The sequence below is a fragment of the Novosphingobium sp. genome (assembly GCF_036820275.1).
Taxonomy (GTDB): domain Bacteria; phylum Pseudomonadota; class Alphaproteobacteria; order Sphingomonadales; family Sphingomonadaceae; genus Novosphingobium.
This window is the reverse complement of the sequence record NZ_DAISLT010000045.1, coordinates 1-48,126: the sequence shown is the minus strand read 5'-3', so window position 1 is coordinate 48,126 and position 48,126 is coordinate 1. Positions and strand designations below refer to the sequence as shown.

Sequence of the window (48,126 nt, the reverse complement as noted above, 5' to 3'; positions counted from 1 at the left end):
ACACGCTCGCCTTTACCGGCGCCGACCTCACGGTCACCCCGCGCGGCCTCACCGTAACCGCAGACGCACTCTCGCGCCTCTACGGCAACGCCAACCCGGCGCTGACCTACACCCTCGGCGGCGACGGTCTCGTCAACGGTGACGCCCTGAGCGGGGCTCTGGCCACCGAGGCCGTCGCAACCAGCAATGTCGGCAGCTATGCCATCGGCCAGGGCACACTCTCGGCGGGCGAAAACTACACCGTGACCTATGACGGCGCCGACCTTACCGTCACTCCGCGATCCCCGGGCAGCACCGCAGGCAACCTCCTGCCTTACATCTTTACGCCCAACCTGCGTCCGGCGACCAATCTGGTCACTCTCAGCCCCGCAAAGGAAGGCGGATCGGACGCATCGACCACTCTGGTTTCTTGCCAAATGCAGGGCGGAGTCACGTGCTCCGGGAAGTGATAGCGCTAGGGAACGCCCGGCGTTCCCTCCGCTTTTTGTCCTGAACTTTTTAACGCCTTCTCTCTCCCGTTCCGATCGTAACCGTTATCGGGTGGGAGGGGGAAGCACGCTGCAACGACTTTGAATTTGGCAACTGGCTGGCGGTGTCCATTTTTCCGTTCACCAAATGGATCTGTTTCGGCTTCTTCTACCGAATTCCGTATCAAGCGAGGCGAGGCGGACTTGTGCGGTCTTGCTGTCGATGGCGGCACAGGCATTGCAATCATGCCGTTCGGCCACCCACGAGAGGATGGTTTTGCGGGATAAGTGACAATACGATCAGCCTTAAGGGCATGGATCGGTTTTTCGGTATGAATCCCGGCAGCCTTGGGGGCGCCGTCACCGCGACGCCCCGTTTTTCCTCACTAGACCAATGTCAGCTTCGGCTCTCTTTTGCCGAATTGTGGGCGAATGATCTCCGCACCGCCGCGTAGCTGATCCAGATAATCCGACCAGTGCTGCATCATGCGAACGCGCTCTTCCCAGTGCTGACCGCGCGTATAGGCACGGCGCACCGAGTTCGGCTCCGCGTGAGCGAGTTGCCGTTCGATCGCATCAGGATTCCAGTTGCCCATCTCATTGAGCAGGGTCGCGGCCATCGCCCGGAAGCCATGCGCCGTCATCTGATCCTTCTCGTAACCCATCCGGCGCAATGCCGCATTGATCGTGTTGTCCGACAGCGGCCGCTTGGTCGAGCGAATCGAGGGGAAGAGATACGTGCTGAAGTTCTCCCCGTGGTCGATCTCCCCGATGATTGCCAAGGCCTGCTGCGAAAGGGGAATCGTGTGCGGGCGGCGCATCTTCATCTTGTGCGGCGGAATGATCCAGACCGCCCGCTCCAGATCGAACTCATTCCATTCGGCATGTCGCAGTTCGCCCGGACGGACGAAAGTGTGAGCGAGCAGGCGCAGCGCGATATTCGTGTAGCGCGCCCCGTCGTAATCATGGATCGCGCGCATCAAGGCGCCGACGTGCTTGGGCATCGTGATAGCCGGGCGATGCACGACCTTGGGCGTGACCAGTGCGCCGCGCAGATCGACGCACACGTCCCGCTCTGCTCGCGCCGTGGCGACGGCAAACCGGAAGATCTGGCCGCACAGCGCCCGCACGCTCATGGCGGTGTAGAATTTCCTGGTCCGCTCGATCTTCTTGAGGGAGAGGAGCACCTCATGCGCGGTGATCTGCGAGATCGGTCGATTGCCAATATCAGGCAGAACCAGGCTGACCTGCCATTCGCATTTCCTGATCGACTTGGGCGATCGCTCTTCCAGCCGCATCTTTTCCAGCCACTCCTCCGCGATAAGCCGGAAGGTGTTCCCGGCAGCGATGGACGCGGCGACCTTGTCCAGCTTGGCCTGGTGGACAGGATCGATGCCCTGCTTGAGCAGGCGCCGCGCTTCAATCAACCGCTGGCGGGCCTCTGCGAGCGTGACTTCGGGGTAACGCCCGAAGGAGGCCGTACGCTGGAGCTGGTGCAGTTTGAAGTTCATCCGCCAATAGCGGGCGCCGGACGGCTTCACGAGCAGGTAGAGCCCGTCGCGGTCGGAAAGCTTGTAGGCTTTTTCGCGTGGTCGGGCTCGATCGACCGTGGTTGGGGAGAGACCGGATTTGGGTGATTCGCTTGCCATTATGAGGGGACCTTCGTCAGCTCTAGAGAACTGCAGGTCCACATATGGCGCCAACTTTGACTGAGACGGCATGGAACATATCCGGAACTGCCCGGACAGTGTATCAGTCAAAAACCGCAGAAAACAGCCATTCACGACCCTTTATGGGTACGTATGAGACGCGCACTGGAGCGGGTAGCGGGAATCGAACCCGCATAGCCAGCTTGGAAGGCTGGAGCTTTACCACTAAGCTATACCCGCCCAATTTCAGGGACGATGTCCAGCTGCGTCGTGGCTGCCGCTTGCCACGATTGGAAGGGCCTCGTCAACGCCTTCCTTGCGACTTCTCCGCCATAAGAGGTGGATAGCGGATCAGTGCCCCGGATAATCCAGTAGTGCATGGGGCGTGATGCCCGCACCGCGCAGGCGCTCGGCGCCGCCCAGATCGGGCAGGTCGATGGCGAAAAGCGCGTGTTCGACTTTCGCTCCGGCCCGGCGCAGCAGTTCGGCTGCGGCCAGCGCGGTGCCGCCGGTCGCCAGAAGGTCGTCGACGAGAATCACGTGGTGCCCCTCGCCCACGGCCTCGGGATCCACTTCCAGCGTGTCGGTGCCGTATTCGAGGGCATAGTCGATGGCGATCACCGGGACCGGCAGCTTGCCCGGCTTGCGGATCGAGACGAAGCCCAGCCCCAGCCGCGCCGCGATCGCCGCACCGAAGATGAAGCCGCGCGCCTCGACGCCGGCGATCACATCCGCGCCCGAGGCCTTGACCGTCTCCGCCATCAGATCGACCGCGGCGGCAAAGCCGGGGCCGTTGCCGACCAGCGTGGTCACATCGCGGAACAGGATGCCGGGCTTGGGGAAGTCCGGCACGGTGCGCACCAGCGCCTTGATCTCATCGAGGGTCATGGTGGCCGTCCTTACGGGGTCGAGCCGCCAAACGAAAGGGCCTGCACCATCGTGAAATGGTGCAGGCCCTTCGTTCGGGTCGGAAAGGAAGCCTCAGTGCTTCTTGCCGGCCCAGATGTTGCGATAGGACATATAGCCCAGGATCGTCGCGAAGAGGAGGAAGCCCAGCACCGGCCAGCCGGTCTGCTTGCGCTTTTCCAGCTTGGGTTCGGCAGTCCAGATCAGGAAGGCCGAAACGTCCTTGGACATCTGATCCACCGTCGCCTTGGTACCGTCGCCATAGGTCACCTGGCCCTCGCCGGTCAGCGGCGGCGGCATCGCGAGGTTGAGGTTCGCGAAGTACGGGTTGTAGTGCAGGCCGTCCGGCGTCTTCGAATCCGGGAACTTCTTCAGAAGCTCGGCGGGCTGGTCCTGGTAGCCGGTCAGCAGCGAGTAGACGTAGGCCGGGCCGTCATGACGTGCCTTGGTGATGAGCGAGAGATCGGGCGGAGTGCCCTGGCCGCCATACATCACCGGCGGGAAGTAGTCGGTCGCCACGCCTTCGCGGGTTTCCACTTCGCCCGTGGCGTTGTTGTAGACCGGAACCTGGAAGCCCTTGGCGATCGCCTTCACTTCGGCGTCGTTGTAGCCCAGCGCCGCAAGATCGCGGAAGGCGACGTGGCGGATCGCGTGGCAGGCCGCGCAGACTTCCTTGTAGACCTGGAAGCCGCGCTGGAGTTGCTGGCGGTCGAACTTGCCGAAGGCGCCGTCGCTGGCGAAGCTCACCTCCTTGGGGTGGAGGTGGAATTCATGCTCGGCGGTTGCGGCGGGGGGTTCGGTGATCTGCTGGTAGGCCCCTTTGCCGAAGGACCAGGCCAGTGCCACCGTGAAGAACAGCCCGACGGCGATAGAGAGAAAGCGTGCCATGTCTGTCGTCTTTCGTTCCAGCTGTTGTCAGGCAACCGTCGCCGAAGGCGCGGGGTTGAGCTTGGCGGCTTCATCCTCGCCGAGGACGGACTCGGTGATGGAGAAGGGCAGCGGGTCCGGCTTCTCGATGGCCGAGACGATCGGGATGACGATCAGGAAGTGCGCGAAGTAGTAGAGCGCCGCGATCTGGCTGAGCATTACGTAAGGCTCTTCGGCCGGGGCGCCGCCGCAGTAGAACAGCACCGCCATCGCCGGGATCAGGCCAAAGAAGAAGAACTTCTTGTAGAGCGGGCGGTACGAGCCCGAGCGGACCGGCGAACGATCGAGCCAGGGCAGGAAGAACCACACGAGGATCGCGCCGAACATCGCCAGCACGCCCATGAGCTTGGCCGGGATGAAGAAGAAGTCCTGGGTGAAGGCGCGCAGGATCGCGTAGAACGGCCAGAAATACCATTCGGGAACGATATGCGCGGGCGTGCTCATCGGGTTAGCCGGAATGTAGTTGTCCGGGTGGCCCAGCGCGTTCGGGAAGAAGAACAGCGCGGTGCAGAACAGGATCGCGAAGACGCCGATCGCCCAGCCGTCCTTGGCGACGTAGTAGGGGTAGAACGGAACCGTGTCGCTTTCGCTCTTCACCTCGATGCCGGTGGGGTTCGACGAACCCGGGATATGCAGCGCCCAGATATGCAGGATCACCACGCCGACGATCACGAAGGGCAGGAGATAGTGCAGCGAGAAGAAGCGGTTGAGCGCGGCATTGTCCGGCGCGAAGCCGCCGAGCAGCCATTGCTGGAGAGGCTCGCCCACGAAGGGAATTGCGCCGAACAGGCCGGTGATGACCTTGGCGCCCCAGAAGCTCATCTGGCCCCAGGGCAGCACGTAGCCCATGAAGGCCGTGGCCATCATCAGCAGGAAGATCACGACGCCGAGCAGCCACACCATCTCGCGCGGGGCCTTGTACGAACCGTAGAAGAAGCCGCGGAAGATGTGGACGTAGATGACGACGAAGAAGGCCGAGGCGCCGTTGGCATGCGCATAGCGCATCATCCAGCCCCAGTTCACGTCACGGACGGTCTGCTCGACGGTGTCGAACGCCACTTGCGTGTTGGCCGCATAGTGCATCGCCATGACGATGCCGGTGACGATCTGCAGGACGAGGCAGAGCGCGGCGAGGAAACCGAAGTTCCAGAAATAGTTCAGGTTGCGCGGAACCGGATAGCCGCCGCCGACCGAGTTGTAGACGAGGCGCGGCAGGGGCAGCCTGTCGTCCATCCACTGCATGAAGGGGTGGCTCGGCTTGTATTCCTTGGCCCAGGGAAAGCTCATGTTCTTGATCCTCTCTCTTGGCCTCAACCGATCTTTACGACCGTGTCGGTGGTGAAGGCGTATTCCGGAACCTCGAGGTTCTTGGGCGCGGGGCCCTTACGGATACGGGCTGCCGTGTCATAGGAAGAGCCGTGGCAGGGGCAGAAGTAGCCGCCGAACTCGCCCTTGGGCTCACCTTCGCCGGCACCGAGCGGAACGCAGCCCAGGTGGGTGCAGACGCCCATGGTGATCAGCCAGTTTTCCTTGCCTTCCTTGGTGCGTTCCTCAAGCGTCTGCGGATCGCGGAGCGAGGAAACGTCGACCTTGTTGGCTTCCGCGATTTCATGCGGCGTGAGGTTGCGAACGAAGACCGGCTGCTTGCGGAAGATCGCCTTGATCGCCTGTCCGGGCTGGATCGAGGAAATGTCGACTTCCGTGGAAGACGCCGCAAGAACGTCCGCCGATGCGGACATCTGGCTGACCAGCGGGACGACGATGCCCACGCCGGCGACACCCGCCGCGCTTACCGCGGCGATATTGATGAAATCGCGCCGCCGCACGCCATCTGCTTCTGCCATGATTGCCCTTGCCTTGTTATTGACAACCTACTCCCGGGATTCCGGTAGCAAGCCCAGATTCCTGACCAATTCTATTTTTTTGTCTGGTATCCCCGTAACGGCCCCCCGTTGACGGTTAGATGCCCCGGGATGTAGCCGAAACGAATACCGACTTTGCCGAACTGATATACAGGGAAATCTGCCCTGCCAACCGTGTTTTTGGTTGGACAGGGCAGGATGGTCGTCAAGGAATTCAAGGTATAACCGCTCGGCGGCCAGGCCGGACGGGCCTGTATCAGCCCGCCGCGATCACCGAAATCTGGCGTCCGTAGGCGGCCTCGCCGCGGTGCGTGGCCCGGCGATAGGAATAGAAACGCTCGGGCGCCGCATAAGTATCGAGGCCGAGACGCTCCACGTCGGCGATCCCCGCAGCCTCCAGCCGCGCGGCTACATACAGCTCCAGATCGAACTGCCAGTGCCCTTCGCGCCCTTCGGCGAAGAATCGTGCATTGTCGGCAACCTCGGCCAGGAAGCGGTCGCGGAAACCCGTGTCCACCTCGTAGGAATTCCGGGAGATGCAGGGGCCGACGGCAGCAACGATCCGCGCCCGCTCGGCGCCGAGCGATATCATCCGGGCGATCGTGCTGTCGGTCACGCCGCTGATGGCGCCCTTCCATCCCGCATGGGCCGCGCCGACCACACCGGCCTCGCGGTCCGCAAGCAGGACCGGCGCGCAGTCGGCGGTGACGACGCCGATCAGCACGCCGGGCCGGTCCGTGACGAGGGCATCGGCATGGGGACGCTCGGCGTCGCTCCACATGTCCGCGCCGAGAATCACGCAGTCGGGCGAATGCACCTGATAGACGGAAACGAGCGGCGCGCCGGGCAGGACCGCGTCGGCGGCGCGGCGGCGGTTTTCGGCCACCGCCGCCGGTTCATCGCCGGAACCGAGGCCGACATTGAGGCCCGCGACATCGCCCGCGCTCACCCCACCGCGACGGCCGAGGAAACCGTGCGGCAGGCCGTCCAGCAATCGGGCGCGATTGACCTCGACGGCCTCGTGTCCGGAATCAACCAAGGCTCTTGCTCACCTGTTCCCGCACGTCGCGCGAGAGGCTTGGCTCGGCGGCGATCTTCTCCAGTTCGGCGCGCATCATGGCGGCGCGGGTGGGTTCGATCCGCCGCCAGCGCCCGAGCTGCGGCACGAAACGCGCAGTGGTCTGGGGGTTGATCGGGTCGAGCTTGCGGATCAGCTCGCCGATCATCCGGTAGCCCGCGCCGCTCGCATCGTGGAACGCCTTGGGATTTACCGCCGCCGTCATGTAGAGCGCGCGGGCGCGGTTGGGGTTGTTCAGCGTGAAGTCCCGATGCCGGGCCAAGGCCTCGATATGATCGAGCACGTCCGGGTGGAACGAACCGGCCTGGAGCGCGAACCACTTGTCGATGACGAGGGCATTGCCTTCGTAGCGCCGGTGGAAGTCGGCAAGGGCCTCCTCCCGCTCCGGGCCTTCGAGGTTGCAGAGCACGGTCAGCGCCGACTGGCGGTCGGTCATGTTGTCAGCGGCGCGGTACTGCGCGATGGCGCGGCGGGCGCCCTCGGCAGCGTCGCCCGAGGCGATCAGCACGAGCGCCTGCCCCTTGGTCTTGCGCGCGCCGCGCGCGGCGGCATCGCGGCCATAGGGCACGGCGGAAACCCGATCGTGCAGCACCGCCAGCGGCTGCGCCAGCGCGCCGCCGAGCCATGCCTTCAGCGCCTCGCGCTCCTCATGGATCGCGGCCGGGTCAGCCACCAGCACCTGTTCGGCGAGATAGGCGACGCCCGGCAGGACCATGAGTTCGCCGCGCATCAGGTCGTCGAGCGCCTCGTCCGCCAGCACGGCAGCGAAAGCCTCGCCAATCGCCTTGCGGCCCTCGGCGCGGGCGGAATCCGACAGGCCGCCACCGACGGCGGCCACGAGATGCTGGACCACCAGGCTCTGCATCGCCTCGTAACGGGCGAAAGGATCGTCGTCATGGGCGGCGAGGAACACGAGGTCCTCGTTCGAACGCTCGATGTCGATGGCGACCGGGGCCGAGAAGCCGCGGTTGATCGAGACCACCGGCGGACGCGCGAAGCCTTCGAAGGTGAAGCTGTCACTGCCCTTGTCGAGCACGATCAGCTGCTCGCCTGCATGGCGGCCGCTATCGCGGTCATAGAGGGCCACGCGCAGGGGAATCGGCACGGCCTGCTTTTCGGGCTGACCCGGCGTGACCGGAACCGTCTGGGTCAGCGTGAGCGTCGCCGTCTCGCCCCGATGGGCCAGTTCCACGGCGACTTGCGGCGTGCCTGCCTGCGAGTACCAGAGACGGAACTGCGTGAGGTCCAGCCCGGTGCCGTCCTCGATGGCCTTGACGAAATCCTCGCAGGTCGCCGCCTCGCCGTCGTGGCGATCGAAGTAGAGGTCGGTGCCCCGGCGGAACGTCTCGGGTCCGGCCATGGTCCGCATCATGCGGATCACCTCGGCGCCCTTGTTGTACACCGTTGCCGTGTAGAAATTGCTGATTTCCTGATAGGAATCAGGCCTGATCGGATGGGCGAGCGGCCCCGAATCCTCGGGGAACTGGGCCGAGCGCAGGACCCGCACGTCCTCGATGCGCTTCACCGCCTCGCTGCCCATGTCGGCGCTGAACAGCTGGTCGCGCAGGACGGTGAAGCCTTCCTTGAGCGAAAGCTGGAACCAGTCGCGGCAGGTCACGCGGTTGCCCGACCAGTTGTGGAAATACTCGTGGCCGATCACGCTCTCGATGCCGTCGTAATCCGCATCGGTGGCGGTTTCCGGCTCGGCAAGGACGTAGCGCGTGTTGAAGACGTTGAGCCCCTTGTTCTCCATCGCCCCCATGTTGAAGTCCGACACGGCGACGACGTTGAACAGGTCGAGGTCGTACTCGCGCCCGAAGGTGTCCTCGTCCCACTTCATCGAGTGGATCAGCGAATCCATCGCGTGGCTGGTGCGCTGCTCGTCACCGGCGCGGACCCAGATATTGAGATCGACCTTGCGGCCCGAGCGCGTGGTGAACGCGGCATGGTTCGCCACCAGATCGCCCGCGACGAGCGCGAAGAGGTAGCTCGGCTTGGGCCAGGGGTCGTGCCATTCGGCCCAGTGGGTGCCGTCCTCGCCCTCTCCCGTCGCAGTGCAGTTGCCGTTGGAGAGCAGGACCGGGAAGCGGGTCTTGTCGCCCGCCATGCGCACCGAATAGGTCGAGAGCACGTCCGGACGGTCCGGGAAGAAGGTGATGCGGCGGAAGCCTTCCGCCTCGCACTGGGTGCAGAGCATGCCGTTCGAGGCATAAAGGCCCATGAGCTGGCTGTTCGCCGCCGGATTCACCGAGGTCTCGATTTCGACCTCATGGGCATCGCCGGTCAGTTCGACCAGCAGGTCGGCACCGTCCATGCGCCAGTCGTTCACTGCCTCGCCATCGACGCGGATGGCCAGCGGGGTGAGTTGGTCGCCGTTGAGCCGCAGCGCCGAGGCGCCGTTTCCTGCGGGATTGCGGCGGACCGAAAGCGTGGAGAGCACATGGGTCTCGTCGATGCCCAGGCGGAAATCGAGCGCGATCTGCGGCACCAGCCAGGCCGGCGGCTGATAGTCCTCGCGGCGAATGACCGGCGGCGCCTGAGGGGCGGGAGCGGCATCCGCCATCTGCGTTTCGGCGTCGGGCGAGGCGGGGGTGCTGGCAATGTCCATGCCGCTAAATTAGAGCCTTGTCCCTCGAATGCCAGACTTGCCGCGACGAATTCACGGCCGAGACGAATTCACTGCCGAAACGAGAGGAATGCCTCATGCCTGCCGTCCCGCCGAAGCGCCTGTTCATCTTCGGACTGGGCTATACCGCGAAAGCGATCGCCCGGCAGGCCGCGCCTCGCGGCTGGGAGGTGGTCTCCACCGGCAGCGACGGCACGCTTTCCTTCGACGACGAGAGCAATGTGCGCCTCGCGCTGGCCGATGCCGACCATGTGCTCTCCTCGGTCCCGCCCGGCAAGGAAGGCCGGGGTGAGCCGCTCGACCCGGTGCTGGAGCGCTACGGCGATGCGCTGAAGGGCATGCCGCTGTCCTACCTCTCCTCCACCGGGGTCTACGGCGATACCGGCGGCGCCTGGGTGGACGAGAGCGCGCCGGTCGGCACCGGCCGCCGCACCGCGCGGGCCGAGGCGGACGGCGAATGGCTCAAGCTGGGCGCGCGGGTCTATCGGCTGCCCGGCATCTACGGCCCCGGCCGCTCCATGCTGGACAGGGTGCGGGACGGACGCGCGCACCGCATCGCCTTGGCCCAGCAGGTATTCAGCCGCGCCCATGTCGAGGACATTGCCGCAGGCGTGGTCGCCGGGCTCGAAGGGCCGACCGGCGCCTACAACCTCGCGGACGACTTGCCATGCGGCCAGAACACGCTGGTGGAGGAGGCCTGCCGCCTGCTCGGCCTGCCCCTGCCGCCGCTCCAGTCGATCGAGGAGGCGCGGCTTTCCGCCATGGCGCGCGGGTTCTATGCCGAGAATCGCCGGGTGGCGAATGGCAAGGCCCGGCGCGTGCTCGGCTGGCGCCCGCGCTTCCCGACCTACCGCGAGGGGCTGCGCGCCCTCAGCGCCACGACCAGCCCCACCGTCGCCAATGCCGCTCCGGCCAACGCCAGCAGCGACCAGCGGTAGCCCTCGAAGGCGGTAGAGATCAGCATCGCGATGATGATGACCATGACCCCGTTGTAGGCCGCCTTGCCCGCGCCGAGCTGGCGAATCAGCGTGTAGTAGAGCGGGAAAGTCACCACCGAGCCGAGAATCGCGAGATAGGCAGTGCCCAGCCAGTACATCCCGTCGCGCGGGATCACCGGCGGCCCGGAGGTCGCCCAGGCCACGGCAAGATCGGCAAGGGTCCCGTAGAGCATGGCCCAGGCCAGCAGGCTGACCATCGGCAGCGCCTTGCCGGTCTCGTTGGCCTGGATCACGTTCGAAACCGAAGCGCAGATCATCGCGATCAGCGCGAAGACCGTGCCGAGCAGCACCTTGCCGCCCAGCGGTGCCTCATGCGCCTCGTGCAGCAGTAACAAGGCCAGCCCGGCAATGGCGATGGCACTGCCGATCGCGAAACGCCAGGTGATCGGCTGGCCCAGCAGCAGTCGCGCCAGCACCGCATTGGGCACCAGCAACAGCCCGATCATCACCGCGACGATGCCCGAGGTCAGGTGCATCTCGGCGCGGTAGACGAAGTTGTAGTTGCCGCAGAATTGCGCCACGCCCACCGCCAGCGCCAGCCAATGGCCCGCCGCGCCAAGCCTCAGGCTCTTCCGCATCACCACCGCGACCAGGAACATCGCCGGGGTCGCCAGCACGAAGCGCCAGGCGACCGACCAGCTTGCAGGCACGTCGCCGATCTGGCCGGTGATGACGAACCAGGTCGATCCCCAGATCAGCGCGACCAGCAGGAACGGCAGCGCCACCGCGGGCGTCAGGAAGCCCGGCGCGGAATCGGAACTCTCGCTCACAATGCGGAAATCGCGCGGGCGAGCGCCGAAACGTGATCCTCGCGCGAATCCCAGGCGGTGACGAGGCGCGCGGCATCGTCGCCCCAATCGTAGAATTCGAAGCCCTGCTCGCGCAGCGCCAGCCGCTCCACGGCGGTGGAGATCAGGAAGATCTCGTTCGCCTCCACCGGATGGAGCAGGCGGTCCTTTGCCGCAGCCGCGATCTCACCGGCCGCGGCATTGGCGGCGCGCGCATTGTCCAGCCAGAGATCGCCTTCCAGCATCGCGAGGATCTGTGCGGCGAGATAACGGCCCTTCGATTGCAGGTGCCCCGCCCGCTTGCGGCGGAAGCGGACCTTGTCGGCCATGGCCGGATCGAAGAACACGATCGCCTCCGCGCTCATCGCGCCGTTCTTGACCATGCCGAAGCTCAGGGCATCGACCTCGCCCGCCGCCTCAGCCGCGTCGCCGCCCAGAAACGCAGCCGCATTGGCGAAACGCGCGCCGTCCATGTGCAGGCCGAGGCGCTTGTCCTTGGCGAGGCGGGCCAGTGCGGTGAGTTCCTCGGGCCGGTAGACGCAGCCGTATTCGCTCGCCTGGGTGATCGAGATCGCGTGGGGCTGGACCTGATGGACGCCGTCGCGGATCGGATCGATCACCCGCGCAATGGCCTCTGGCGCGATCTTCGCGCTTTCACCATCGGCCAGCAGCAGCTTGGCGCCGTGCAGGTAGAAGCCCGGCGCGCCGCCCTCGTCCATCTCGATATGCGCCTCGCGGTGGCAGATCACCGCGCCGTGCGGCTCGACCATGGCGGACAGGGCAAGGCAGTTCGCCGCCGTCCCGGTCGCCACCCAGAGCGCCGCGCAGTCCCGCCCGAACAGCGCGGAAAAGCGATCGTCCAGCGATCGGCTGAGCGCATCGCCGTCATAGGGCGAATCGGGCGCGTCGGCCGCCTTCATGGCGTCCCATACCTTCGGATGGACCTTGGCGGCGTTGTCGGAGAGGAATTTCATGACCATATGCACTGCGAGCGGACACAGGCCCCGTCAAGCAGGCGCCACCAAGAAGGAGATTGGCCCATGGTCGGCGTGACCATCACCAAGCACGAAACCGCCACCGGCGGCGAATACCAGGCCCACCTCGCCGACAGCGACGTGACCGGCCACCTGACCTGGCAGACCCGCGACGGTGTGCACTATGCCGACCACACGCTCGTCCCCACCGAGATCGGCAATCGCGGCGTGGCGGCACGGCTGGTCGAAGCGATGGTCGCCGACGCACGGGAAAACCACTTCAAGATCGCGCCCTTGTGCAGCTACGTCGTCGCCGCGTTCAGGCGCCACCCGGAATGGGAAGACGTGAAGGCGTAAGCTCTCTCAACCGAACCCGCGCTGCAACCAGTCCTGCGCCAATCCGGCCAGGAAGGCGGCGCCGCGTGGCAGGGCCTTTTCGTCGACCATCATCTTCGTCGAGTGAATGCCGCAGCAGTGCTTCCAGTCGGCGCCGTCTTCCGCCACGCCCAGGAAGAACATCGCGCCGGGCACCTTTTCCAGCACATAGGCGAAGTCTTCCGCACCCATGATCGGGTCCTTGAGGCGCTGGAACGCGGCCTCGCCATAGAGACTCCGGGCGACGCGCTCCCCGAAGTCCACCGCGCGCGGATCGCAGACCGTCACCGGGAAGCCTTCGAGGATCGTGACTTCGCCCTTCAATCCGTGGGCTCCGGCAATACCGGCGACGAGCACCGGCAGTTCCTCCTTCAGCCGCGCGCGATTGGCCGCCGACAGCGTGCGCATCGTGCCGGTAAGCCGGGCGGTGTCGGGAATGACGTTGTGCGCGCTGCCGGCCTCGACCTTGGCGATCGTCACCACGACCGGATCGAACACGCTGTAGCGGCGCGCGACCATCGTCTGGATGGCCAGGACGATCTCGCAGGCGACCGGCACCGGATCGACCGTGTCGTGCGGCATCGAGGCATGGCCGCCGCGCCCGGTCACGACGATGCGCAGCTCGTCCGCAGCCGCCATCAGCGGTCCGGCGCGGCCGCCGATCACGCCGTGCGGCGCATTGGGCATGATGTGGAGCGCGAAGGCGGCATCCGGCAGCGGACGATCGAAGCCCTCGCCGCCGAGCAGTCCGTCTTCCAGCATGAAGCGGGCGCCGTGGTGGCCTTCCTCGCCCGGCTGGAACATGAAGCGCACTTCGCCGCGCAGGCTCTCCGCCCGGCCCGCGAGAATCTCCGCCGCACCGGCCAGCATGGCGACATGGGTGTCGTGACCGCAGGCATGCATCGCGCCGGGGACGGTCGAGGCGAAAGGCAGCCCGGTTTCCTCGGGCATCGGCAGGGCGTCGGTATCGCCGCGCAGCAGCACGCTGCCGCCCTCGCCCGCGCCGCCCTTGAGCGTGGCGATCAGTCCAGTGGTCGAGGGTCCGTCCCGCCAGTCGAGCGGCAGGTGGGCCAGAGCCGCGCGGATCTTGTCCCGCGTCTTCGGATTGTGCAGGCCGATCTCGGGTTCGGCATGGATGGCGCGGCGCAGCGCGACGATGCGGTCGGCAAGGCCGTGGGCCTGCTCGATCAGGGTGTTCGCGGATGAGGACATACCGGCATGATAGCCCTCGATCCGCGCCTGTCGAGACTCAGGTAGCCGAGTCCGCCACCGGCAGATCGTCGTCCGGATCGGGCGCGATGCTGATCTCGTTGCGGTCGATCTGCTGGAGCGTGCGCCACGCCATGAGGCCCATGACCACGTAGGACACCGCGCCGCCCAGAGCCACGGCCCAGGCCGCGCCGCTCGGGCCGACCGGCAGCAGGAACACCAGGCCGATCGCCAGCGCGACCAGCGCGATCAGCCGTGCGACCAGCGAATGACGCGCCCGGCCCGTAGCGTGGAGAACCGGCTCGAAAGCGACGCTGGCCAGGTCGAAACTCGCCGCAAGGGTCAGCGGCACGAGGATCGCCGCGCCCTGTTCGAAGTCCTCACCGCCGATGAATTCCAGCATCTGCTTGCCCAGCAGCACCGCCACCGTGATCACCACGATTCCGGCGAGACCGGCAATCTTGCTGGTCTGCAAGGCCAGCTTGCGGAACTCCGCCGCCGCCGAGGAAACCCGCGCGCGCGCCACTTCGGCATAGACCGAGCGGGTCAGCAGCGAAGACAGCTTGCTCAGCGCCTGCGAAAGCTGCGCGGCAAGGCGGTAGAGACCTGCCGCCTTGGTGCCGACCCAGGCGCCGACGATCAGCAGCGGGCCGTTCCGCATCGCCGCATCGAGCGTGGAGGCGGCGTAAGTCTGCATGAAGAAGCGGGTGACGCCGGGGTTCTCGTCGATCGCCTTGCGCCAGTTGCGCAAGTTCGAGAGGTTCACCGCTTCCGGGCAAAGCCGCCGCGCCATGATCCAGTAGAGCAGGGCTTCGAGGATATCGATCGCCGCCCAGGCGAACAGGAAGCGGCCGACGCTCGGCCCGGTCAGCCAGATGACGAGCGAGGCGGCAAGGCGGCCGCTCGGCACGATCGCCTCGACATAGACGGCCATGTCGAAGCGGTTGAGCGCGCGCACGATCCCGGTCGGGGCCGAAACCAGCGCCCAGAGCGACCCGACGCAGAACCAGAAGGCCACGTCCACGAAATGCGGGTTGAGTTCCAGCTTATGGGCGAACCCGTAGATCAGGATCGCCGCCAGCCCGCAGCCGATCACCGCGCCCACCCCATCGAGCAAGCCGCAGAGCATGCCGAGGCGGCCGAGCTTGCCCCAGTCCTTCTGGTGGACGTGTTCGCTGCCGTAGCGGACCACGACGCGCCAGGTCTGGAAGCTGGCAAGCGCGATCAGCGCCTGCGCCGTCCCGAAGATCAGCGAGAAGTGGCCGAAATCCTTGAGGCCGAGCGAGCGCGTCTGGATGGCGAGATAGGCCAGGCCGCAGACGGCGCCGAAGCCCTTGCCGCCCAGCAGCCAGGCCGTGTTCTGTATGATCCGCCCTAGCGGAGATTTGCTCTCGCGGCGGTGAAATTTGGCGGACATTGCGGCTGCATGTGAACGAGGGGGAAGGGACTTGCAAGCTATGGCGACCCGGGATTTCCCCATGCTGAACCTATCTGTGCCACTTTCGCGCAGGCCTGCACCCACCGGAGCCTTGGACACGCACCTTTTCCTTTCGCCCCGCAGCCCCTAGATGCGGGGCATCTCCCCTTTGACGAAACGTGATAATCCATGATCGAACACGCCATTCTCCTCAGCGCCGGCCAGGGCTCGCGCCTGCTTCCGCTCACCGCCGAGCGGCCCAAGTGCATGATCGATTTTTCCGGCAAGTCGCTGATCGAATGGCAGATCGAGATGCTGGCGCGCGGCGGCGTGAAGCGGATCGACGTCGTCACCGGCTTCATGACCGACATGCTGGAAGAGCACCTGAGCGCGATTCGCGATCCCCGCGTAGAAATCAACATCCGCTTCAACCCCTTCTTCAAGGTGGCCGACAACCTCGGCTCCTGCTGGATCGCGCGCGAAGCCATGCGCGGGGACTTCCTGATCCTCAACGGCGACACGCTCGTTTCCGAGGATATCGTGCGGAAGGTCCAGCAGGGCGCGACCGATGCCGAGGGCAGGACCTGGCCGATCACCGTCACCGTGGACGTGAAGGCGGAAGGGTACGACAGCGACGACATGAAAGTGGAGCGCGAGGCGGACGGCCGCCTCGTCCATATCGGCAAGACGCTGACGGCGGCGCAGTCCAATTCAGAATCGATCGGTTTCCTCGCCTTCCGCGGCGAAGGGGCCGACCTGTTCCGCGAGACCGTCCGCCAGGCGATGCGCACGCCAGAGGGCGTCCAGCACTGGTATCTGAAGGTGATCGATTCGATCGCGCCCACCGGCAAGGTCGGCACCGTTTCGATCGAGGGTCTGGACTGGGCGGAAGTCGACTTCCTCAATGATATCGAGATTGCAACGAAGCTGACCGATACCTGGTGAGAAGGTTTGAGCCGTCCGGACTGGGTTCGGACGGCTCGGGCCATGTCGGCCATGCCGAGGGGGCTTCGACAGGCTCAGCCTGAGCGGGTATCGGGCACATTGCTTTCAAAACCGCTCAGGCTGAGCCTGTCGAAGCCCCCCTCGGCTGGACACCGCGTATCAGGCGAACGCGCCTTTCAACCACTCGACCAGCCCGGCGAGGTCGTCACCCTCCAGCGCCACCGCGTGCCCGAGATCGGGCACCTTGGGCCAGCCGCAGTCGACAAACTCGCGCCCCTGCCACTCGCGCGCGCCTTCGTAGCGGGGGATGACGTGGAAGTGGACGTGGGGGTCCACCATCATCAGCATCAGGTAGTTGAGCCGGGCATAGCCGACCGCCCTAGTCAGCGCCGCCTCGACGGCGGCAGTGACGGTCTTCAACTCGGCATGGGCCTCAACGGGAAGATCGCCGAAGGCCGTCGCATCGGACCTGGCGGCCAGTACCAGCGAACCCAGCGTCGGCTGTGCGGGCCGTGCGAGCACCACCCAATGCGCGAATTCCGCGACGAGCGTATTAGGAAAGCCGAACTTCTCGATCGTCGCGTTCATCGTCGTCTCTCCGTCAGGCATCCGCAAGCCAGGACGTGATCTTACCGCCCCGTCCACGGACGATCCAGGCCTGAACCAGCCGCACCGCATGGATGAGGCAGGAAATCGCCGTCCACCAGGCGACCGCGATCAGGCCGAGGTCGGGCCGCGCGAACAGCATCGCCACGAACAGGATCACCATGTTCGGATTGCGGCGCGCCGTGATGAGGCGGAACCGGCTGTCGAACTGGCGCCAGACGTGGATGTGCATCAGGCCGTTCTGCCTCATGAACAGGCCCTCGATCAGGCGCTGCACGATATAGCCGCCCTGGATGGCGCCCTGCACCCACCAGAACGTGGCTTCATCATAGTCGAGGCCCCATGTCGCCAGACCGGTCGCCCAGAACCACCACCAGAACGGCGGGTGGACGAGGTCCATGCCGTGATCGGCGACATTGCCCCATTCCGACGAGGTGATCGTGCAGCGCGCGAGCTTTCCGTCCACGGTGTCCAGCACCATGAACACCAGACCCAGCGCCATGCCCAACCAGTAATGGCCATAGGCGAAGAGCACGGTGGCGGCGACGCAGAACACCGCGCCCACCGCCGTCACCATGTTCGGAGTGATATGCAGCTTTGCGCAGATGCGCGTCAGCACCAGCGCCCATTCGGGCCAGAGGTACTTGGTCAGCACGTCGGTCACACCCTTGTAGGCACCGAAATAGCTGGCCCGCTCGATGGTGCGGACGCTCTGCGGCGTCAGCGCCATCAGGAACGGCGTCTCGCGCTTGCGCAGCTGCTTGTTCTCGATCGTCGGGCCGCTTTCATAAGCGACCACCTCAAGCCCGGCATTCTCTGCAAGCGGCCGCCGGGCACTCATGGCTTCGGCGATTCGGGCGGCCTGCGTTCCGTCGGCAGCATGGGCCAATGCGGGAACGCCGCCCAGCGTCAGGACCATGCCAGGACGCGATGTGACGTATTTGAACCAGGCCGGATCCCACGCGAAAGCGGCGTTGGACAGGATGGCGGGGCCTTCGCCGCCGGCAACCGCAGAGCGGGAATCAGACTGCGCGCCATTGGCACGGGCGATCCGCGCCACGCGCTCGGCCATCGTCAAACCCCAGAGCTTGACCGGGTTGGCGCCGAGTGTGACGACGGGAGGGAGATTGTCATGTTCGACCATGCTTGTGGCCGTAATCCGTCCCCCTCTGCGAGGCAACTTCGGGACTTGCGGAAAATGCGGCACATTTTGCCCGTCTTGCAAGTGGCGCAAAAACGCCATACAACTGTAACCTTAATGTGTCAGTGAATGTTTCCTGATGATTTTTGGCCGCGGGATGCCTACATAGGCCCCCGTGTACGGAACCATCTACGAATTCGAAACGCTGCCGACTTTCGGTGAGCAAGGCAAGCGCAAGGCCACTGGCCCTGCGCGCGTGGCCCGTCGTGGCCGTGCCGTGCCTCTCGTCGGCATCATCCGCAATCCCCGCAGCCATCGCAACAAGGGCCACGCGCCCGAGATGGAGGATTGCTCCAACATCCTGACCGAGACCCCGCGCACCCGCACGGAACTGTTCGGCGTGCTGGACGGCTTCGCGCGTCGCGGCATCGACTACCTGGTGGTCGACGGCGGCGACGGTACGGTTCGCGACGTTCTGACCTGCGGCGCCGAGATCTTCGGCGACGAATGGCCCACCTTCATCGTCCTGCCCAAGGGCAAGACCAACGCGCTTGCCATCGACATCGGCCTGCCGACCCACTGGTCGCTGGCCGAAGCGCTGGCCGCCGCACACAAGGGCAAGACCGTCAACCGCCGTCCGCTGCGCATCTCGTCGCAGGACGGCAGCAGCGGCTGCGTGCAAGGCTTCATCCTCGGCACCGGCGCCTTCTCGCTTGCCACCGAGGCCGGCCAGGAAGCCCATCGCCGCGGCGCCTTCAACAGCTTCGCGGTCGGCCTGAGCGTGCTCTGGGGCATCATCCAGACACTGTTCGGCCGCACCGGCAACCCCTGGCGTTCCTGCACCCCGATGCGCCTGATCGACCGTCACACCGGCCGCGACCTGCCCTATGCAGGCCCTGGTCGCGCCGACGAGCGCTTCATGGCCGTCGCCACCACCTTCGAGAAGTTCCCGCTCGGCGCCCGCCCCTTCGGCCGCGACGTCGCGCCGGGCATGAAGCTGGGCGTGATCGACTGGCCGGTGCGCTGGATCGTCGCGCTGCTGCCCGCGATCCTGTTCGGCCTGACCGGCAAGTTCCTGGACCGCCGCGGCACACACCGCCTGAGCGCCAGCGCGGTCGACCTTGAACTGGGCGGTTCGTTCATCCTCGATGGCGAAGCTTTCCCTGGCGGCAACTACGTGCTCGAAGAAGGCCCGCAGCTGACCTTCGTGGTCCCCTGACCTTTCCGGCATTCAAGGCACCGGCGCGCTTGCTTTCGCGCGGCCGGTGCCCGAGCATGACTCTATGACCCAAGATCTGGAAGGGCGCGTAAGCCAGGCGCTGCAACGCTCCGTCGTGCCCGAAGTCCGCGCATTTGCGGAGCGTTTGGCTTCAGCCGCCGACAACGCCGTAGCCGTACTGTTCTACGGCTCCAACTTGCGCACCGGCTCGCTCGAGGGCGTGCTGGATTTCTACGTCCTCACCGAAGGCCCGCAAGTCGAGAAGATCTGGCCGCGGGTCAGCTATCACGAATGGACCTTTGAAGGCGTGCCGCTGCGCGCCAAAGTCGCGACGATGGCGCTGGAAACCTTCCGCGCCGCCGCCGCCGGCGAACTGCTCGACACCACGATCTGGGCCCGCTTCGTCCAGCCGAGCGGTATCGCCTGGCAGCGGGACGAAGCCGCACTCGGCCGCGTCGCCGCCGCCGTTTCCGGCGCGGCGCGCACCGCCGCACGGCTCGCCGTCGCCCTCGGCCCCGAGACCGGCACGCCCGAGGACTACTGGCGCGCGCTGTTCCGCGCGACATACGCCGCCGAGTTCCGGGTGGAAAAGGCGGGCCGGGAGGATTCGATCCTCTCCGTGAACCGCGAACACTTCGACGGCCTGCTGCCGCTGGCCCTCACTGCCGACGACATCCGTTTCGAACGCCTGCCCACCGGCACGCTTCGCCCGCAGCTTTCCGCGCGCGATCGCAGTCGCACCCTGGACTGGTGGAAGCGCCGCCAGCGGCTCGGCAAGCCTTACAATGTCCTGCGCCTGCTCAAGGCCTCGACGACGTTCGAAGGCGCCGCGCGCTATGCCGCATGGAAAATCGAACGCCACACCGGCGTGCCGGTGGCGATCACGCCCTGGCGCGAACGGCATCCGGTGCTTTCGGCGCCCGGCGTACTCTGGCACGTCTGGCGGGCGAAGAAGGCGATGCAGCGAGGGACCGCATGACGACCGACACCCCTTCGGCGCTGATTCTCGCAGGCTCCCGACCCGGTGCGCCCGACCCGGTCGCGGCGGCGGAAGGCCTGACCCACAAGGCTCTGGTCGAACTGGAGGGCAAGCCGATGCTCGCCCATGTCGTGGAGGCCCTGCGCGATGCCGGGATGGCGCGCCTTGCCGTCGTCGCCAACGATCCGGCAGTGGTTGCCCTCGCCGAACTGCTCGGCTGCGAGACGATTCCCGCCGAAGCCGGACCCAGCGCCAGCGTCGCGGCAGGCTTCGTCCTGCTCGGCGCGCCGATGCTGGTGACGACCTCCGACCATGCCCTGCTGCGTGGCCAGTGGGTGCGCAATTTCCTGAGCGATACGCCAGAGGACGCCGACGTCTCCGTACTGCTGGCCCGGCGCGAGGCGATCGAGACGGCGATGCCGGGATCGCGGCGCACGTACTTGCGCTTCGCCGACGGCCACTGGTCCGGCTGCAACCTGTTCCTGTTGAAGACACCCCGCGCCGAAGCGGCGATCGAAACCTGGAAGCTGGTCGAGGCCGACCGCAAGCGCCCCTGGCGCATCGCCGCGCGGCTGGGTCTCGGCATGCTGGCGAGCTATGCGCTCGGCCGCCTTACCCTCTCCTCCGCGCTGGCGAGACTGGGCACGAAGATCGGTGTGAAAGCCCGCCTGGTCGCCGCGCGGGACGGGCTAGCGGCTGTCGATGTGGACAAGCCCTCCGACCTCGTGGACGCCCGGGCGATCCTGGCGAAACGGCGCTAGTCACCCGCCAGCGAGGCCGTGCCCTCCGTTCGCACGGTAGTTCACTCCCTCATCCGTCATTGCGAGCGTTTTGTGAGGCTTAAAGGACCTTGCGCGGCGCCATGCCATGCAAGGTCAGTGCATCTCACATATACCGCATCTGGATGCGGATCGACTTCACCTCACGGCCCACCGGCACACCGACCTTGGTGTAGCTCGGCTTGCCAAGGTTGAAGATGTTGATCGAGGGATTGTTCGACATCGCCCCGCCATCCGAGCCGAGATCGGTCTTGCCGTTCCCGTTCACGTCATGACGGACGGCAATGCCGTAAGTGCCCGATGCCGGAACCGGCACGCAGAAGGTCATCGTGCCCGCCTTGGCAGGCGCCTCGATCCGCTTCAGCCACTTGCCCTTGGCGAGCCATTCCGCAGAAGTGGCGCGATAGGACTGTACGCGCATGCGTCCTTCCGAGGACTTGATCCCGTCCACGGTAACCATGATCGCCGGACCACCACCGGAGCGGCACTGGCTCATATCGTTGCGGATTTCTTCGCGATATTCAGCGGCGGCCGGAGCCGATACGGCAAGGGCGGCAAGCCCGGCTGCCACCACAACAGAAGCCTTTGGGGAAGCCTTTGGAGAAACCTTGGGGAACGTCAATCTCATCTCCGGTTCCATCATGCATTCAAGGACCTGTGGCCCATGAAATTTCCAAGCGCCGCACTGCCATCGGGGCCGTGAATGCACTCTGAATTGGCAATTCACAAGACCGGCAGGAAGACCCGGCGGGCGGCCATAAGGGACTTCCTCCATATGGCGTGTGGAAAACGGCTCCACCCCGCTTGTACCCCCAATATCTGGTGCCCTATCCTTCGCATCGAGGAGTACCGTTCTTTACCATGACCACGCCGCTGATCTCGCCGTCCATCCTGTCCGCCGACTTTGCCCGCCTGGGCGAGGAGGTCCGCGCGATCGACGAAGCCGGTGCCGACTGGATCCACGTCGACGTCATGGACGGCCACTTCGTGCCCAACATCACCATCGGCCCCGCCGTGGTGAAGGCCCTGCGCCCGCATTCCGCCAAAGTCTTCGACGTCCACCTGATGATCTCTCCGGTCGACGCCTACCTCGAAGCTTTCGCCGAGGCAGGCGCCGACTACATCACCGTTCATCCCGAGGCCGGCCCCCACGTCCACCGCACGGTGCAGACGATCCGCAATCTCGGCAAGAAGGCGGGCATCTCGCTCAACCCGGCCACCCCGGCCAAGATGCTGGACTATCTGATCGACGAGATCGACCTTGTCCTCATCATGAGCGTGAACCCCGGTTTCGGCGGCCAGAGCTTCATTTCCAGCCAGCTTCGCAAGATCGAGGCCGTGCGCAAGATGATCGACAAGTCGGGCCGCGACATCCGCCTCGAAGTGGACGGCGGCGTCGATGCCAAGACCGCGCCGCTCTGCGTTGCCGCGGGCGCCGATGTGCTGGTGGCCGGGTCCGCGACGTTCCGCGGCGGCCCTTCGCAATATGCCGCCAATATCCGCGCCCTGAAGGGGCTCGCCTGAAACGAGAGGGCCTGAAACGATGAAGCTGGACGCCCATCCGCGTTTCCCGATCGGGAACCCCGGCGGGCATCCGGCGATTCCTGCGGAGGATGCAACACCGAACGGGAGCGAGGAGGCTGCCTTGAATCAGAGCGTTAGCGGATCTCCGGCCCTCCAGAATGCAGCCGTTCACGGGGCCGACCCCGATATAACCGACATCACCGCCTTCGCCCCCGATCTCCACGATTCCGACTTCCTGCCGCCCCGCCCGGAACCACAGGTCGAGATCGCCCAGATCGACGGCGGCCGCGCTCTGGCGCTGGCCGATTTCTCCGCGCCTTCGGTCGGTGCGGGCGAGCGGCTGATCCGCTTCGCCTACAAGCTCGGCATTCCCGGTTCGATGCTGTCCGCGCCGATGGGCAAGAAAGCCCGCACGCGTCTGCTCGCCACCGTCAACAACACCCTGCCCGGCCATGCCGCCGCCGGGACCGCCCTGCGCGCCGGGCACTTCCTGATCCACGGCGCCAAGACCCCGATCGCTCAGGTCGACTATGCCGGGCCGTCGCGGGTCACACCGCCGCTGGAGCGCGTGGTCCACAGCTTCTCCTGGCTAACTGACCTCGAAGCCTGCGCCCCGCGCGAGCAGGGCACCGCCGTTGCCGAGCGCATCCTCACCGCCTGGCTCCAGGCCAATCCCAAGCCGCCCGCCAAGCCCGGCAAGGGTCCCGCCTGGGATGTCGGCAACACCGGCGCGCGGCTGATGAACTGGCTGGCCCATGCCCCGCTGATCCTCTCCGGCGAAAAGGCGCTGCGCAACCGCACCCTCGCCCACATTTCCGAGACCGCCCGCTGGCTGGACCGCCATGTCGGCCGCGCCGAGGACGAACTCGCCGCCGTGGCCGGGTGGAGCGCGATCGTCGCCGCCGGGCTGCTGCTGCCCGAAGGCCGCCCGCGCCGCCTCTACGGCGAGGCCGGGCTTATCAAGGCGCTGGGCGAACTGATCGGCGACGACGGCGGCGTGCTGTCCCGCAGCCCGCTCGCACAGATGGAAGCCATCGCGCTGCTGGTGCGGCTGCGCAACTGCTACCACGCCACCCGCCGCGATGCGCCCAAGGCGGTCGAGCGGGTGATCGAGCTGCTCGTCCCCCCGCTTCTCGCCCTGACTCACGGCGACGGTTCACTGGGTTCCTGGCAAGGCGGCTGGGCCGTCGACGGCGAGGACGTCGAGGCCCTCGTCAAGGCGACCGGCGTGCGCACCCGCCCGCTGCGCGAAGTGCGCCAGTGGGGCTACCAGCGCGTGCTCGCGCACAAGACGATCCTCCAGTTCGACACCGCGCCGCCGCCGCTGCCCGCCCATGCGCGCTACGGCTGCGCCTCGACACTGGCCTTCGAGATGTCGCATTCCGGACATCGCCTGGTGGTCAACTGCGGCGGCTCCGCCAGCGGCGGCGGGCTTGTGCCGGTCCGCCTCGAACAGGGTCTGCGCGCCACCGCCGCCCATTCGACCCTTACGCTCGACGATGCCAATTCCACCGCCATCCTCATCAACGGCGCGATCGGCGGCGGCGTCAGCGAAGTCGATATCGATCGCAAGACGCTGGTGCAGGAAAACGGCGGCAACGCCACCCGCGTCGAGGCCAGCCACAACGGCTACGAGGCGCGCTACGGCCTGACCCACCGCCGCATCCTGATCCTGCGCGACGACGGCAGCGAGCTGCGTGGCGAGGACGTGCTGATCCCCGCCGGACGCAAGGGCCATCGCGGCAAGGTCAGCTTCGCGATCCGCTTCCATCTCGGCGCCGACGTGGAAGTGCTGCTCACCGAGGACGGACAGGGCGCGGGCATGGCCCTGCCCGACGGCAGCCTCTGGCAGTTCCGCAGCACCGCGGGCGAAGTGACGCTGGAGGATTCGCTCTGGGTCGACGGGCAAGGCCGTCCGCAGGCGACCCAGCAACTCGTGATCCAGGGACTCGTCTCGCGCGGAGGCGGTAATTTCGGCTGGCTTATCAAGAAAATGGGGTGAAATGCCGCGACGAGCCCCATGGCTTGTGGCACCCTGACCTTGCGGCTTGGACCTTGGCGACCTAGAGGGCGCGCAAAATCCCTGTCCGCCAGTTTCAGAACGAGGCCATTTTCATGACCGATACCGTCCAGATCCGCCGCGCATTGCTTTCGGTTTCCGACAAGACCGGCCTCGCCGATCTGGGCAAGGCCCTCGCCGCGCGCGGGGTCGAACTGGTCTCGACCGGCGGCACCGCCAAGGCACTGCGCGACGCGGGCCTCACGGTGAAGGACATTTCGGACCTCACCGATTTCCCCGAAATGATGGACGGCCGCGTCAAGACGCTGCACCCCAAGGTCCACGGCGGCCTGCTGGCGGTGCGCGACAACCCGGAACACGCCAAGGCCATGGCCGATCACGAGATCGGCGCGATCGACCTCGTCGTCGTCAATCTCTATCCCTTCGAAGCGACCGTCGCCAAGGGCGCCGACCGGGACGAGATCATCGAGAACATCGACATCGGCGGCCCGTCGATGGTGCGCTCGGCCGCGAAGAACCACGCCTTCGTCGCCATCGTCACCGATCCCAAGGACTATGCCGGCCTGCTCTCCGAACTGGAGACCACCGATGGCGGCACCACCCTCGCCTTCCGCAAGCTGCTCGCCGCGCGCGCCTATGCGCAGACCGCCGCTTACGATTCGATGATCTCGCAGTGGTTCGCCTTCGCCGATCAGGGCCTTGAGTTCCCCGAGATGCTGAGCGTCAACGGCCGTCTGGCCACCACGCTGCGCTATGGCGAGAACCCGCACCAGAAGGCCGCGCTCTACACGCCGGTCGGCCCGTTCACCAAGGGCTTGGCCCAGGGCGAGCAGGTGCAGGGCAAGGAACTGTCCTACAACAACTACAACGACGCCGACGCCGCCTTCGAACTCGCTGCCGAGTTCAAGGGCCAGGATCCGGCCGTCGTGATCGTCAAGCACGCCAACCCCTGCGGCGTGGCGCAGGGCTCCAGCCTGCTCGAAGCCTGGCAGGGCGCGCTGGCCTGTGACGACGTCTCGGCCTTCGGCGGCATCGTCGCCGTGAACACCACGCTCGACGGCCCGACCGCCGAGGCGATCTGCCAGATCTTCACCGAAGTCGTCGTCGCTCCCGACGCCGACGAGGAAGCCCGCGCCTTCTTTGCCAAGAAGAAGAACCTGCGCCTGCTGCTGACCGGCGGCCTGCCCGATCCGCGCCGCCCCGGCCTGACCGTGAAGCCGATCACCGGCGGTCTGCTGGTGCAGGGCCGCGATGCCGGCGCCATCGGCGTGGGCGACCTCAAGGTCGTGACCAAGCGCGCGCCGACCGAGCAGGAACTGAAGGACTGCCTGTTCGCCTGGACCGTGGCCCGCCACGTCAAGTCGAACGCGATCGTCTATGCCAAGGACGGCGTCACTGCCGGCATCGGCGCAGGCCAGATGAACCGCCGCGATTCCTCGCGCATCGCCGCGATGAAGGCGGCTGAAGCTGCCGAGAAGTTCGGCTGGGCACAGGCCCGCACGGTCGGCTCGGCCGTCGCGTCCGACGCGTTCTTCCCCTTCGCCGACGGTCTGCTGGCCGCCGCCGAGGCAGGCGCGACCGCGGTGATCCAGCCGGGCGGCTCGATCCGTGACGACGAAGTCATCGCCGCTGCCGACGAGGCGGGTCTGGCGATGGTCTTCACCGGCATGCGCCACTTCAAGCATTGATCGGCAAGCACGCAGCTTGAACCAGGGTCCGACGAAGCGAAGGAGACGAATATGTGGCTGATGTGGCTGGGACCGCTCGTCACTGTCGCCTTCCTCGTCGGGCTGGCTACGGCGGCAGTGCTGGTGCGCCTCGGCCGCATCCGCAAGCCGCATCACGTGATCGGCGCGCTGGCTCTTCCGTTCGGATGCGCGGCGCTGCCGGTGGCCGGTCTCGCGATCGTCTCCGTCGCCTCGGCGGTGTTTGCGGGCACGACTCATTGACCGAATTGTGACGGTTCCACCGCTCCATCGCTGAGAATCAACGCTTCGTCGCAGAATTGGGCGCGGTTCGTCGCCATTCACTGGACGGCAAGGCGATTCGCTCCAAGTGAGCGCCACGCAATCGTACCACACCAACAGAGCTGATTTTCGTCATGGGACTCTTCAAGGCCGACTTCTACCGCTTCTTCGCTCTCGGCTTCGCCGGTGGTGCGCTGCTGGTGCTCGGCGTGATGGGGATCGGCAATCACTCGCTCGGCAATGGCATCGTGCCGCCTGCCGAGGCTGCCGCGCAGGCCGACTGACCTCGAGGGCGGACTGGGCCAGCCGACCACGGGACGCCCTTCCAGCTTTCAATTGCGCAGCGCCGCGCCAATGCCCATATGGGCGACATGGCTAATGCGCATCATCATCACGAACACTCCGGCGACAACCTCGTGGAAGCTGCCCGCGCCGCCCTTGAAAAGGCCGGCGAGCAGTGGACCGAGATGCGCGCCGACGTCTTCGGCGCGCTGGCCGAACGCGACCGCCCGGCCTCGGCCTACGATCTCGCCGAAAGCGTATCGGCCCTGCGCGGCAAGCGGGTGGCGCCCAACAGCGTCTACCGCATTCTCGATCTCTTCGTGCGCACCAACCTCGCCCGCCGGGTGGAGAGCGCCAATGCCTATCTCGCCAACAGCCATCCCGGCTGCCAGCACGACTGCATCTTCCTGATCTGCGACGTCTGCGGCCAGGCCGTCCATATCGACGACGACAAGCTGACCGGCGCGCTCATCGCCGCGGCGAAGCAGGCCGGATTTGCCGGTGTCCGTCCGGTAGTGGAACTGCGCGGCACTTGCGCGGCCTGTAGCTGAGGCGGACCCGCGCCCCTCACTTCCATCGCAATCATGCCAGTGTCGGCAGGCCAGCGTCGGCGGGCCATCTTTTCGTCATTGCGAGCGTAGCGAAGCAATCCAGAGTCGCGCAGAGCCGCTCTGGATTGCTTCGCTACGCTCGCAATGACGAAATGGGGTGAATATCCGTCGAGCCTGCGATTTCGGCCGAAATCACGGCACCTTACGTCTCGAAACGTCGCAGCGGAGCCACGGGTCCCACGTTTTTCCTGTCCTTTCGGGCCGCACCCGCATATTGCCCACTGCTTAATTCGACACCAGAACACGTAAAGTGTACAAGCAGACCATGACAGCCAACCCGGCCACGCCGCTCCTCGACACCGTCGACACTCCTGACGATCTCCGCAAGCTGAAGCCTGCCGATCTGCGTCAACTGGCCGACGAACTTCGCACCGAGATGATTTCCGCCGTCGGCCAGACCGGCGGGCACCTCGGCTCGGGCCTCGGCGTGGTCGAACTGACCGTCGCGATCCACTACGTGTTCGACACGCCGACCGATCGGCTGATCTGGGACGTGGGCCACCAGGCCTACCCGCACAAGATCCTCACCGGCCGCCGCGACCGCATCCGCACCCTGCGCCAGGGCGGCGGGCTTTCCGGGTTCACCAAGCGCTCCGAAAGCGAATACGATCCCTTCGGCACCGCCCATAGCTCCACTTCGATCTCGGCCGCGCTCGGTTTCGCCGTCGCCAACAAGATCAAGCGCCAGCCGGGCCGCGGCATCGCCGTGATCGGCGACGGCGCGATGAGCGCGGGCATGGCCTACGAGGCGATGAACAACGCCGCCGAGGCCGGAAACCGCCTGATCGTCGTCCTCAACGACAACGACATGTCGATCGCGCCGCCGGTCGGGGGACTTTCCGCCTATCTCGCGCGCCTGGTCTCCTCGGGCCGGTTCCTCGGCCTGCGCGACCTCGCCCGCAAGTTCGCCCGCCGCCTGCCCCGCCCGCTCCACGCCGCCGCCCGCAAGACCGACGAATTCGCGCGCGGCATGGCGATGGGCGGCACCCTGTTCGAGGAACTCGGCTTCTACTACGTCGGCCCGATCGACGGTCATGACCTCGACGCGCTGGTCCCGGTTCTCGAAAACGTGCGCGACGCCGCCGAAGGCCCGATCCTGGTCCATGTCGTGACCCAGAAGGGCAAGGGCTACGCCCCGGCCGAGGAAGCCGCCGACAAGTATCACGGCGTGCAGAAGTTCAACGTCGTCACCGGCGAGCAGGCCAAAGCCCCCGCCGGGCCGCCGAGCTACACCGGCGTCTTCGCCAAGGCGCTGGTCGCCGAAGCGGAAAAGGACGACCGCATCTGCGCCATCACCGCCGCCATGCCTTCTGGCACCGGACTGGACAGGTTCACGCAGCTCTTCCCGAACCGCAGCTTCGACGTCGGCATTGCCGAGCAGCACGCGGTCACTTTCGCGGCAGGCCTTGCCGCGCAGGGCATGCGTCCGTTCTGCGCGATCTACTCCACTTTCCTCCAGCGCGCTTTCGACCAGGTCGTCCATGACGTGGCGATCCAGAACCTGCCCGTGCGCTTCGCCATCGACCGCGCCGGTCTGGTCGGCGCCGACGGCGCGACCCACGCCGGTTCGTTCGACGTGACCTACCTCGCCACCCTGCCGAACATGGTGGTCATGGCGGCCGCCGACGAGGCGGAACTGGTCCACATGGTCCACACCGCAGCGCAGTACGACGCCGGGCCGATCGCCTTCCGCTATCCGCGCGGCAACGGCGTGGGCGTGGACCTGCCCGAAACCCCGCAACTGCTTGAAATCGGCAAGGGCCGGATCGTTCGCGAAGGCACCAAGGTCGCCCTGCTCTCGCTCGGCACCCGCCTCGGCGAGACGCTCAAGGCCGCCGATGTGCTGGAAGCCAAGGGTCTTTCCACCACCGTGGCGGACTTGCGGTTCGCCAAGCCGCTCGACACCGACCTGATCCGCAAGCTGATGCTGAGCCACGAAGTGATCGTCACCGTCGAGGAAGGCGCCATCGGCGGCCTCGGCGCGCATGTCCTCACCATGGCGAGCGACGAAGGCCTGACCGACGCCGGTCTCAGGATCCGCACCATGCGCCTGCCGGACGTGTTCCAGGATCACGACAAGCCCGAAGCGCAGTATGACGAAGCCGGGCTTAATGCCCCGCAGATCGTCGATACCGTGCTCAAGGCCCTGCGCCACAACAGTGCCGGGGTGAACGAGGCACGGGCCTGAAAGCCGCCTCAAGAGGGGCAAGGCCTCAAAAAGGGGCAAGGTACGTGAAGATCGCGCTACTGGCGACGATCATCACCGCCCTCGCCCTCTATCTGGCTGTCGTGCTGCTGCTGTTCTTCGGCCAGCGCGCGATGATCTATCCCGCTCCCAAGGGACCGGCCGAAATCCCGCCCGGTTTCGAGAAAGTCGTGCTGAACACGGCAGACGGCCTGCCACTCACCGCTGCCTGGCGCCCAGCCGCCCCCGGCAAGCGCACGGTGCTGTTCTTTCACGGCAATGGCGACAGCCTTCCCGGCGCCGCCTTCGCCACGCAGGCCCTGGCGCAGGCGGGCTACGGCGTGCTGCTGGCCGACTATCGCGGCTATGCAGGCAATCCCGGGGAGCCCAGCGAACAGGGCCTCGCGCTCGACGCCCGCGCCGCGCTCGCTTTCGCAAGGTCGCAAGGGCTTCGCGATGGCGACCTCGTGTTCATGGGCGCTTCGCTGGGAACCGGCGTGGCGACCGCCCTCGCCGCCGAATATCGACCGGCCGCGCTTGTGCTGGTTTCGCCGTTTACCAGCCTGCCGGATGTCGGCGCTGCGGCGTTCCCTTGGGCGCCGGTCCACACGCTGATGCGCGACCGTTTTCCCAGCCTGGAAACGATCCGCCGAATCGAGGCGCCTGTCCTCGTCCTCCATGCGGCGGACGACCGCACCATCCCCTTCTCACAGGGCGAGGCGCTGGCGAAAGCCGCGCCGCGCGGAAGCCTGTTCCGCTTCGAACAGACCGGCCATCAATTGCAATATACCGAGAGCGCCCAGTCGGCTGTCGCCGACTGGCTCGCCAAGGTTCTGGCGCCTGACCAGCGGTCTAACTAGGCCCGCGCCGCCTCGAAGGCGTCCATCGTCAGTTCCAGCGAGCGAACTTGCGCTTCGGGATCGAAGATCGCGCCCGAGACGATCAGCTCGTCCGCCTGCGTGCGGGCGATGAAGGCCTGGATCTCGTCCCGCACCCGTGCAGGCGTACCAATCGCACTGACCGAGCGGACCTGCTCCAGCATCGCCCGCGCGGCGCCGGGAAGGCCCGCGCGGTAGTCGCGGACCGGCGGCGGCAGGCGGCCGGGGCTGCCGGTGCGCAGGGCCACGAAGCTCTGGTCGGTCGAGGACGCGAGATAGCGGGCTTCCTCGTCGCTATCCGCCGCTACGACATTGATCGCCGCCATGAAGTGCGGCTTGTCCAGCACTTTGCCCGGCTCGAACCGCTCGCGGTAGATGCGCGCGGCCTCGTCGAGCTGGGCCGGCGCGAAGTGCGAGGCGAAAGCGTAGGGCAGGCCGAGCATGGCGGCGAGCTGGGCGCCGAACAGGCTCGATCCGAGAATCCACATCTGTACCTCGGCGCCGTCCGCCTGAGGGGAAGACACGCCGCCCACCGCCTGCCCGGCGAAACGCGCCTGAAGCTCGACGACATCCTGCGGGAAGCGCTCCGAAGCGCCGACGATGTCCTTGCGCAGGGCATTGGCGAGCCGCCCATCGGCCCCCGCCGCCCGGCCGAGGCCGAGATCGACGCGGCCGGGGAACAGCGCCGCCAAGGTGCCGAACTGCTCGGCGATCACGTAAGGGTTGTGGTTGGGCAGCATGATCCCGCCCGAGCCGATGCGGATGGTGGAGGTTGCCGCGCCGATATGCGCGAGCACCACCGAAGTGGCGCCGCCCGCGATCCCGTCCATGCCGTGGTGTTCCGCCACCCAATAGCGCGCATAACCGGCCTTTTCGGCAACTTGGGCGGTGCGGGCGGAAATGGCGAGCGCTTCGGCGACAGTGCCGCCTTCGCGCACGGAGACGAGATCGAGGACGGAAAATGGGATCATGGCTTTGGCGTTCCTTCCGGCCCGAGCTGGGCGAGATAGTCCTTGGCGGTAACGGCGGCGGGGCTGTCCGGGCTGGTGTTCAGCACCGAGGTCCAGCTGCGCCGCGCGGCTTCGTCACGCCCGCCGAGAATCGCGATAACCCCGGCTTCGAGGCCGACTTCGGGGTCCTGCGGGGCAAGCTGGGCCGCCTTTTCAATCTGGGTCTGCGCTTCGATCAGGTTCTTCTGGCGGCGCGCCAGCGTCGCCGAGAGCAGCCAGGCCTGGGCGTTGGTCGGATCGGCGGTGCGGGCGTCGGTCAGAGCCGCGGCCGCCTCGCCGTTCTGGCCGAGCGAGACGAGTGCACGGGCCCGGTCGAGCGCGATCGAGGCGCCGAGTGCGCCGTCGCTAGCGGTCTTGGCCTCGGTGGCGGCGGGGCCGAGCAGCATCAGCGCGTCGCCCGCCTTGCCGTCCGCCAGCGCGGCATTGCCAGCCATGGCGCCCAGCCGGGCGCGGCTGAGATGATCGCTCGGATCGGCGGTATCGCGGGCCTGGGTGAAGGCCGTGCGCGCCTCGCCCCAGCGGTCGAGATCGGCCAGCGCCACGCCGAGGCAAAGCCCGGCCCGCACCTTCTCGCGCCCCTGCGCGCTTGCCAGCGCCTTGCGGGCGACTTCGGCGGAGCGCTCGGGATCGGATTCAACCGCGAGCAGGCAGCCGTTCTCCGGCCGCAGCGGCAGGGGACCGGCGAACTGCTGCGATTCGGTCCGGCGCTTGCGCGCCTCGTCTTCCTTCTTCTCGACGATCTCGCGCGGCAGCGCGGAAGCGTAAGGGCTGGACTGCATCAGCATGAGCGCAAGAAGGATAGGCATGGGTCGGTGATCCTTGGAAAGTCAGGCCACCTGCTCGCGGGCGAGGACCAGTTCCGCCACCGTGCGCAGCAGCATGTGGATGTCGGAATCGCGCGAGAGGCGGTGGTCACCGTCCTTGATGAGCGAGACCTGCACGTCGGCTGAACGCAGACGCTCCGCCAGTTTCACCGAAATCTCCCAGGGCACGTCGTCGTCGCGTTGGCCATGGAGCAGGCGAACCGGCCCGTCGAACGCGATTTCCTTTTCCAGCATGAGGTTGGCCTGGCCGTCCGCCCAGAAGCCCGGATGCGTCGGCGTGGGTTCGGGACCGTAGGGATTGTCTTCCCAGATCGTCTCGCCATCCGCGAGCACGTTCTTGTCCATCTGGGCAATGCCCCATTCGGTGAAGTCCGGCGCGGCGGCAATGCCGATCAGGCCCCGCACCTTGCTACCCAGAGCTTCGGCCACCATCAGCATGAGCCAGCCGCCCATCGACGAGCCGACCAGCACGACCTGCTCCAGCCCCGCCGCCGCGATCACCGCCAGCACTTCGTCCCGCCAGCGGCTGAGCGTGCCGTCCGCGAAATCGCCCGAACTCTCGCCGCAGCCCGAATAGTCGAGCAACAGGCAGGGGCGACCGGCGGCCTGCGCCATATCGAACAGCGCCGTCGCCTTGCTGCCCGCCATGTCGGACATGTAGCCGGGCAGGAACACGATCGTCGCGCCGGTGCCGGGGGTAAAACGATGGGCGATGCGGCGCCCGTCGGGCAGCTCCAGATAACGCGTGTCGGTCATGGCCGCCCATCTGGGGGCCGCGTAGGGGAAGCACAAGTCCCAAGGCGGCGCGGATGACAGTTGCGAGGAAGTGGATTCGCAGCTTAAGGCTTTGAAGTCTTATCAGGAAGCCGCATCAGAATGTCCGCGCAGATCCTCGACTTCCCTACCCGCCCGAGCCGACTCGCGCTGCGCCTGGAATGGTTCGCCACCGATCGGTCCGTGCTGCTGGCGATCTGGGCGCTCTATTTCGCGCTGCGGGTGGCGGTGCTGCTGATCGACGTGCACCCCACCTCCGACGCCGAATCCTACTTCGCCCGGGCGGCAGGGCTGGCGAACGGGCTGGGCTACCGGGACAAGGGCCTGGCGACGGCCTTCTGGCCGCCCGGTCTGCCGCTGGCGCTTTCGGTGATGTTCCACCAGTTCGGCGTGTCGCTGGTCTCGCTGGGACTGTTCAACCTCGCGGCCTCGATGCTGACCGGGTTGCTGACGCTGGCGCTGGGCCGCCACATCTTCGGCAACGAAGCCGCCGCGCGCGGCGGGCTGCTGCTGCTGGCTGTCTATCCCAATGCGATCGGCTACGTTCCGCTGGCCCTGACCGAAGTCCTCTACACCACCCTGCTGCTGGCGGGATGCTGGGCACTGATGACCCGGACCAATCGCTGGCAACTGGTCGGCGCCGGGCTGATCTTCGGCTTCGCGACTCTGGTGAAGGCGCAGACCCTGGTGGTCGTGCCGCTGATCTTCGCGATCGACTGGCTGCGCGCCCGCCCGATCTGGCAGCGGTTGCCGGGACTGCTGGCAGAGGGCCTTATCGTCATCGCCGTCTCCGCGCTGGTGGTGCTGCCGTGGACGCTGCGCAACCACGCCCAGCTCGGCCACTGGGTCGTGGTCTCGACCAATGGCGGCTATACCCTGCTCACCGGAAACCATGACACCGCCACCGGCGATTTCACGCCGAACGCTCCGGTGGTGAAACAGTTCATGGCCCGCACCGATCTCGACGAAGTTTCCAGCGACATCGAGGCCGCGCGCATGGGCCTGACCTGGATTCGCGACAATCCGGACAAGTTCCTCGCCCTCGCCCCGAAGAAGATGATGCGGCTCTGGCTGCCCGACGGCGAGGCGGAATGGGCCTATCAGGGCGGCGCGCCAAGCTATCCGCGCTTCGAGACGGTCTACCGCGCGGTGCGCTACGTGAATCAAGGCTACTATGCGCTGCTGATGCTGGGCTTCGCGGCAGCCTTTGCGGTCATGACCCTGAGGCGGCGGCACGAGCGGCTGCGCTGGACGGGCTGGTGGTTGCTGCCTTACGCCGCCGCGCTCTATCCGACGCTGATCTGCCTGCTGTTCTCCGGCCAGTCACGATTCCACTATCCGGTCATGCCGTTCGTCTGCATGACAGTGGGCTGGCTGGTGGCGGTAACGGTAGAGCGGCTCGCGTGGAGAAAGCGCAAGCCCACGCTTCATTAGAGCAGAGCCGGACCGATCACCCGCACGATCACCGGCCCCGTGGCCGCCTCGGCGCTCTCGACCTTGCTCTGCCCCGAGGTGTTCTCGCCGAACAGGGCAAACCCGGCGGCGAGCGCAAGCGCCAAGGCCATCCATGCCCCGATCCTGCCCATCCGCCCCGACATCGCTCACCCCTTCAGGAAAATATCCTCGATCCTCATAGCAAAGACCTCGGCAATGCGAAATGCCAGGGGCAGCGAGGGATCGTACTTGCCGGTTTCGATGGCATTGACGCTCTGACGGCTCACTTCCAGCCGTTCCGCAAGGTCCTGCTGGCTCCAGCCGCGTTCGGCGCGCAATTCCTTCAGGCGATTCCTCATCGCGCGCGCACCTGCTGCAAACAGCGGACGATGCCAAGACCCATGGCCCAGACAATGAAGGCCGAACTTGCCGGAACATGTCGAACAAGACCCGCCTGCTCCAGAAAACCCCAGATCATCGCCACGGTCAGCAACAGCCCGGTCGCGAAAAGGCTGGCTCGGGCAGCCTGAAGCCGCTGATATTCGTCCTGCTCCTCAGCCAGATAGCGCCCCATCGCGAAAATGCAGCCGATCATCGGGATGGCGGGCAGGACTCGCAGCACAGCCAGCACTGTGCCCGAAAGACCGAACACCTCCTTGCCTAGCTGGGCCGCGACCAGAAGCGCGAGATAGGCGGTCATGCAAACGAAAAGGCGGTTCAGGAAACGCTCCACCGCCGGGCTGAAGTCGGTGCCTGTCTTACCCCACCGGGATGCCCGGAAAAAAAGTACCATGCCGCCCAGCGGTATCAGCAGAAACACCATGCGCCAGGGACCGTGAATGTCGAACGCGCGCCAGATCGGTTTCACCACGAAGAACGAGGCGAGGAACAGCAGTGTCGCTGTGACCCTGTAAGCCACAAGGCGCATAAGGCCATGGGAAAGCGGGACGTGGCTTGCCATCAGTCAGGTTCCTTCCTTTTTGTAAAGCAAGCTTGTCATTTCGGCATGCCGGAAGTCAAGCACGCTTTACATCGCAATCCCGGGATGACTTTTCGGCCAAGGATCGCTACATCGGCCGACGATGACGCAGTTGCTCACCTCCACCACGACTACCACCACCCGGCGCTTCCGGGGACGGTTGGTCGCGGCCTGAGCAGGCAGCCACCGTCGCCCGGAGTTCGGGTGAGCGGCGTCCTCTTCCCGAATTCAGCCAAAATAGCGGCGCCGCACCTTCACCCGGAGGCGCGCCTGTGCCATGGCGCCCCAAAGCTTTTCCGCCCACATGCTCTGGTATGGCATGGGGCAAACGAGAAATGAGTTCGTCCATGTCCGAAATGTTCAAGATCAGCCTGCCCGACGGTTCGGTTCGCGAAATGCCCGAAGGCTCCACTCCCGCCGACGTCGCCGCCGCCATCGGCCCCGGCCTTGCCAAGGCCGCGCTCGCCGCGAAGATCGACGGCGAGCTGGTGGACCTCGACCGCCCCTTCACCGGCGACGCCGATCTCGCCCTCGTCACCGGCCGCGACGAGGAAGAGGCGCTGGACCTCGCCCGTCACGACTTCGCCCACGTCCTGGCCGAAGCGGTGCAGGCGCTGTTCCCCGGCACGCAGATCACCTTCGGTCCCTCGACCGACGACGGTTTCTACTACGACTTCGCGCCCAATCCGGAGCGCGGGCCGTTCACCGACGACGACCTGCCGGCCATCGAGGCGGAGATGCGCAAGATCATCGCCGCCAACAAGCCGCTGCGCCGCGAAGTCTGGGACCGCGAACAGCTCATCAGCCGCTGGAAGCAGCAGGGCGAGACGTTCAAGGCCGAATGGGCCGCCGAACTCCCCGGCGACGAGCCGCTGACCGTCTACTGGTCGGGCGAGGACTGGCTGGACATGTGCCGCGGCCCGCACCTGCCCTCCACCGGCAAGCTGGACCCCGCCGCCTTCAAGCTGACGCGCGTTTCCGGCGCCTATTGGCGCGGCGACCAGAAGAACGCGATGCTTTCGCGCATCTACGGCACCGGCTGGCTCAACAAGAAGCAGCTTGCCGCCCACCTCACGCGCCTTGAGGAAGCCGCCAAGCGCGACCACCGCAAGCTGGGCAACGAGATGGACCTGTTCCACCTCCAGGCCGAAGCGCATGGCTCGGTGTTCTGGCACCCCAAGGGCTACGTGATCTATCGCGCCCTTGAGGACTACATGCGCCGCGCGATCGGCCAGGCAGACTGCAAGGAAGTGAAGACGCCGCAGGTCATGGACGCGCGGCAGTGGGAAGCCTCGGGCCACTGGGGCAAGTACCGCGAGAACATGTTCGTCATCCCCGACGAAGTGCCCAACACCGAGGACGACGGCCCGATCATCTCGGACGACGCGCAGTGGATGGCGCTGAAGCCGATGAACTGCCCGGCGCACGTGCTGATCTTCAAGCAGGGCATCAAGTCCTACCGCGACCTGCCGCTGCGCCTCGTCGAAAACGGCTGCTGCCACCGCAACGAGCCGCACGGCGCGCTCCACGGGCTGATGCGCGTGCGCCAGTTCACGCAGGACGACGGCCATATCTTCTGCCGCGAAGACCAGATCGTCGGCGAAGTGCAGGCCTTCTGCGAGATGGCGGACCGGGTCTACAAGGACTTCGGCTTCACCTATGCGATCAAGCTGGCCCTGCGTCCGGACAACCGAATCGGCACCGACGAGCAGTGGGACATGGCCGAGGCCGAACTGCGCGACGCCGTCGTGCGCGCCGGGCTTGCCACCGAGGAATACGGCTGGGAAGAACTTCCGGGCGAAGGCGCCTTCTATGCGCCCAAGCTGGAATGGCACCTCACGGACGCCATCGGCCGCACCTGGCAGGTCGGCACGATCCAGTCCGACCGCATGCTGCCCGAGCGTCTCGACGCCAGCTACATCGGCGAGGACGGCGCACGCCACCGCCCGGTCATGCTGCACCGCGCGATCTTCGGCTCCTATGAACGCTTCATCGGCATCCTGATCGAGCACTTCGCCGGCAAGCTGCCGGTCTGGCTCGCCCCGGTCCAGGCCGTGGTGGCCACGATCGTCTCCGATGCCGACGACTATGCGCAGGACGTGGCGCAGAAGCTCCGGGCTGCCGGGGTGCGCGTCGAAACCGACGTGCGCAACGAGAAGATCAACTACAAGGTGCGCGAACACTCGCTGAAGAAGGTTCCGCACCTGCTGGTCGTCGGCAAGCGCGAAGCCGAAGAAGGCACCGTAGCCCTGCGCACCCTCGGCGCCGAGCACCAGAAGGTCATGAGCCTCGACGAGGCCATCGCCCTGCTCAAGACCGAAGCCACCGCGCCAGACCTCCGCTGATGGTCCGGCTCCGGTGATCAGACCCAGCTCTCCCGATGATGCCCCGCGCGCCTTCGCCATCTGGCGCGCGGCGGTAGACGCCACGCACGGCTTCCTGTCGTCGGAGCACAAGGCCGAAATCGCCGGGCAAGTCGAAGCGATGCTCCCGGCGGTCCCCTTGTGGATCGCCGAGGATGCCGGCGGCATCGCGCAAGGCTTCATGGTCTTTGCGGAGGGGACGATCGAGGCCCTGTTCGTCGATCCGGCCGTCCACGGCCGGGGCTTCGGCTCCGCGCTGGTCGGCCACGCACTGGCGCTGGATCCGCAGGCGCGCGTCGATGCCAACGAGCAGGCCGACAACGCCCTGCCCTTTTACGAATCGCGCGGTTTTCTGCGCATCGGTCGATCCGAGCACGATGCAGACGGCCGGCCCTATCCCATCATTCACTTGCGTCACCCCGGAAAGACATCAGCATGATCAAGCGCGAGCTTATCGACACCGCATGGATCCCTGACGGGGAGAAGCTGGAACTTTACAAGCACGATCAGGACTTCATGATCGTGCTTGGTCACAACGAGCTGATGTCCACGCGCAAGTGGGGCAGCGAGGAAGCGCTCGCCACGATGGCGTGGGACCGCATCAAGGGCGTGACCAAGCGCCCCCATATGCTGATCGGCGGCTATGGCATGGGCTTCACCCTGCGCGCGGCGTTAAGGACGCTGCCGGAGGATTCGAAGCTCACCGTGGTCGAACTCGTGCCCGAGATCATCGAATGGGCGCGCGGGCCGATGGCTGAAGTGGCGCAAGGCTGCCTCGATAATCCGCGCGTCAACCTGATGATGGGCGATGTCGGCCACGTCATTGACGGGTCGCGCGCAGGCTACGATGCGATTCTGCTCGACGTCGACAACGGCCCCGACGGCCTCGTGCGCGAGGACAACAACCAGATCTACTCGAAGACCGGCCTGCGGGCGGCGCGCAATGCGCTGACGCCGGACGGCGTGCTGGCGATCTGGTCGGCCGGAGCCGATCCCGCCTTCACCCGCCGCCTGGAGCGCGCCGGGTTCAAGGTGGACGAAGTGAAGGTCTCCTCGCGCAGCAACGGCAAGGGTCCCAAGCACGTGATCTGGTTCGCCACGCCGGAGTGATTCCGGCTGGCGGGCCGAACGGCCTTTGCCCCCGACAGCCGCAACTCAAAAACACTCGTCGCCCCCGCGAAGGCGGGGGTCCCGCTTCCTTCATGCCACGCCGCAAGAACAAGCGGGATCCCCGCCTTTGCGGGGATGACGAAACGTTTGGTGAGGCGGGGTCAGGACGAACTGTCCGGACAGGTCAGCGCGGCAGGCTGCGATCCCCGCGCGCCTGGATTCGCCGGGCCTTCGCCCGTCCCGCCGCAGCCACCAGAACGCTGGTGCTCAGCAGAATTCCCGAGACCAGCAGCCCGACAGCCACCAGCCCCGGCGGGCTGAAATCGGTGCGGGCGTCGAGTTCCACCCATTTGCCCAGACGCACGCTGGCGCGGGTAGTCTGACGATCCTTGGAAAGACGCATGGGAACTCCTTCGTGCTGTTGCACGAGGATTAGCCTTCCTGCGTCAGCCGATCCAGCCAGGCCTGCGCCTGCTTCGGCTCACCCACTGCGTCGGCCCTGACCGGTCCGCGCGCGGCAAGAAATTCCTGATGGAGTGCGAAACACTCCATATCGAGCTGCAGGCGCAGATCGTCGATCTCTTCGGCAAGCTCGACAAGGCCGTCCACCAGCGGCGCGGCCTTGGCGCGGGTCTGCTTGTCCTTGTTGTGGCCGAACAGGCCCCATTGCCCTGCGGCGGTCACCCGCAGCGCCTCGATCAGCGCGGTGCGATAGTCGATTTCGAGGTCCGCACGGCGTTTATCCATGCGTTCGAGACGGTCTGCTTTGGCCATACACCGCTCCTGGAGCGGCCACGGCGGCTAGTCAACTTTGGCAGTCAACTCACCACAGGATGCCGTGCTTGTCGGGCGTGATCGGCGGCGGCGCTTCGTCGCCGATGGACTGGAGCAGGTCGATCTCGATCGTGCGACACATGGCATTGAGCGGCAGGTCGTGCACCGTGTTGGCGAAAGGATCGACCAGATCGTCGCCGATGGCCAGCACCGCCAGGAACATGATCCCTGCGATCGTCGAGCCGAGCGGCGTCGCCACGCCCAGCGTCTCGACCAGGCCGATCGGCAGCAGGATGCAGAACATGTGCGTGAAGACGGTAGGGAAGAAGCGGTATTGATAGGGCAGCGGCGTGTTCTTCAGCCGCTCCATGCCGCCCTGGGCATTGGCGATGTCCACCAGCACGGCTTCCATCTGCGTCTGCTGGATGGTGTCGATCCAGCCCTTGCGCCGAGCCTCGTCGATGCGGCGGCCGGTGTCGTCGAGAATGCCGTTGGCCACATTCGCCCGCTCCAGCGAGGAATCGGCATCCCCGCGCGAGAGCATGCGCAGCACTTCCGCATCCGGCTTGATGCGGCGAAGCTGGCAGCGCAGCGCGTTGACATAGGCGATCTGGCGCAGGACGACGCGGCGCTTCAGCTCGGTCGCATCCGGGTCCGGCATGAAGTTGCGCGCGGAACGCGCGATATTGCGGCTGGCATTGATCATCAGCCCCCAGAGCCCCCGCCCTTCCCACCAGCGCTGATAGGCCGAGTTGCTTCGGAAGCCGAGGAACAGCGCCAGCGCCGAGCCGAACAGCGTCACCGGCAGCTCGGGCGCATGGAACGGTAGCACGAAGTACGTCACCGTGACGATGACGTCCCAGACGAACAGCAGGGTCAGCGGCTTCCAGATTTCGCGGAATATCTGGACGGGTTGCAGGGCTGGCGTGACGATCATCGTTTAATGGCATCCCCTCCATGCGGCCCACCCTGGGCCGAAGCATGCGAGAGTGCGACCGAAGTTCCCGAAACCGGCCTCAGGGTGAACCAGTCAGCCCGGTCGATCGCGACGAGAAAGCCCAGCACACCCAGGCCGAAGAGCAATAGCAGAAAATTGCCGACAAGCGATTGGCGAAGGCGAGCCCGTTCGGCGTCCGTCATATGGCGCATGGTGAATCTCCTTTACCAGTCACGCGAACGGGTAACTTGGGGAACCTTGATTTCGATTGCATCGACCGTGTGTTACAATCTTTTGCTGCGGCGCGGCAGAAGCGATGTGCAGTGCAGCAGGCACGGCGAAATGTCGACCTTCACGCGGTCATAATTTGAAATGAAAAGGAAATTGGTCGGATCGACGGCGGCGCTAAACGCGCGGGCGCGTCAGAACGGCAATGAATCCTTGGCCAGGATCAGCGCCAGTGCGCAGCCGCACACGACTGCCGCCCGCAGGACTTCATCCTGCCGAAACTTCCGGGCGCTGTGCGCAAGGGCGACGATACGAGCCATGTCCGCATCCATGCACGCAGACCTCTTGCGAATCCGTTAAATGCCGTGGTTCCTGCCCCATCGTCATTGCGAGCATAGCTCGCAATGACGAAAGGCTTATGGGAGCAGGCCGATCCGCCCGATCAGCGCGAGGGCATCTGCTGGCTGGAACAGTGGAACGAACCGCCGCCTGCAAGTACCGCATCGGCCATCACGCCCACGACATCGCGATCGGGGAACAGCGCGGCAATCGCCGCGACGCCCTCTTCGTCGTGCGCGGTGCCATAGATCGGCACGACCACCAGCTTCGAGGTGATCGCGAAGTTCATGTAGCTGGCCGGCTCGATTCGGCCGTCAGATTCCACCCGGCCGGGCGAAGGCACTTCGCGCACCGTCACGCCCGCGGCCTCGGCCCGGGCCTTGGCATCGGCATAGATCGCGGCATTGGGATCGTTCGGTCCGGTCGCGCGCGGCAGGGCCAGCACGTTCGGCGCCAAGAAACGCGCGAGATTGTCGACATGGCCGTCGGTGTGGTCGTTGATGAGGCCGTCGCCCAGCCACAGCACGCGGTCGTAGCCGAGATCGCGCTTCAGCCGCATCTCCAGGTCGCCGCGTGACAGATGCGGGTTGCGATTCGGGTTGAGCAGGACCTGCTCGGTCGTCGCGACCAGTCCGGTGCCGTCGCCGTCGATCGCGCCGCCTTCGAGAATCCAGTCCGAGGTCTCGACCTCAAGCCCGGCATCGCGGGCGATTTCGGCGCCGATCTCCTGGTCGCCGTCCATCAGGTACTTGCCGCCCCAGCCATTGAAGCCGAAACGCATCGCCTTGAGCGCTCCGCCCGCGTCAGAAACGACCAGCGGCCCGGTATCGCGCAGCCAGACGTCGCCGTAGCGCCGCACTTCCAGCTTTACCTTCGACGAAACCAGCGATGCCGCCCGCGCCCGGTTGGCCTCGTCGCGCACGACCAGACGCACTTCCTGCCCGGATTCGGCAACGGCAGAGGCGAACTGCGCCATCTGCACTTGCGCGGCTTCGAGGAAGCCCGGCCATTCCACCGGATCGTGCGGGAAGCCGATCCAGATCCAGTCCTGCGGATGCCATTCGGGGGGAAGGGCGAAGGTCACGGGGAAATCTCCTTCAACGCGGCGCAGGGCGTGTCGCCGCGGGAACGGCCGAGCCGATAGAAGACTCTGGCCCATCTCGCAATGATGCCTCGCAATCATGGCCAGCAATGATCGGCAGATGCTTGCCCTCCGCCGCAGGGGCAGGCAGGAAGCCGCAATGGATGCCGAACAGAAAGCCGACTGGACCGGCGCGATCGCCCGTGCCCGCGCCCACGCCCCCTATCTCTCCAGCGCGCTCGACCGGCTTCCCGCTCTCACCGACCTGCTCGCCGCCGGACAGGGCGCAGCCGCGCTCGACTGGGCGCGCGCAGCAGGCGAAGGCGCTCCCAGCGTCGGCGCGGCGCTGCGGCGCGAGAAGCAGGCCCTCGCCCTCGCCCTGGCGATCGGCGATCTGGCCGGGGCCTTCCCGCTGCTCAAGGTGACGGGCGAACTCTCGGCCCTGGCCGACCGCGCGCTCGACGCCGCCATTGCCGAAGGCATCCGCCGCCGCGTGCCCGATGCCGAGCCGGCAGGCTTCCTCGCCCTCGCGCTGGGCAAGCACGGCGCGGGCGAACTCAACTACAGCTCGGACATCGATCCGATCCTGCTGTTCGACCCCCAGCTGCTCCCCCGCCGCGAGCGCGACGAACCCGGCGAGGCCGCGCAGCGCGTCGCCCGCGCCGTGGTGGAAACCCTCGCGGGCGTGACCGACGAGGGCTACGTCTTCCGCACCGACCTGCGGCTGCGCCCGGCTTCCGAAGTCAGCCCACTGGCCATCTCGATCAACGGCGCGCTGACTCACTACGAATCATCCGCGCTCGCCTGGGAGCGCGCCGCCTTCATCCGCGCCCGAGCCTGCGCCGGAGACGTGGCGGCAGGCGAGGCCTTCCTCGCCGCGATCCGATCCTTCGTCTGGCGCAAGAGCCTGGACTTCGGCGCCATTGCCGAGATCGGCCGCCTCACCGCGCAGATCCGCGCCAACACGCGCGGCAGCACCACGGTCGGCCCCGGCTTCGACCTCAAGAAGGGGCGCGGCGGCATTCGCGAGGTGGAGTTCTACGCCCAGACCCACCAGCTCATCCACGGTGGCCGCAACCCCGCGCTGCGCCTGCGCGGCACCCGCGCCACGCTCGATGCGCTGGCGGAAGCCGGACTGGTCCCGCCCGAGGATGCCCGTCTGCTCGGCGAAAGCTACGACCGCCTCCGCACCGTCGAGCACCGCCTGCAGATGATGCAGGACCAGCAGACCCACTCGCTGCCGATGAAGGAGGAACTGCTCGACGAAGTGGCCCGGCTCGACGGCTTGCCGGACGGCTCCGCGCTCCTGGCGGAACTCACGCAGATTACCGATGCGGTAGGCGCGCGATACGACGCGCTGGTCATGGACCACACACCTGTCGGCACCACGGTATCGGTGCCCGCCCCGGCGCAGGAGGACTTGCGAGACGAACTCATGCGCATGGGCTTCGCCGATCCCGATGCCATGGTCTCGCGCATCGAAGGCTGGCTTTCCGGCCGGATGCGTGCGCTGCGCTCCGATCCCGCAAGGCTCGCGTTCGAGGCGATTCGCCCCGGCCTGCTTGCCGCCCTTGCCGCCGCCCCCGAACCCGAGCGCGCGATGGCGCGTTGGGAGCAGCTCCTCAACAACCTCCCCACCGCGATCAACCTGTTCCGCCTGCTGGAGGCCCGCCCTGCCCTGATCGAGCGCCTCGCCCGCATCCTCAGCCTCGCTCCGCCGCTCGCCGACGCGCTCGCCCGCCGCGCCGACCTGCTCGATCCGCTGATCGACGCCAGCGCCTTCGACCTGCCCGGCAGCCTGCCCGAACTGATCGCGGAATTCGCCCGCTTCGAACCCGGCGACGACTACGAGCGCAAGCTCAATACGGTGCGCCGCAAGGTCGGGGACCGCCGTTTCGCGCTCGGCGTGCAACTGATCGAAGGCGTGAACGACCCGCTCGACATCGGCCATGCCCTCGGCCGGATCGCCGAAGCGGCTCTGGTCGTGCTGACCGATGCGGCGGTAACGGAATTCCGCGAGACCCACGGAACCGTGCCGGGCAGCGAACTGGTCGTGCTGGGGCTTGGCCGGATGGGCGGCGGCGTCCTCACCCATGCCTCCGACCTCGACCTGATCTACCTCTTCACCGGCGATTTCGCCCGCGAATCGGACGGAAGGCGGCCGCTCGGCGCCACGCTCTACTACAACCGCCTGTCGCAGCGCGTTACCGCCGCGCTGTCGGTCCAGACCGCCGAGGGTGCGCTCTACGAGGTGGACACGCGCCTGCGCCCCTCCGGCGAACAAGGCCCGCCCGCAGCCAGCCTGGAAAGTTTTGCGCGTTACCAGCAGGAACAGGCCTGGACCTGGGAGCACATGGCCCTGTGCCGCGCACGGGCGCTTTACGGCTCCGGCGAAGCGCGCAGCCGCCTTGGCACGATCATCGGCGAGGTGCTCACCGCCCCGCGCGATCCGGCCAAACTGCGCACCGATGTTCTGGAAATGCGCACCCGCATGGCCGAGCATAAACCGCCCAAGGGCCCGCTCGACGTCAAGCTGATGCGCGGCGGGCTGGTGGATCTCGAATTCCTCGTCCACTTCACCCAGCTCCGTAGCGGCGAGGGCCTTGATGCCGATCTCGGCGAAGCGGTGCGCCTGCTGGTCGCAGAAGGCCTGCTCCCGGCCAGCCTCGAGCAGGCGCATGACGTGCTGACCCGCCTGCTCGTCGCCGCGCGCCTGCTCGCGCCCGATTCGCTGAAGCCGGTCGATGCCGCCTGCATGGCGCTCGTGCGCGCATGCGGCTATGGCGCGTGGCAAGACCTCGAAACCGGCCTCGCCCAGGCTCGCGCGCAAGTCGCCGCGGCATGGGCGCAAGCTTTCGACGAAACCCTGGAGACCACCCGATGACCACCCGTCCTGCCGCTGGCGACACGTTCCCCGACATCGCGCTCGAAACGCCCGAAGGCGGCAGCGTGAAGGCTTCCGACTTTGCGGGGCGCAAGCTGGTCGTGTTCTTTTACCCGAAAGACAACACCCCCGGCTGCACCACTGAAAACATCGATTTTTCCGCGCTGAAGGACCAGTTCGAGGCGGCCGGAACCGCCCTGCTCGGCGTCAGCAAGGATTCGGCGAAGAAGCACCAGAACTTCATCGCCAAGCACGATCTCAAGGCGCCGCTCGCCTCCGATGCCGAGGAAAACGGCCTCTCCGATGCGCTCGGCATCTGGACCGAAAAGCAGAACTACGGCCGCACTTACATGGGCATGGTCCGCACCACCTACCTGATCGGCCCGGACGGCAAGATCGCCCGCGTGTGGGACAAGGTGAAGGTGAAGGACCACGCGGCCCAGGTCCTGGAGGCCGCAAAGGCTCTCTGATGACCCGTTCCATTGCCGCAGCGATCCGCGAGGCGCTGCTCGAATGCGATCCGCGCGCCAAGGTCATGGCAACGCGCAAGGTAGCGCGCGACTGGCGGCTCGGCAGGCTGTCCTTCGTGTTTGACGTGGAGATGCCGGAGGTTCCGGGCCGCCCGGATGCCCCCGAACTCCTGCCGCCGGGGCGCATGCCCAAGCGCGGCAAGGGCGGTTCGGAACGCGGACGAATCGCGCTCTGGCATGCCCTCGCCCATATCGAATTCGTCGCCATCGATCTCGCGCTCGACATGGCGGGACGGTTCGGCGGCGAGATGGACGAGGCCTTCGTCAGCGATTTCCTCTCCGTCGCCGCCGACGAAGCGATGCATTACGCGCTGATCGACCGCCATTTGCGCAGCCTCGGCAGCCACTACGGCGCCCTCCCCGCCCATGACGGATTGTGGGAAGCCGCCCACAAGACCCGCGGTGATGTCGGCGCGCGGCTCGCCGTGGTGCCGATGGTGCTCGAAGCACGCGGCCTGGATGTAACACCCGCCACGCTCGAACGCGTGAAAGCCAATGGCGACAAGCGCGGCGCAGGCATCCTCCAGCGAATCCTTGACGACGAAATCCGGCACGTTCGGTTCGGCGCAAATCATTTCGCCGATGTCGCCGAACGGTTGAACGAGGACCACGACAGCCTCTGGAAAAGCTTGGTTTCCCGCCACTTTGGCGGAGCCGTTAAGCCACCGTTCAACGACTCAGCGCGTCTCGCAGCCGGTTTATCGCGGGATCTTTATGGCAGTATTGCCTGTTCCTGATCCTTCGGGATAACTCCCAAACAGAGACGGCGGGGGGTTCCGACCATCTCCAGACAAGGGTTTGCGCGAATTCGCCACTGTGCGTGTTCGCCCTGGATACAAGCGTCGTGGCTTTACGGCTCGCGGCGGATAACAAGGTATTGCGAGTGGTCGTAACGAAATTCTTCGCCAAGTTCCGCGCAGTGACCGGTGCCGTCGCCGTCGCAGGATCTCTTGTCGCCGCTCACCCGGCGATGGCCAACAGCAGCGCTGCCGCTGCCGACATTTCCGCCCCGCTTCGCTCGGCCCAGTCCGGCAACCAGTCGGCCGGCGGTGAGGACGAGCAGTTCCGCAACCTCTTCAGCTCCTGGCAGAACTTCGAGGAAACCGGCCTCGCTTCCGCCAAGGCCAAGCCTGCCATTCCCGGCGCTGCCAAGCTCGGCGCGGTCTCGATCCCTTCGCGTACCCCGCTTGAAGGTCTCAAGCTGACCAGCAGCTTCGGCATGCGTAACCACCCGATTCTCGGCGGCCGCCGCGCCCACAAGGGCATCGATCTCGGCGCCCCGATCGGCACCCCGATCTATGCGACCGCCGACGGCGTCGTCAGCAAGGCTTCCTGGTTCGGCGGTTACGGTCTCTACGTCTCGCTTGAACACGGCGGCGATCTCGAAACCCGCTACGGCCACATGTCGCGTCTCAACGTTGCCGAAGGCCAGATGGTCCACAAGGGCGACGTGATCGGCTTCGTCGGCACCACCGGCAACTCGACCGGCCCGCACCTCCATTACGAAGTCCGCGTCGACGGCCAGGCCGTCAACCCGATCCCCTACATGCAGGGCGATCGCATGGCGGCAGCCGAAAACGGCTCGACCGGCGGCTGATAGAGTTCCAGATCGGCCAGGGACTGCGCAAAGACAGCCCGGCCAACAAAGATTTGGAGAGGAGGGAAGAGGCGGCCGCAAGGCCGCCTTTTCTTATGCCTATGGATCTGAAGATCCCGGCTGCAGGATTTCGTCCAGCACGAACTTCACACGATCCGCGATCGAAACCAGCGGAAGCGGAACGAGTTCGTATTCCAGATCGGAATAGACCTCTACCATCGCCTGATAAGTGGCCTCAGCCTCTTCCAGCGTTTGCTTGCGCTCTGCATCCTGATTGAAGATCGCGGGCCAGGGAGGCGCAATGAAGACCCGCCTTGCATAGCGACACCGCTCAGCCGCCTCCGTCATCGAAGACGGCGCAGAAATGCCGCACAAGCGGAGATAGCCGATGACATCGGGAATACCGCGATCGAAGATGACAGGGCCGGAAAGCTGGGCCGCTTCGCCATAGGCAAGCATGTCCCGCGTGAGCATCATGGCTGCGAAGGCCTCCTGGTCATCCCAAGGCAAAGCCCTGCCGCTCTTCCGCACCTGGTCCTGGATTATCGCCCGGCCTGCTTCCGGGACGCACCGAAGCCCTTCGGCGGCCAGTGCAGCGATAAGGCTGGTCTTGCCGGAACCCGGCCCTCCGGTGATGATGTGGAGATGCTTCATACTCGTCACACGCAGGCGCTCTGCAAGAGCGCGCCATTGCCGAACGGGAGCGGGGGTTCGATCACGAACCGCCAGGCAAATATACGTCGCGACCGATGACGTCGGCTTCGCGTTGCGTGGCGCATTGTGTAGAATGGGTTTTTGGTTGCGGGGGTAGGATTTGAACCTACGACCTTCAGGTTATGAGCCTGACGAG

50 protein-coding genes and 1 tRNA gene are annotated in these 48,126 nt (G+C 66.2%); 23 read left to right on the top strand and 28 right to left on the bottom strand.

The window, feature by feature from the left end; genetic code table 11:
• Positions 1-449, top strand: a 449-nt coding sequence (locus tag V7066_RS24490; protein ID WP_334185577.1) for an MBG domain-containing protein, incomplete at its 5' end; no start/stop codon positions are given.
• Positions 450-853: 404 nt separating this feature from the next.
• Here V7066_RS24490 and V7066_RS24485 read toward each other — a convergent pair.
• From V7066_RS24485 to pepN, 8 genes are all read right to left on the bottom strand, one after another.
• Complete coding sequence (locus tag V7066_RS24485) at positions 854-2,158, bottom strand: tyrosine-type recombinase/integrase (RefSeq protein WP_334185576.1); 1,305 nt, start codon at positions 2,156-2,158, stop codon at positions 854-856.
• A gap of 124 nt (positions 2,159-2,282) precedes the next feature.
• Positions 2,283-2,356: transfer RNA gene (locus V7066_RS24480), tRNA-Gly, on the bottom strand.
• Between the two features lie 111 nt (positions 2,357-2,467).
• Positions 2,468-3,004, bottom strand: coding sequence for an adenine phosphoribosyltransferase (locus tag V7066_RS24475; protein WP_334185575.1), 537 nt, complete (start codon positions 3,002-3,004; stop codon positions 2,468-2,470).
• A gap of 93 nt (positions 3,005-3,097) precedes the next feature.
• On the bottom strand, positions 3,098-3,910 hold the full coding sequence (locus V7066_RS24470; RefSeq protein WP_334185574.1) for a cytochrome c1: 813 nt from the start codon (positions 3,908-3,910) through the stop codon (positions 3,098-3,100).
• A 27-nt stretch (positions 3,911-3,937) separates the two neighbouring features.
• Positions 3,938-5,236 (bottom strand): cytochrome b, encoded by a 1,299-nt coding sequence (locus V7066_RS24465; protein ID WP_334185573.1) that lies wholly within the window; start codon positions 5,234-5,236, stop codon positions 3,938-3,940.
• A gap of 23 nt (positions 5,237-5,259) precedes the next feature.
• Positions 5,260-5,793, bottom strand: coding sequence for a ubiquinol-cytochrome c reductase iron-sulfur subunit (gene petA / locus V7066_RS24460; RefSeq protein WP_334185572.1), 534 nt, complete (start codon positions 5,791-5,793; stop codon positions 5,260-5,262).
• A gap of 274 nt (positions 5,794-6,067) precedes the next feature.
• Positions 6,068-6,850, bottom strand: a complete 783-nt coding sequence (gene pgeF, locus V7066_RS24455) for a peptidoglycan editing factor PgeF (protein ID WP_334185571.1) — start codon at positions 6,848-6,850, stop codon at positions 6,068-6,070.
• Entirely contained in the window at positions 6,843-9,497 is a 2,655-nt protein-coding gene (pepN, locus tag V7066_RS24450) for an aminopeptidase N (protein WP_334185570.1), read from the bottom strand. The genes pgeF and pepN overlap by 8 nt, the downstream gene beginning before the upstream one ends.
• Before the next feature lie 95 nt (positions 9,498-9,592).
• On the opposite strand from pepN, the gene V7066_RS24445 reads away from it, so the two are divergent.
• Positions 9,593-10,453 (top strand): SDR family NAD(P)-dependent oxidoreductase, encoded by an 861-nt coding sequence (locus V7066_RS24445; protein ID WP_334185569.1) that lies wholly within the window; start codon positions 9,593-9,595, stop codon positions 10,451-10,453.
• Here V7066_RS24445 and V7066_RS24440 read toward each other — a convergent pair.
• Both V7066_RS24440 and V7066_RS24435 read right to left on the bottom strand, forming a co-directional pair.
• Positions 10,363-11,283: a DMT family transporter gene (locus V7066_RS24440; protein ID WP_334185568.1), complete on the bottom strand. Its 921-nt coding sequence runs from the start codon at positions 11,281-11,283 to the stop codon at positions 10,363-10,365. The genes V7066_RS24445 and V7066_RS24440 overlap by 91 nt on opposite strands.
• Positions 11,280-12,275: a threonine aldolase family protein gene (locus V7066_RS24435; protein WP_334185567.1), complete on the bottom strand. Its 996-nt coding sequence runs from the start codon at positions 12,273-12,275 to the stop codon at positions 11,280-11,282. Before V7066_RS24435 ends, V7066_RS24440 begins: the two co-directional genes overlap by 4 nt.
• 66 nt (positions 12,276-12,341) lie before the next feature.
• On the opposite strand from V7066_RS24435, the gene V7066_RS24430 reads away from it, so the two are divergent.
• Positions 12,342-12,632: a GNAT family N-acetyltransferase gene (locus V7066_RS24430; RefSeq protein ID WP_334185566.1), complete on the top strand. Its 291-nt coding sequence runs from the start codon at positions 12,342-12,344 to the stop codon at positions 12,630-12,632.
• Between the two features lie 6 nt (positions 12,633-12,638).
• Here the strand turns inward: V7066_RS24430 and V7066_RS24425 are convergent, their stop codons facing one another.
• Together V7066_RS24425 and V7066_RS24420 are read right to left on the bottom strand one after the other, a co-directional pair.
• Entirely contained in the window at positions 12,639-13,862 is a 1,224-nt protein-coding gene (locus V7066_RS24425; RefSeq protein ID WP_334185565.1) for a M20 metallopeptidase family protein, read from the bottom strand.
• A gap of 37 nt (positions 13,863-13,899) precedes the next feature.
• Positions 13,900-15,276 (bottom strand): lipopolysaccharide biosynthesis protein, encoded by a 1,377-nt coding sequence (locus tag V7066_RS24420; RefSeq protein ID WP_334185564.1) that lies wholly within the window; start codon positions 15,274-15,276, stop codon positions 13,900-13,902.
• Positions 15,277-15,465: 189 nt separating this feature from the next.
• Between V7066_RS24420 and V7066_RS24415 the strand changes: the two genes are divergently transcribed.
• On the top strand, positions 15,466-16,221 hold the full coding sequence (locus tag V7066_RS24415) for a phosphocholine cytidylyltransferase family protein (RefSeq protein ID WP_334185563.1): 756 nt from the start codon (positions 15,466-15,468) through the stop codon (positions 16,219-16,221).
• Positions 16,222-16,380: 159 nt separating this feature from the next.
• Here V7066_RS24415 and V7066_RS24410 read toward each other — a convergent pair whose 3' ends face one another.
• Both V7066_RS24410 and V7066_RS24405 read right to left on the bottom strand, forming a co-directional pair.
• Complete coding sequence (locus V7066_RS24410) at positions 16,381-16,809, bottom strand: HIT family protein (protein WP_334185562.1); 429 nt, start codon at positions 16,807-16,809, stop codon at positions 16,381-16,383.
• A gap of 13 nt (positions 16,810-16,822) precedes the next feature.
• Positions 16,823-17,971: a CDP-alcohol phosphatidyltransferase family protein gene (locus V7066_RS24405; RefSeq protein ID WP_334185561.1), complete on the bottom strand. Its 1,149-nt coding sequence runs from the start codon at positions 17,969-17,971 to the stop codon at positions 16,823-16,825.
• A 172-nt stretch (positions 17,972-18,143) separates the two neighbouring features.
• Here V7066_RS24405 and V7066_RS24400 point away from each other — a divergent pair, with 172 nt between their 5' ends.
• The 3 genes from V7066_RS24400 (at position 18,144) to V7066_RS24390 (ending at position 20,927) form a co-directional block, all read left to right on the top strand.
• On the top strand, positions 18,144-19,187 hold the full coding sequence (locus tag V7066_RS24400) for a diacylglycerol/lipid kinase family protein (protein ID WP_334185560.1): 1,044 nt from the start codon (positions 18,144-18,146) through the stop codon (positions 19,185-19,187).
• Between the two features lie 64 nt (positions 19,188-19,251).
• Positions 19,252-20,166, top strand: coding sequence for a hypothetical protein (locus V7066_RS24395; RefSeq protein ID WP_334185559.1), 915 nt, complete (start codon positions 19,252-19,254; stop codon positions 20,164-20,166).
• Complete coding sequence (locus V7066_RS24390) at positions 20,163-20,927, top strand: nucleotidyltransferase family protein (protein ID WP_334185558.1); 765 nt, start codon at positions 20,163-20,165, stop codon at positions 20,925-20,927. Before V7066_RS24395 ends, V7066_RS24390 begins: the two co-directional genes overlap by 4 nt.
• A 124-nt stretch (positions 20,928-21,051) precedes the next feature.
• On the opposite strand, the gene V7066_RS24385 is transcribed toward V7066_RS24390, so the two are convergent.
• Positions 21,052-21,573 (bottom strand): DUF2141 domain-containing protein, encoded by a 522-nt coding sequence (locus V7066_RS24385; protein WP_334185557.1) that lies wholly within the window; start codon positions 21,571-21,573, stop codon positions 21,052-21,054.
• A 233-nt stretch (positions 21,574-21,806) separates the two neighbouring features.
• On the opposite strand from V7066_RS24385, the gene rpe reads away from it, so the two are divergent.
• The 8 genes from rpe (at position 21,807) to V7066_RS24345 (ending at position 30,394) form a co-directional block, all read left to right on the top strand.
• Complete coding sequence (gene rpe, locus V7066_RS24380) at positions 21,807-22,469, top strand: ribulose-phosphate 3-epimerase (protein ID WP_334185556.1); 663 nt, start codon at positions 21,807-21,809, stop codon at positions 22,467-22,469.
• 19 nt (positions 22,470-22,488) lie between these two features.
• On the top strand, positions 22,489-24,471 hold the full coding sequence (locus tag V7066_RS24375) for a heparinase II/III family protein (protein ID WP_442947372.1): 1,983 nt from the start codon (positions 22,489-22,491) through the stop codon (positions 24,469-24,471).
• Between the two features lie 113 nt (positions 24,472-24,584).
• Positions 24,585-26,177 (top strand): bifunctional phosphoribosylaminoimidazolecarboxamide formyltransferase/IMP cyclohydrolase, encoded by a 1,593-nt coding sequence (gene purH, locus V7066_RS24370; RefSeq protein ID WP_334185554.1) that lies wholly within the window; start codon positions 24,585-24,587, stop codon positions 26,175-26,177.
• Between the two features lie 51 nt (positions 26,178-26,228).
• Positions 26,229-26,438: a hypothetical protein gene (locus tag V7066_RS24365; RefSeq protein WP_334185553.1), complete on the top strand. Its 210-nt coding sequence runs from the start codon at positions 26,229-26,231 to the stop codon at positions 26,436-26,438.
• Positions 26,439-26,590: 152 nt separating this feature from the next.
• On the top strand, positions 26,591-26,740 hold the full coding sequence (locus V7066_RS24360; RefSeq protein WP_334185552.1) for a hypothetical protein: 150 nt from the start codon (positions 26,591-26,593) through the stop codon (positions 26,738-26,740).
• A gap of 87 nt (positions 26,741-26,827) precedes the next feature.
• A complete protein-coding gene (locus V7066_RS24355) occupies positions 26,828-27,289 on the top strand; it encodes a Fur family transcriptional regulator (RefSeq protein ID WP_442947371.1) in 462 nt (153 codons plus the stop codon).
• Between the two features lie 325 nt (positions 27,290-27,614).
• Positions 27,615-29,537, top strand: coding sequence for a 1-deoxy-D-xylulose-5-phosphate synthase (dxs, locus tag V7066_RS24350; protein ID WP_334185550.1), 1,923 nt, complete (start codon positions 27,615-27,617; stop codon positions 29,535-29,537).
• 44 nt (positions 29,538-29,581) lie between these two features.
• Positions 29,582-30,394, top strand: coding sequence for an alpha/beta hydrolase (locus V7066_RS24345; RefSeq protein WP_334185549.1), 813 nt, complete (start codon positions 29,582-29,584; stop codon positions 30,392-30,394).
• Here the strand turns inward: V7066_RS24345 and V7066_RS24340 are convergent.
• The 3 genes from V7066_RS24340 to V7066_RS24330 are packed head-to-tail and all read right to left on the bottom strand — an operon-like array spanning position 30,391 to position 33,002.
• Positions 30,391-31,383, bottom strand: a complete 993-nt coding sequence (locus V7066_RS24340; protein ID WP_334185548.1) for an LLM class flavin-dependent oxidoreductase — start codon at positions 31,381-31,383, stop codon at positions 30,391-30,393. The genes V7066_RS24345 and V7066_RS24340 overlap by 4 nt on opposite strands.
• A complete protein-coding gene (locus tag V7066_RS24335; RefSeq protein WP_334185547.1) occupies positions 31,380-32,228 on the bottom strand; it encodes a tetratricopeptide repeat protein in 849 nt (282 codons plus the stop codon). Before V7066_RS24335 ends, V7066_RS24340 begins: the two co-directional genes overlap by 4 nt.
• A 21-nt stretch (positions 32,229-32,249) precedes the next feature.
• Positions 32,250-33,002 carry an alpha/beta fold hydrolase gene (locus V7066_RS24330; RefSeq protein ID WP_334185546.1) on the bottom strand — a complete coding sequence of 251 codons (753 nt, stop codon included), beginning with the start codon at positions 33,000-33,002 and terminating at the stop codon, positions 32,250-32,252.
• 120 nt (positions 33,003-33,122) lie between these two features.
• Between V7066_RS24330 and V7066_RS24325 the strand changes: the two genes are divergently transcribed.
• Positions 33,123-34,454 carry an ArnT family glycosyltransferase gene (locus tag V7066_RS24325; protein ID WP_334185545.1) on the top strand — a complete coding sequence of 444 codons (1,332 nt, stop codon included), beginning with the start codon at positions 33,123-33,125 and terminating at the stop codon, positions 34,452-34,454.
• Here V7066_RS24325 and V7066_RS24320 read toward each other — a convergent pair.
• The 3 genes from V7066_RS24320 to V7066_RS24310 are packed head-to-tail and all read right to left on the bottom strand — an operon-like array spanning position 34,451 to position 35,415.
• The gene (locus tag V7066_RS24320) at positions 34,451-34,618 is read right to left on the bottom strand and encodes a hypothetical protein (RefSeq protein WP_334185544.1); all 168 of its coding nucleotides are present in this window, start codon (positions 34,616-34,618) and stop codon (positions 34,451-34,453) included. The genes V7066_RS24325 and V7066_RS24320 overlap by 4 nt on opposite strands.
• 3 nt (positions 34,619-34,621) lie before the next feature.
• A complete protein-coding gene (locus V7066_RS24315; protein WP_334185543.1) occupies positions 34,622-34,813 on the bottom strand; it encodes a helix-turn-helix transcriptional regulator in 192 nt (63 codons plus the stop codon).
• The gene (locus V7066_RS24310) at positions 34,810-35,415 is read right to left on the bottom strand and encodes a hypothetical protein (RefSeq protein WP_334185542.1); all 606 of its coding nucleotides are present in this window, start codon (positions 35,413-35,415) and stop codon (positions 34,810-34,812) included. Before V7066_RS24310 ends, V7066_RS24315 begins: the two co-directional genes overlap by 4 nt.
• A 365-nt stretch (positions 35,416-35,780) precedes the next feature.
• Here V7066_RS24310 and thrS point away from each other — a divergent pair, with 365 nt between their 5' ends.
• From thrS to V7066_RS24295, 3 genes are read left to right on the top strand one after another with little or no spacing between them, the layout of a single operon-like run.
• A complete protein-coding gene (thrS, locus tag V7066_RS24305; protein WP_334185541.1) occupies positions 35,781-37,778 on the top strand; it encodes a threonine--tRNA ligase in 1,998 nt (665 codons plus the stop codon).
• A 13-nt stretch (positions 37,779-37,791) separates the two neighbouring features.
• Positions 37,792-38,235: an acetyltransferase gene (locus V7066_RS24300; protein WP_334185540.1), complete on the top strand. Its 444-nt coding sequence runs from the start codon at positions 37,792-37,794 to the stop codon at positions 38,233-38,235.
• Positions 38,232-38,906: a spermidine synthase gene (locus V7066_RS24295; RefSeq protein ID WP_334185539.1), complete on the top strand. Its 675-nt coding sequence runs from the start codon at positions 38,232-38,234 to the stop codon at positions 38,904-38,906. The genes V7066_RS24300 and V7066_RS24295 overlap by 4 nt, the downstream gene beginning before the upstream one ends.
• Positions 38,907-39,090: 184 nt before the next feature.
• Here the strand turns inward: V7066_RS24295 and V7066_RS24290 are convergent, their stop codons facing one another.
• From V7066_RS24290 to V7066_RS24265, 6 genes are all read right to left on the bottom strand, one after another.
• The gene (locus tag V7066_RS24290) at positions 39,091-39,309 is read right to left on the bottom strand and encodes a hypothetical protein (protein WP_334185538.1); all 219 of its coding nucleotides are present in this window, start codon (positions 39,307-39,309) and stop codon (positions 39,091-39,093) included.
• Between the two features lie 29 nt (positions 39,310-39,338).
• Positions 39,339-39,680 carry a hypothetical protein gene (locus V7066_RS24285; RefSeq protein WP_334185537.1) on the bottom strand — a complete coding sequence of 114 codons (342 nt, stop codon included), beginning with the start codon at positions 39,678-39,680 and terminating at the stop codon, positions 39,339-39,341.
• Between the two features lie 49 nt (positions 39,681-39,729).
• Complete coding sequence (locus V7066_RS24280) at positions 39,730-40,617, bottom strand: bestrophin family protein (protein ID WP_334185536.1); 888 nt, start codon at positions 40,615-40,617, stop codon at positions 39,730-39,732.
• The gene (locus V7066_RS24275; protein ID WP_334185535.1) at positions 40,614-40,829 is read right to left on the bottom strand and encodes a hypothetical protein; all 216 of its coding nucleotides are present in this window, start codon (positions 40,827-40,829) and stop codon (positions 40,614-40,616) included. Before V7066_RS24275 ends, V7066_RS24280 begins: the two co-directional genes overlap by 4 nt.
• 210 nt (positions 40,830-41,039) lie before the next feature.
• Positions 41,040-41,165 carry a hypothetical protein gene (locus V7066_RS24270; RefSeq protein ID WP_334185534.1) on the bottom strand — a complete coding sequence of 42 codons (126 nt, stop codon included), beginning with the start codon at positions 41,163-41,165 and terminating at the stop codon, positions 41,040-41,042.
• Between the two features lie 122 nt (positions 41,166-41,287).
• On the bottom strand, positions 41,288-42,268 hold the full coding sequence (locus V7066_RS24265) for an agmatine deiminase family protein (protein WP_334185533.1): 981 nt from the start codon (positions 42,266-42,268) through the stop codon (positions 41,288-41,290).
• A 157-nt stretch (positions 42,269-42,425) separates the two neighbouring features.
• Between V7066_RS24265 and V7066_RS24260 the strand changes: the two genes are divergently transcribed.
• The 4 genes from V7066_RS24260 (at position 42,426) to V7066_RS24245 (ending at position 47,276) form a co-directional block, all read left to right on the top strand.
• Positions 42,426-45,149, top strand: a complete 2,724-nt coding sequence (locus tag V7066_RS24260) for a bifunctional [glutamine synthetase] adenylyltransferase/[glutamine synthetase]-adenylyl-L-tyrosine phosphorylase (protein ID WP_334185532.1) — start codon at positions 42,426-42,428, stop codon at positions 45,147-45,149.
• A complete protein-coding gene (locus tag V7066_RS24255; RefSeq protein ID WP_334185531.1) occupies positions 45,146-45,619 on the top strand; it encodes a peroxiredoxin in 474 nt (157 codons plus the stop codon). The genes V7066_RS24260 and V7066_RS24255 overlap by 4 nt, the downstream gene beginning before the upstream one ends.
• Positions 45,619-46,416 carry a ferritin-like domain-containing protein gene (locus V7066_RS24250; protein WP_334185530.1) on the top strand — a complete coding sequence of 266 codons (798 nt, stop codon included), beginning with the start codon at positions 45,619-45,621 and terminating at the stop codon, positions 46,414-46,416. The genes V7066_RS24255 and V7066_RS24250 overlap by 1 nt, the downstream gene beginning before the upstream one ends.
• A gap of 146 nt (positions 46,417-46,562) precedes the next feature.
• Positions 46,563-47,276 (top strand): M23 family metallopeptidase, encoded by a 714-nt coding sequence (locus tag V7066_RS24245; protein WP_334185529.1) that lies wholly within the window; start codon positions 46,563-46,565, stop codon positions 47,274-47,276.
• Between the two features lie 99 nt (positions 47,277-47,375).
• On the opposite strand, the gene V7066_RS24240 is transcribed toward V7066_RS24245, so the two are convergent.
• Complete coding sequence (locus V7066_RS24240; protein WP_334185578.1) at positions 47,376-47,930, bottom strand: AAA family ATPase; 555 nt, start codon at positions 47,928-47,930, stop codon at positions 47,376-47,378.
• Positions 47,931-48,126: the final 196 nt, after the last annotated feature.

Coding starts and splice junctions, on each gene's coding strand:
- V7066_RS24475 (WP_334185575.1), bottom strand. CDS start 3,004: ATGACCCTCGATGAGATCAAGGCGCTGGTGCGCACCGTGCCGGACTTC.
- V7066_RS24470 (WP_334185574.1), bottom strand. CDS start 3,910: ATGGCACGCTTTCTCTCTATCGCCGTCGGGCTGTTCTTCACGGTGGCA.
- V7066_RS24465 (WP_334185573.1), bottom strand. CDS start 5,236: ATGAGCTTTCCCTGGGCCAAGGAATACAAGCCGAGCCACCCCTTCATG.
- petA (WP_334185572.1), bottom strand. CDS start 5,793: ATGGCAGAAGCAGATGGCGTGCGGCGGCGCGATTTCATCAATATCGCC.
- pepN (WP_334185570.1), bottom strand. CDS start 9,497: ATGGACATTGCCAGCACCCCCGCCTCGCCCGACGCCGAAACGCAGATG.
- V7066_RS24445 (WP_334185569.1), top strand. CDS start 9,593: ATGCCTGCCGTCCCGCCGAAGCGCCTGTTCATCTTCGGACTGGGCTAT.
- V7066_RS24435 (WP_334185567.1), bottom strand. CDS start 12,275: ATGAAATTCCTCTCCGACAACGCCGCCAAGGTCCATCCGAAGGTATGG.
- V7066_RS24430 (WP_334185566.1), top strand. CDS start 12,342: ATGGTCGGCGTGACCATCACCAAGCACGAAACCGCCACCGGCGGCGAA.
- V7066_RS24425 (WP_334185565.1), bottom strand. CDS start 13,862: ATGTCCTCATCCGCGAACACCCTGATCGAGCAGGCCCACGGCCTTGCC.
- V7066_RS24420 (WP_334185564.1), bottom strand. CDS start 15,276: ATGTCCGCCAAATTTCACCGCCGCGAGAGCAAATCTCCGCTAGGGCGG.
- V7066_RS24415 (WP_334185563.1), top strand. CDS start 15,466: ATGATCGAACACGCCATTCTCCTCAGCGCCGGCCAGGGCTCGCGCCTG.
- V7066_RS24410 (WP_334185562.1), bottom strand. CDS start 16,809: ATGAACGCGACGATCGAGAAGTTCGGCTTTCCTAATACGCTCGTCGCG.
- V7066_RS24405 (WP_334185561.1), bottom strand. CDS start 17,971: ATGGTCGAACATGACAATCTCCCTCCCGTCGTCACACTCGGCGCCAAC.
- V7066_RS24395 (WP_334185559.1), top strand. CDS start 19,252: ATGACCCAAGATCTGGAAGGGCGCGTAAGCCAGGCGCTGCAACGCTCC.
- V7066_RS24390 (WP_334185558.1), top strand. CDS start 20,163: ATGACGACCGACACCCCTTCGGCGCTGATTCTCGCAGGCTCCCGACCC.
- V7066_RS24385 (WP_334185557.1), bottom strand. CDS start 21,573: ATGAGATTGACGTTCCCCAAGGTTTCTCCAAAGGCTTCCCCAAAGGCT.
- rpe (WP_334185556.1), top strand. CDS start 21,807: ATGACCACGCCGCTGATCTCGCCGTCCATCCTGTCCGCCGACTTTGCC.
- V7066_RS24375 (WP_442947372.1), top strand. CDS start 22,489: ATGAAGCTGGACGCCCATCCGCGTTTCCCGATCGGGAACCCCGGCGGG.
- purH (WP_334185554.1), top strand. CDS start 24,585: ATGACCGATACCGTCCAGATCCGCCGCGCATTGCTTTCGGTTTCCGAC.
- V7066_RS24365 (WP_334185553.1), top strand. CDS start 26,229: ATGTGGCTGATGTGGCTGGGACCGCTCGTCACTGTCGCCTTCCTCGTC.
- V7066_RS24360 (WP_334185552.1), top strand. CDS start 26,591: ATGGGACTCTTCAAGGCCGACTTCTACCGCTTCTTCGCTCTCGGCTTC.
- V7066_RS24355 (WP_442947371.1), top strand. CDS start 26,828: ATGGCTAATGCGCATCATCATCACGAACACTCCGGCGACAACCTCGTG.
- dxs (WP_334185550.1), top strand. CDS start 27,615: ATGACAGCCAACCCGGCCACGCCGCTCCTCGACACCGTCGACACTCCT.
- V7066_RS24340 (WP_334185548.1), bottom strand. CDS start 31,383: ATGATCCCATTTTCCGTCCTCGATCTCGTCTCCGTGCGCGAAGGCGGC.
- V7066_RS24335 (WP_334185547.1), bottom strand. CDS start 32,228: ATGCCTATCCTTCTTGCGCTCATGCTGATGCAGTCCAGCCCTTACGCT.
- V7066_RS24330 (WP_334185546.1), bottom strand. CDS start 33,002: ATGACCGACACGCGTTATCTGGAGCTGCCCGACGGGCGCCGCATCGCC.
- V7066_RS24325 (WP_334185545.1), top strand. CDS start 33,123: ATGTCCGCGCAGATCCTCGACTTCCCTACCCGCCCGAGCCGACTCGCG.
- V7066_RS24320 (WP_334185544.1), bottom strand. CDS start 34,618: ATGTCGGGGCGGATGGGCAGGATCGGGGCATGGATGGCCTTGGCGCTT.
- V7066_RS24315 (WP_334185543.1), bottom strand. CDS start 34,813: ATGAGGAATCGCCTGAAGGAATTGCGCGCCGAACGCGGCTGGAGCCAG.
- V7066_RS24310 (WP_334185542.1), bottom strand. CDS start 35,415: ATGGCAAGCCACGTCCCGCTTTCCCATGGCCTTATGCGCCTTGTGGCT.
- thrS (WP_334185541.1), top strand. CDS start 35,781: ATGTCCGAAATGTTCAAGATCAGCCTGCCCGACGGTTCGGTTCGCGAA.
- V7066_RS24295 (WP_334185539.1), top strand. CDS start 38,232: ATGATCAAGCGCGAGCTTATCGACACCGCATGGATCCCTGACGGGGAG.
- V7066_RS24290 (WP_334185538.1), bottom strand. CDS start 39,309: ATGCGTCTTTCCAAGGATCGTCAGACTACCCGCGCCAGCGTGCGTCTG.
- V7066_RS24285 (WP_334185537.1), bottom strand. CDS start 39,680: ATGGCCAAAGCAGACCGTCTCGAACGCATGGATAAACGCCGTGCGGAC.
- V7066_RS24280 (WP_334185536.1), bottom strand. CDS start 40,617: ATGATCGTCACGCCAGCCCTGCAACCCGTCCAGATATTCCGCGAAATC.
- V7066_RS24275 (WP_334185535.1), bottom strand. CDS start 40,829: ATGCGCCATATGACGGACGCCGAACGGGCTCGCCTTCGCCAATCGCTT.
- V7066_RS24270 (WP_334185534.1), bottom strand. CDS start 41,165: ATGGCTCGTATCGTCGCCCTTGCGCACAGCGCCCGGAAGTTTCGGCAG.
- V7066_RS24260 (WP_334185532.1), top strand. CDS start 42,426: ATGGATGCCGAACAGAAAGCCGACTGGACCGGCGCGATCGCCCGTGCC.
- V7066_RS24255 (WP_334185531.1), top strand. CDS start 45,146: ATGACCACCCGTCCTGCCGCTGGCGACACGTTCCCCGACATCGCGCTC.
- V7066_RS24250 (WP_334185530.1), top strand. CDS start 45,619: ATGACCCGTTCCATTGCCGCAGCGATCCGCGAGGCGCTGCTCGAATGC.
- V7066_RS24240 (WP_334185578.1), bottom strand. CDS start 47,930: ATGAAGCATCTCCACATCATCACCGGAGGGCCGGGTTCCGGCAAGACC.